Below are 57461 nucleotides of genomic sequence, written 5' to 3' on the forward strand. Positions count from 1 at the left end.
CCGACTCGACCGGTGTTTGAATATCGCGGTGACGGACAGGCGATTTAGCGAGAGTACAGAGCGGTCTCTGGCTGATTTTCTGCGAAAAGTTAAGCAATAAAAAAGCCAGCATTACGCTGGCTTTTTTATTTGCGTCCTCTCCCGGGGGGAGAGGACGGGTGAGGCGTTAAGCCGCGAAACCCAGGTGCAAATTAGAAGTTGTAACCGACAACCAGGTAACCACCCCAGCCGGTAGATTTCACGCTGAAATCGCCGTTGCCGAAGTTCAGGCTTGCATCATCGTTCCACTGGCCACCGTTGTGCCAGTAACGTGCAACGACAGAATAGTGCCAGTGATCGTAGTTCAGTGCCAGAATGTGGCTGGACGCAATTGAGTTATTCGTACGCGCTTTCTTGCCGTTCAGGTCACGGAAGTCTTCGTTACCCAGATCGGAACCCCAGTCAAAGTTGGTGAAACCGATGTAGCTCAGGTTACCGCCCCACAGTTGGGTGATTGGCACGAAGTATTTCACTTTGAAACGGTAGCCATCCCACTCATTTTCGTTCGCTGCGCCGTAGTTCTGCCATTGGTATTTTGCATACACGTTCATGGACAGGCTCATTGGCAGACCGGTGTCGATGTCAGTACCCAGACCCATGTACCAGGTGCTCTGACGACCAGATGCGTTGCGGCCCATGTCGTAGATGTAGTTGTTTGCGATATACCACTCTTTAAACGGACCGAAGCTCAGGTCAGCACCGGTCAGTTTGTCGATAGAGAAGCGCGGTTCGATTTCCATAAACAGCGGAGAACCGTGGTTCCAAATACCTTTTGCATCGGTATTACCACCAAAGAACACTGGGGCATCCATATAGCCGTAGAAATCAAACCAGTCTTTCTTGGCGAAGGCTTCATATTCCAGATAGGTATCGTTGCGCAGCAGTGGTCCAAAACGGGTGTGGTAGCTACCTACCACGTTGACGCTCTGATGCCACCAGTCTGACAGATACTGAGGTTGATCCTTTTCCGCTGCGTTAACAGTGAAAGAGGAGGAAAGTGCGAGTACTGCTCCGGCTGCAAGTAATGTTTTTTTCATAATCATGCCACTGATTGAATTTCCCTTCCGGGAGTGAAAAATGCGCGATTTGCGTTTCAAAATATTTCGTATTTCTGCGGAGCCTATTATAGGAATCCTTGCTCACAAAAATATGTGTTGTTTCACATATCTCTCACACACGTAATCGATTGCGTTCACGTTTGCGTACTTTAAACGGCAGGGATTGTAACGGCAATCATTTATGTTGCCAATCTTTGCGGGATGTAAATGTCAGCGGAGTAACATCGCACTCCGCTTTTTAGGTGGGTTACTGTGTGACGGGCTGAATATCGTGGATGCGGACAAAACCTAACTGTTCGGGTGTAATGCCCGTCAACTGCAACGGAATATCGACATCGCTCGGCGCTAACACGCTTGCTGGTGCATTGATCAACTGGCTTTTAACATTCACTTCCTGGTAGCTGTCCGTCGTGCCCTGAATCTGGCCCCATTCGACCGTACCGCTGAAGGCGGGTAATGGATCGTTGGATTCACCCTGAATGCGCAATGTTACCCGTGTACCATCGGCGTTGGCTGCAACGTTGATGAGCGACATACGCAATGTTCCGATCTGACTGTTCAGACGAGCAGGTGTGTTTGAGCCAGGCAGCAGGTACACACCACTGCTTGATTTTGCATTCAGTGCATTTTGCTGGGTGATCTTGACCGTTTCCTTGTTCAGCTTGTCCATTGCGGCATTGAGCGTATTGACGCTTTGTTTCATCTGACGAACTTCGGTTTGCTGAGCACAGGCACTCAGGGTGAAGAGACTTCCCACCAGGAGAATTCTTAGGTAACGTCTTGTCATTGCGTTTATTTCCTTGAAACTACGGATTGTTGTAATGGTAGACGGCATCTTACCGTCTGGCATAGATCCTTTGTCTCAAAAAACCTCTTCCTTTGTTGTCAGCCCAGTTCAGGGTAAAATAGCGGGAAGTTAACCAGATAGTCAGGACACCGTATGCATTGCCCATTCTGCTCCGCTGTGGATACCAAAGTAATCGACTCTCGTCTTGTGGGTGAGGGGTCATCCGTACGTCGCCGTCGGCAGTGTCTGGTGTGCAACGAACGTTTCACCACCTTTGAGGTGGCAGAACTGGTGATGCCACGTGTCGTCAAAAGTAACGATGTACGTGAGCCCTTCAACGAAGAAAAACTGCGCCGCGGGATGCTAAAAGCACTGGAAAAACGGCCAGTCAGCGCAGATGACGTTGAAATGGCGCTGAATCACATTAAATCGCACCTGCGGGGAACCGGCGAACGCGAAGTGCCCAGTAAAATGATTGGCAATCTGGTGATGGAACAGCTGAAAAAGCTCGATAAAGTTGCCTATATCCGCTTCGCTTCTGTGTACCGCAGTTTCGAAGATATCAAAGAGTTTGGCGAAGAGATCGCCCGCTTACAGGATTAAGCTCATGCAGGATGAGATTTACATGGCGCGAGCGCTCAAACTGGCGCAGCGCGGGCGTTTTACCACACACCCTAATCCGAATGTTGGCTGCGTGATTGTCAAAGACGGTGAAATTGTGGGGGAGGGTTTTCACTACCGCGCAGGTGAACCTCATGCTGAAGTGCATGCCTTGCGCATGGCTGGTGAAAAGGCGCGTGGCGCAACGGCTTACGTTACGCTTGAACCTTGCAGTCACCACGGCCGCACGCCACCCTGTTGCGACGCATTGATTGCAGCGGGCGTTTCACGAGTCGTCGCGGCAATGCAGGATCCTAATCCGCAAGTTGCAGGGCGCGGACTGTATCGTCTTCAACAACAGGGAATTGACGTTAGCCACGGCCTGATGATGAACGATGCGGAAGCCATCAATAAAGGTTTCCTGAAGCGTATGAGAACAGGTTTCCCTTATATCCAGTTGAAATTCGGTGCATCTCTGGATGGGCGCACGGCCATGGCGAGCGGTGAAAGCCAATGGATTACGTCTCCGCAGTCAAGGCGCGATGTGCAACGTCTGCGCGCGCAAAGCCATGCTATTCTCACCAGCAGTGAAACAGTTCTGGCGGATGATCCGGCGATGACCGTGCGTTGGGATGAGCTGAATGCCGATACCCAGGCGCTCTATCCGCAGGAAAACCTGCGTCAGCCACTGCGTATTGTGATTGATAGCCAGAACCGTGTGACACCTGAGCACCGTATTGTGCAACAACCCGGCGAAACCTGGTTTGCCCGTACAACGGAGGACGACCGTTCGTGGCCGGAAGGTGTGCGCAACATCATGGTTCCTGAACACAATGGTCATCTCGATTTGGTCGTGCTGATGATGCTGCTTGGCAAACAACAGGTGAACAGCATCTGGGTGGAAGCCGGTCCTACGCTGGCGGGAGCGCTGCTCCAGGCCGGGCTGGTGGATGAACTGATTGTCTACGTTGCGCCTACACTGTTAGGTAGCGATGCGCGTGGCCTGTTTGTACTGCCAGGGCTTGAAAAACTGGCTGATGCCCCACAACTCAAATTTAGCGAGATACGCCCGGTTGGCCCGGATGTCTGCCTCCATTTAACGACAGCGTAATTGCTCCTGAAATAGGGAAGCAGTGCGCAAAGTATTATGATAAAATCCGCCCCCCTGCGGGGCCAAATGAACCCGTAAAGGAAGAGTATGAACATTATTGAAGCTGCTGTAGCTACCCCGGACGCTCGCGTCGCCATCACCATTGCGCGTTTCAACAACTTCATCAACGACAGCCTGCTGGAAGGTGCGATTGACGCTCTGAAACGTATCGGCCAGGTAAAAGATGACAACATTACCGTTGTATGGGTTCCCGGTGCATACGAACTGCCTCTGGCAGCCGGTGCGCTGGCGAAAACCGGCAAATACGACGCGGTGATTGCACTGGGTACTGTTATTCGTGGCGGCACTGCGCACTTCGAATACGTTGCGGGCGGTGCAAGCAATGGTCTGGCGCATGTTGCACAGGATGCTGAAATTCCTGTCGCGTTTGGCGTGCTGACCACTGAAAGTATTGAACAAGCTATCGAACGTGCTGGCACTAAAGCCGGTAACAAAGGTGCAGAAGCTGCACTGACTGCACTTGAAATGATCAATGTATTGAAAGCCATCAAGGCCTGATTTTTTGTAAGGGGAATTCCGTGAAACCTGCTGCTCGTCGCCGCGCCCGTGAATGTGCCGTCCAGGCACTTTACTCCTGGCAGTTGTCCCAGAACGACATCGCTGATGTTGAATACCAGTTCCTGTCTGAACAAGACGTTAAAGACGTTGATGTTCTGTACTTCCGTGAACTGCTGTCGGGAGTGGCGACTAATAGCGCGTATCTCGATGGTCTGATGAAACCTTATCTGTCTCGCCTGCTCGAAGAGCTGGGTCAGGTAGAAAAAGCAGTGTTGCGCATTGCGCTGTTTGAACTGTCTAAACGTGATGATGTGCCATACAAAGTGGCGATCAACGAAGCTATCGAACTGGCAAAAACCTTCGGTGCTGAAGACAGCCACAAATTTGTTAACGGCGTGCTGGATAAAGCCGCACCTGCGATCCGTCCCCACAAAAAGTGATCCGCAAACCGGAGTGTTGCATTGCATAACGTGCGGTGCAGCTCCGGTTTTTTCTTTATATTTGCTGAGGCATAACGTATGGCATGCGGCGAATTCTCCCTGATTGCCCGTTATTTTGACCGTGTCAGAACCTCTCGTCTGGATGTTGAAACCGGCATTGGCGATGACTGCGCACTTCTCAATATTCCTGAAAAACAGACGCTGGCGATCAGTACCGATACCTTAGTATGCGGGCGTCATTTCCTGCCGGATATTGATCCTGCCGATCTGGCATATAAAGCACTGGCGGTGAATGTGAGCGATCTGGCAGCGATGGGCGCCGATCCTGCGTGGTTAACGCTGGCGTTAACGTTGCCGAGTGTTGACGAAACCTGGCTCGAAACCTTCAGCGATGCGCTGTTCGAGCAGCTAAATTACTACGATATGCAACTGATTGGTGGTGATACGACTGCCGGTCCACTGTCTATGACACTCGCGATCCACGGTTATGTGCCGGTCGGGCGCGCCCTGAAACGCTCAAGCGCGAAACCCGGTGACTGGATTTATGTGACCGGTACGCCCGGTGACAGCGCGGCTGGTCTGGCGATTTTGCAGGATCGTTTAACCGTCAGTGATGCGGATGATGCGGCCTATCTGATTAAGCGTCACTTGCGCCCGATCCCGCGTATTTTGCACGGTCAGGCACTGCGCGAACGTGCGAGTTCAGCTATCGACCTCTCTGATGGTTTGATCTCCGATCTCGGTCATATCCTGAAAGCCAGTGGTGTAGGCGCTCGCGTTGATCTTGATACCTTCCCGCTTTCAGAACAGATGCGTAAGCACGTTGCGCCTGAGCAGGCGCTGCGCTGGGCACTTTCTGGCGGTGAAGATTACGAACTGTGCTTTACCGTTCCGGAATTACACCGCGGTACGCTGGATGTGGCGCTGGGAAATCTCGGTGCACCATTTACCTGTATTGGTCAGATCCTGCCGGAAAGCGAAGGAATGCAGTTTGTACAGGATGGCGCATCGGTGACGCTCGACTGGAAAGGGTACGATCACTTCGCGTGATACATTCAGTTCCCTCTCCCAGGGGCTGAGGGATCCCAAAAAAACCGTGTACGGACAGCCCCCTCTCTTTTTAGGGGAGAGGGCATCAGTCCCATATTTTATTTAAATCCCACAACCGGATGCTGTTCGTACGGCGTTTCAAGTTCGGCAATCTGCTCCGGGGTCAGCGTTAAATCCACCGCATTCAGCAGCTCATCCAGTTGTTCCTCGCGGGATGTACCGATAATTGGGGCTGCGATCCCGCGTTTGCTGAGTAGCCACGCCAGTGCAACCTGCGCACGCGTTGCCCCTGTATCGTCAGCAATATTTGCTAAGCGTTCGGCAATCAGTGCGTCGCTGGTCTCTGTCGCGTTGTACAGTGTCTTGCCAAATTCATCAGATACCGAACGGGCAGTGGTTTCTCCCCAGGGGCGCGTTAATCGGCCCCGTGCCAGTGGGCTCCATGGGATCACCGCCACATTTTTCTCATAGCAGAGCGGCAGCATCTCGCGTTCCTCTTCACGGTAGATAAGGTTGTAGTGATCCTGCATAGTGACAAATTGTGCCCAACCGTTCCGGGCTTGCAGATTTAGTGCGGAAGCAAACTGGGATGCATGCATAGATGACGCACCGATGTAACGCGCTTTACCCGCTTTAACGACATCGTTTAGCGCTTCCAGCGTTTCTTCTATAGGCGTGTTGTAGTCCCAGCGATGGATTTGTAGCAGATCGACATAATCCATGTTCAGACGCCTGAGGCTGTCGTCAATGGAACGCAGGATCTGTGCACGAGAAAGGCCTTCAGGCAAGTCACCCACCTGGTGGTAAACTTTGGTGGCAACGACAACATTTTCACGACGGGCAAAATCGCGCAGAGCGCGGCCCACGATCTCCTCGCTGCTGCCATCGGAGTAACTATTGGCGGTATCAAAGAAGTTAATGCCACCGTCGATGGCATGTTTGATGATGAGGCGGCTGCTCTCTTCCGGCAGTGTCCAGGCGTGGTTGCCCCGGTCAGGCTCGCCAAATGTCATGCAGCCCAGGCAAAGCCGGGAAACCTTAAGGTCTGTTTTTCCTAATGTATTGTATTGCATGGTTCCACTCCTGCTGTTTTAAACATTACGTTTAAGCATAGCAGGAGCGGAAGAGGGGAGGTTTAGGCCAGCCAGGTGCGAATTTTAGCTTCGATACCTGCTGCATCCAGGCCAATGCCTGCGCGGGCTTCATCCTGTGTGCCTTGCGGGATGAAATCTGCGAGTTGTGCTTAACCGTTCCTGAGCCCAATCGTGGAGCTTTGGATGTGGCGTTAGCGCATCCAGGCGCGAAGTTTAGCTGTATTGATCAGATTGTGCCGGTGAGGGAAGGGCTGAAGTTTGTCCGGAAAGGTGCTCCGGTTACACTTGACTGGAAAGGATTTTATCACTTTGCTTAAATCAGAGCTTGTCCTGTTTAAAACATCCCAACGTAACCCTCAAGATGCAGATTTCATCTCAGAATTCTCGCGGATTACTGAAATAACGATTATTCGGGTATGTTTGTTCATTAACTTCCACTTTCGTGTTATCGGATTCAGGTTAGGGTTGTAAGGTAATGAAGTTATATTTTTTTAAAACGGATCGCAAAGTTTAATTAGATTATTGGATTTATTAGAGGGGGTATTCATTGTGTGAATGTCATTGGTATAATTTCTCTGCTTGATTTGTTTACTCTATTTTTATCCTGTCGTCTGGCATATGATGTCCCTGGAGTGAGGGCATAATTTACAGGATTGTTGGTTCGTATACTATGAGGGACGAATATGTATAGTATTGATTTCCCTTGCGAGTTACTATTTCAGACAAAAAATAGAATTAATGATACAAGTACAGATGATATGCGGCATAGTGATTTGTCTGATTTAGAATTACAATCATTAGGGTTAAACGATGTTTCGACTATAGTCGATCCCTATAGCATGACCTTCAAAGATAACACTATTAAATATCTTAACTATCCATTTATTACCGGGTCTTCTTTTAAAGACGATCAAAGCGTTACTCCTGATGAATGTGCAAGTATTCTTTTTGATGAAATGCGGGAGTTGTCAGGGACGTTTGCGTTAGGGAAATATAAAAACTTAATTGGAGAGATGATTAACCATTTTCAGCATGAAGATGGCAGACCTTATGGTTATAGTGCGTTACTCAATAGATCATTTTCTGCTCTTCTCAGAGCAAAGCAATATGGAAATACTACGCTCGCTGCTATCAAAAAGGTAATTAATGAATATGTCAGTGACAGGCGTAAACACGTTGGTAGTCAGGATTTTATTTGGGATGTACGAACAAGAATATTGAAGACGACATTGCCTAAATTTAATGATTTTGAAGACAGATTTAACGGAATGGGGATAACTGTCCATGATATATATTTCCAGAGAATTGTTATGCTTAATTTTAGACGATACCAGATGGGATGGGAGGCGGATATATTAGTTGAGGCTCAGGATCATTTCGGTCTGGGGCGAGAAGATATTACGAAAAAACTATACCAAAGCTTCAGATTTTTTCGGATATGGTTTATTCTTCAGCGATACAACTGCTTTTCATTTAAACCATTTGTGACGAACTTCAATGCTTCTATAAAACTGACGGGGTAATAATGATATGAAAAAATCCTGGTTTCTTTATATGGCGATTGCGTTGATTGTGATTGTTTTCAGTCTTTGGGAGGATATTTATCCTGTAAAAATCATTGATGTCCATCGCAGTACTAATAGTCTTGGCTATGATGATATTATCGTTGACCATTTCCCGTTAACGGATCGGGGGCGAATTAACTGGTGGTTATCTCAGCGGGATATGCTTAAGAAAAAATACAACATCCCCTCCGGGCAGAGATTTGTTTTGATGGTCTGGGATGTGGGAGATGGGTATCTGCGGGACTCGCCGCGAGAGGATTATTTTTGTTTTCCTGATATGACATCAGAGAAGAACTGTATTGAGAAAAATAACCTTCTTGAGGTTACTTTCAGGTTTCCTGAAAGTAATAAGATCAGGTTTTATGTTGGTGATAATATGTATGTTATGAATAAAAAAGATGGCTCGATGACGAAAGAGCGGTACTGAATGCTACTTTGGCGATGTGTTTAACGGCTTGATTAATTCCGCTCAGCTCCCGCTAACAAAATAAGTCTAACAGGAGCTGTGGGGAAGGTGTTATGCCAGCCAGGTGCGAATTTTAGCTTCGATACCTACTGCATCCAGGCCAATGCCTGCGCGGGCTTCATCCTGTGTGCCTTGCGGGATGAAGTGATCCGGCAGGCCAAGGTTTAGCACGGGAACGGCTTTGCGGTGTGCCATCAGTACCTCGTTAACGCCGCTACCAGCACCCCCCATGATGGCGTTTTCTTCAAGCGTTACCAGCACATCATGACCTTCTGCCATGCTCAGAATCAGGGATTCATCGAGGGGCTTCACAAAGCGCATATCCACCAGTGTCGCATTTAGCGCTTCGGCGACTTTAGCGGCTTCCGGCATCAATGTGCCGAAATTGAGGATAGCCACTTTTTCTCCGCGACGTTTGACCAGCCCTTTCCCAATCGCCATTTTTTCCAGAGGCTGAAGTTCAACGCCCACCGCATTGCCGCGCGGATAGCGTACTGCACTTGGGCCATCCTGATAGTGGTAGCCGGTAAACAGCATCTGGCGACACTCGTTTTCGTCGCTCGGCGTCATGATCACCATGTCCGGGATGCAGCGCAGGAAAGAGAGATCAAATGCGCCCTGATGTGTTTGACCGTCGGCTCCTACAATCCCTGCACGGTCGATAGCAAACAGCACCGGCAGTTTCTGGATGGCGACGTCGTGGATCACCTGATCATAGGCGCGTTGCAGGAACGTGGAGTAAATTGCGACGACAGGCTTATAACCGCCGATTGCCAGACCCGCTGCGAATGTCACCGCGTGCTGCTCGGCGATCGCGACGTCAAAATACTGATCGGGATATTTTCTGGAAAACTCCACCATGCCAGAACCTTCACGCATGGCCGGAGTGATCGCCATCAGCTTGTTATCTTTGGCTGCGGTTTCGCACAGCCAGTCACCGAAGATTTTTGAATAGCTCGGCATACCACCGCTACTTTTCGGTAGACAACCGCTGGTCGGGTCAAATTTGGGTACGGCGTGGAAAGTAATGGGGTCTTTTTCTGCTGGCTCGTAGCCACGCCCTTTCTTGGTCATGATATGCAAGAACTGCGGGCCTTTCAGGTCACGCATGTTTTTCAGCGTGGTGATAAGCCCCAGTACGTCATGGCCATCTACCGGGCCAATATAGTTGAAACCCAGTTCCTCAAAGAGTGTGCCTGGTACAACCATACCTTTGATATGTTCTTCGGTACGTTTAAGCAGCTCTTTAATTGGCGGTACGCCGGAGAAGACTTTTTTTCCGCCTTCCCGCAGGCTGGAATAGAGCTTGCCAGAGAGCAGTTGAGCCAGATGGTTATTCAGCGCTCCGACGTTTTCAGAGATCGACATCTCGTTATCGTTAAGGATAACCAGCATATCGGGCTTGATATCCCCCGCATGGTTCATCGCCTCGAAGGCCATTCCAGCAGTGATTGCACCGTCGCCAATGACGCACACGGTGCGACGCTGTTTGTTTTCTTTCTCTGCTGCAACAGCGATACCGATTCCGGCAGAAATAGAGGTTGAAGAGTGACCGACGCTCAGGACATCAAATTCACTCTCTCCGCGCCATGGGAATGGGTGCAAGCCGCCTTTCTGGCGAATCGTTCCGATTTTATCGCGACGTCCAGTCAGAATTTTGTGCGGATATGCCTGGTGGCCCACGTCCCAGATTAGCCTGTCGAACGGCGTGTTATAGACGTAATGCAGCGCCACGGTCAGCTCCACCGTGCCAAGCCCGGAGGCAAAGTGCCCACTGGAGCGGCTTACGCTGTCGAGAAGGTATCGACGCAGTTCATCGCACAGCTTCGGCAGGCTCTCTTTCGGCAACAGGCGTAACTCCTGGGTGGAGTCAACTAACGCCAGTGTCGGGTATTTGGCAATATCAAAACTCATCAAAGGCTCATCGAGATAGTGTGTTTATTTATCACGCTGGATTATATAGTCCGCTAGCGCTTCCAGTGCCGAGGTATCCAGTGATTGTGCGGCCAGTTGGTTCAGAGACTGGCGGGCATCGTCAATCAGGTCCCGGGCTTTACGCTGGGCTTGCTCAAGACCCAGCAGGGCGGGATAGGTGCTTTTGCCAAGTTGCTGATCTGCACCCTGGCGTTTACCCAATGTTGCAGTATCGCCCACCACATCCAGAATGTCATCCTGAACCTGGAATGCCAGACCGATACTTTCTGCGTATCTGTCCAGAATCGGCAGGGTTTTGCGCCCGCGTTCACCTGCGCTCAGTGCGCCCAGACGAACGGCTGCACGGATTAAAGCGCCCGTTTTATGACGGTGGATACGCTCAAGCTGTTCCAGATTAACCTGACGTCCTTCGGCATCCAGATCCAGCGCCTGTCCGCCGCACATGCCAGCAATACCACTGGCCATTGCCAGTTCGGAAACCATCGCCAGGCGATCGTGACAATCGACTTCAGCCATTGGTGCATCGCTTAAAATCGAAAAGGCCAGCGTTTGCAGGGCATCACCCGCCAGAATGGCATTGGCTTCGCCAAACTTAATGTGGCAGGTGGGTTGCCCGCGACGGAGATCGTCGTCATCCATCGCCGGTAAGTCATCATGGATCAGTGAATATGCATGGATACATTCAACGGCCGCCGCTGGGGCATCCAGCGTACTATTGCTGATGCCAAACATGTTGCCAGTCGCATAGACCAGGAATGGGCGCAGGCGTTTACCGCCTAAGAGTGCGCCATACTGCATGGCTTCAACCAGTGGAGTGTTCTGAAAAGGTTGTGGTTCGATAAAACGACGTAACGCGTCGTTAGCACGCTCAACGCACGCCTGAAGCTGTGTGGAAAAATCCATTTACTCGGCGTCCGGTGTGAAAGGTGTGGTCGCGGCAGCTTCACTCTCAGAGAGCAGGATCTGCACGCGCTGTTCCGCTTGTTGGAGTTTGACCTGACCCTGACGCGCAAGCTGCACGCCACGTTCAAATTCATTGAGGGCTTCTTCCAGCGGTAAGTCACCGCTCTCAAGCCGGGTTACGATTTGCTCCAGTTCACTCAGTGCAGTTTCGAAACTGGCCGGTGCGTCATTTTTCTTCGGCATAGTGAATTTTGACTCTCATATTTTCAGCCCTGTCATGGTAACGGACTCGGGCGGATAAGCAAATAACGCGCAATGTGCACAGGATCCGCGCGATGGTGGTATACTTGCGCGCCTGGATGCAGCCACGGGTGTGGGCTGCTGTACACGTCATCTTTCAAGTTGCCTTTGCGTTGGCTACGTCTGCTTATCCCAGTGACTTATTTGAGTAAGCTCCTGGGGAGGCTCAGACCTGCCGCCTTGATGCAACGTGAATGATTGTTGTGTATATATCTTTTTCCATCACAAGCCTTAGCTGGCTTGCTAACGAAACATTGCCGCCATGAAGTTTATCATTAAATTGTTCCCAGAAATCACCATCAAAAGCCAATCTGTGCGTTTGCGCTTTATTAAAATTCTGACCGGGAACATTCGTAACGTTCTTAAGCATTACGACGAAACGCTTGCCGTTGTTCGTCACTGGGATCACGTTGAAGTGCGCGCCAAAGACGAAAATAAACGTCTGGATATCCGCGATGCGCTGACCCGTATTCCAGGTATTCACCATATCCTGGAAGTGGAAGATGTCCCTTTCACTTCGCTGCACAATATCTTCGAGAAAGCGCTGGAGCAGTATCGTGACCAGATCGAAGGGAAAAGTTTCTGCGTGCGTGCTAAACGTCGCGGTAAACATGAGTTCAGCTCGATTGAGGTTGAGCGTTATGTTGGTGGTGGTTTAAACCAGCACGTTGAGTCAGCGCGTGTGAAATTGACCAATCCGGACGTGACCGTCAATCTGGAAATCGAAAACGATCGCCTGCTGCTGGTTAAAGGCCGGTATGAAGGTATTGGCGGCTTCCCAATCGGAACGCAGGAAGACGTGCTGTCGCTGATTTCGGGTGGCTTTGACTCCGGTGTGTCCAGCTATATGCTGATGCGTCGCGGTTGCCGCGTGCATTACTGCTTCTTTAACCTGGGTGGTGCGGCACACGAAATCGGTGTTCGCCAGGTGGCGCATTATCTGTGGAACCGTTTTGGCAGTTCGCATCGCGTGCGCTTTGTTGCTGTTAACTTTGAACCTGTGGTGGGCGAAATCCTCGAAAAAGTGGATGACGGCCAGATGGGGGTGGTGCTGAAACGCATGATGGTGCGTGCAGCATCGAAAGTTGCAGAGCGTTATGGTGTTCAGGCACTGGTGACTGGCGAAGCGCTGGGCCAGGTATCCAGCCAAACACTGACTAACCTGCGTCTTATCGACAATGTTTCTGATACGCTGATCCTGCGTCCACTGATCTCTCACGACAAAGAGCACATCATCGATCTTGCGCGTGAAATCGGGACGGAAGATTTTGCCCGCACCATGCCGGAATATTGCGGTGTGATCTCGAAAAGCCCAACAGTGAAGGCGGTGAAGGCGAAGATCGAAGCAGAAGAAGAACATTTCGATTTTGCGATCCTTGATAAAGTGGTGGCTGAAGCGACCAACGTTGATATCCGCGAAATCGCTCAGCAGACCGATCAGGAAGTGGTTGAAGTCGAAACGGTGAACGGTTTTGGTGCGAACGATGTCATCCTGGATATTCGTTCCATTGACGAGCAGGATGCGAAGCCGCTGAAAGTCGAAGGCGTTGATGTGGTGTCTCTGCCTTTCTACAAACTGAGCACTGCATTTGGCGATCTCGATAAGAGCAAAACCTATTTGCTGTGGTGTGAGCGTGGAGTGATGAGTCGCCTGCAGGCGCTCTATCTGCGTGAGCAGGGCTTTACGAATGTGAAGGTATATCGCCCATAGCAGAGAGCGATAATCGTAAAAACGGCAACCCTGAGTTGCCGTTTTGCTTTTATTCGTAGTAGTTATAAATTCCCGCCGCCATCACTAGCGATGATGCGACTTCATGGGCTTTTTCACGCCCAACCAGCAAATCGATTATCTTCAGCGCAAAATCGATCGAAGTGCCTGGTCCCTGACTGGTGAGCAGGTTCACACGTGGATCCCAGACGATACGCTTATCAACCCACTGATCTTCAGGAATACGATCCTTCAATGTGGGGAAGCCTGTCATATTACCAACAGGGAAGAGATTGTGAGGAACCAGTACGGTTCCTGCCGCTGCACAGATTGCCGCGACGATACGCCCGGAGAGATGAAATTGTCTGACAGTCTCAACCAGAAGCGGGCTATCGCGGAAACATTCCGCCCCTTTCAGGCCTCCAGGGAGCACAATAATGTCATAGTCGCTATCGGCTACCTCTACCAGAGGAGCATCAGCGAGGATCTTAACCCCACGCGAGCAGGTGATTGTCAGATTACCGTCGCTGGCGACGCTGGCGGTTGTCACTTTAATGCCACCACGTACCATTAGATCAATGGTGGTGACAGCTTCCATTTCTTCGCTACCAGGGGCGAGGCATACCAGTGCCGACGCGCTCATACTCACTCTCCTTACGTTTAACCATGTCATACAAACGGGCGTTTTCCGGCACGCTTATACCGTGGGCGCGGGCGCGTTTTAACAGATAGCCGGTGATATAGTCGATCTCGGTATGCCGCAATGCGCGGACGTCCTGTAGCATCGAAGAGATATTTTCTGCCGTACTATCAATAACCTGCTCGACATAATAACGTATATCGTCTGCCGATGTGTGCAAGCCTTCGCGTTCAATGACACTGGCGACTTCAGCACACAGCACAGCCACTTCCTGCGGGTGATTCTTCAGCTCACCGTTCGGGCAGTTCCACAGTGCTGTTAAGGGGTTAATCACGCAGTTGACTGCCAGCTTGCGCCATAGCTGAGGGCGTATATTGTTGTGCCAGGCGACGTCCGGCAGCACGTTTTGCAGAATGTCCGCCAGGTAACTGTAATCACCATCCTGCTCACGGGCAGGGCCTATATGCGTCACACCGCTGGCGACATGGACGATGATATTGCCATCACGTCGTGCGGCGTGGGTTGTGGTCGCCATCAACAGCGGCTGAGGTATGCTCTTTAGCTCATCAATCGTCCCCATACCGTTGTGCAGCAGCAAAATGGGTGCTGTGTGGGGAAGGTGAGCGGCCAGTGCTTTTACCGCATCAGAGACTTGCCACGCTTTCAGCGTGACCAGCAGCAGATCGCTTTGTGCCAGAAAATCGGGATCGTTGGCGGTGAGCGATTCATTGAAGATACTGCCATCTTCATCAATCAGGTTTACACTGCAATACGGCTGTGGAACGCGTAGCCAGCCTTGTACCTCGTGTCCATGTTTGCACAGTGCGGTAAGCCAGAGCTGACCAAGCGCGCCGCATCCGAGCACAGTAATTTTCATTGTTCCTCCTCACCTGCAACTGCGCCAGGTGTTACGGCCTAAGTATAGCGCCGTCCGCTAAGCTTCTGTTGAGTTATGCCTCGTTGCGGGTATTATGCAACGCAATAAAAGTGAAGGGAGAAGAAAAGATGCCATCTTTCGATATTGTTTCTGAAGTTGATATCCAGGAAGTCCGCAACGGCGTTGATAACGCAAGCCGCGAAGTTGAATCACGTTTCGATTTTCGTGGTGTAGAGGCGACTTTTGAGCTGAACGATGCAAATAAAACGATCAAAGTACTGAGCGAGTCTGATTTTCAGGTAAATCAGTTGCTGGATATTCTGCGTGCAAAGCTGTTAAAACGCGGCATTGAAGGGACATCCCTTGATGTACCAGAAGAGTTCGTGCACAGCGGTAAAACCTGGTTTGTTGAAGCTAAGCTGAAGCAAGGCATTGAAAGCGCGATGCAGAAGAAAATCGTGAAGCTTATCAAAGACAGTAAGCTGAAGGTGCAGGCCCAGATTCAGGGTGAAGAGATTCGCGTAACGGGTAAATCCCGCGATGATCTGCAAGGTGTGATGGCGCTGGTGCGTGGCGGCGATCTGGGACAACCGTTCCAGTTTAAAAACTTCCGCGATTAAAATAAAAAAGCCCGGTTAAACCGGGCTTTTTTTACGCTTTTAGCGCCTGTTCTACTTCAAAGCGGTTTGTCACTTTGCTGTCTATTTTGACATAAGCGCTACGTTCATCCTGGACGATAAGTACTTCGTTCACGCCTTCTTTCTCTTCCAGACGTTGCTTCAGTCCGTCGTTAATTTCTACATCATCCGGGATTTCGACACGCAGACTACTGACATAGCGAGGCTCTTTCATGGTGCTGGAAACCAGCAGCCAGACCGTGGCCAGTAGTGCTCCTGCCAGGAATACGGTTTGCGAATCGAATAATCCATCAACCCAGCCGCCCAGTGCGCCACCGATCGCCACACCAATGAACTGGCTGGTGGAATAAATCCCCATTGCTGTGCCTTTGTAACCTGCCGGTGACTCTTTGCTGATCAGCGACGGCAATAGAGCTTCCATCAGGTTAAATGCCAGGAAGAACAACTGTACACCGGCCACCAGTTCCCAAAAGTGTGGACCAGATCCCCACAGAACGATCTCAGCGATGAGCAGTACAGCCACGCATCCGATGAAGACGCGTTTCATTCGGCGTTTCACTTCGGCGTAGATGATGAACGGCACAACAGAGACGAAGGAAATCAGCATCGTCACCAGATAAATTTTCCAGTGTTCGGCGGCAGGAAAGCCAGCAGCAGCCAGTTGGCCTGGCAGGGCGACAAACGTCGACATCAGCAGAATGTGCAGACACATGATGCCAAAGTTCAGCTTCAGCAGGCGGGGCTCCACAAGGACTTTGCTAAAGCAGCCTTTCACCATGCCGGATTCGCGGTTAAGTACGTGGTTTTTACTGTCCGGTACGACCCACAGTGTCAAGGCAATACCGATGGTTGCGAGCACCGCAATCATCCAGAACAGGGCGTGTAGACCAAGCGTATGCGTAATAATCGGGCCGAGAACCATCGCAATGGCAAAGGTCACGCCGAAGCTCACGCCAATGAATGCCATTGCTTTAGTACGATTTTGTTCGCGGGTTAAATCCGATAACAGCGCCATGACCGCAGCGGCAATCGCGCCGGAGCCTTGCAGGGCGCGGCCAAGAATAATACCCCAGATCGAATGGGAGAGGGCGGCTATCACACTGCCCAGCACAAAGACCAGTAGTCCACCGACGATCAGCGGTTTGCGACCGACACGGTCAGAAAGTAGGCCGAATGGGATTTGGAACACCGCCTGCGCCAGACCGTAGATACCGATCGCCAGACCAATCAGTGCTTCGCTGGCTCCCTGCAGCGCCATACCGTACGTGGTCAGAACAGGCAGGACCATAAACATCCCAAGCATCCGTAGCGAGAAGACAGTCCCTAAGCCCCAGGTCGCGCGAAGCTCGCCTGGCGTCATTTTATAATCGTTCATTACCACCTCAGTTCAAAAGCAGGCCATAGTGTAGTGCGGGGAAGGGGCGGGGTAAATAAAGGGTTATTTAACAAATATTACATGCGTTATGAATAAAATCAGTGAATAAAAAAGGGCGCCGAAGCACCCTTTTATTCACCTGGCGTGACTTACCAGACGTATGTCAGCAGGCTGTGTGAATCTGGAACCATAAAGTCTACGGACATCATGACGGACAGAGAGGTGATAGCAACAATCGAGAACACAAACAGTTTGCGCGCCCAGACTTTGTCATCTTCCACTTTGTAACCGCGCAGCGCCATACCGAGCCACCAGACGCTCACTGCAGCCGCGACAACCAGATATTTGTATCCAGCGTAGCCGCCCAGAGAGAGCATCAGTGTCGCCACAGCAAAGGCGATGATGTACAGCGTGATGTGGTTCTTGGCCACAGAGATGCCTTTCACAACCGGCAGAACCGGAATATTCGCTGCCTGATAATCCTTAAAGCGGAAAATCGCGATGGCGTAGGAGTGCGGCATCTGCCACAGGCTAAAGATAGCCAGCAGGATGAGCGCACCACTGTCGAATTCGTTCGTGACAGCACAGTAGCCAATCACTGGCGGCGCAGCGCCAGAGAGAGAACCGATCAACGTACCGTAGACGGAGTGCCGTTTCATATACAGGCTGTAGACACCCACATAGACCACGAACCCCATCACCCCCAGCCAGCAGGCCAGAGGGTTAGCACCAAACCACAACAGCATGAAGCCAGCAATACCCAACAAGGTGGCATACACCAGCGAGACACCTGGAGACATCAGGCCTTTAACCAGCACCCGATTCTTGGTCCTCTCCATCTTGCGATCGATATCCCTGTCGATGTAGTTGTTAAATACACAACCGGACGCCACGACCAGTGAGACCCCAATCAGCGTGAAAACGAAAAGGGTATAGTCGATGCTGCCTTTAGAGGCCAGCAGGAACCCTCCGATCACGGAGATCAGGTTACCAAAGATGATGCCTGGTTTCGTTACTTGCAGGTATTGCTTAAACATACTCGCCGCTCTTAGTGAACCATCATGTTGTAGTTGAGGTTCCACATAATCCAGATGGAACCGACTACAAGGATAGCGATGATAATCACGGTAAAGACAAAGGCCGTCATATTCCAGCCTTCATCGGACTTGGTGTTCATGTGCAGGAAGCAAACCAGATGCACCAGAATCTGTACCACTGCGGTGACCAGGACCGTACCCAGAATTGCCGCGTGAGAAGCAGAACCGCTCATCACCATCCAGAACGGGATTACCGTCAGGATGATCGACAGGATGAAACCTGTCATGTAGGTTTTTACGCTACCGTGGGAAGCGCCATGATCGTTTGAATGACTCATTACATCGCCCCCATCAGATACACTACAGAGAACACACAGATCCACACAACGTCCAGGAAGTGCCAGAACAGGCTCAGGCACATGATACGTGTACGGTTAGTGTTGGTCAGGCCGCGACGGGATACCTGGAACATCAGTACCGCCATCCAGATCAGACCCGAGGTTACGTGCAGACCGTGAGTACCGACCAGCGCGAAGAACGCAGACAGGAAGCCACTACGATCCGGGCCGAAGCCTTCCATAATCAGGTGATGGAATTCATAGATTTCCATCCCGATAAATCCAGCACCGAACAACCAGGTCAACGCCAGCCAGGAAACAACCTGGTTTTTGTTGTTTTTGTACATGGCGATAGCTGCCATGCCGTAGGTGATGGAGCTGAACAACAGCAGAGCGGTTTCAACCAGAACAAACGGCAGTTCAAAGATGTCCTTACCGGCCGGGCCGCCCGCTGTGCCGTTCACCAGAACGGCATAGGTTGCGAACAGACAGCAGAACAAAATGCAGTCGCTCATCAGGTAGATCCAGAAACCGAATACCTTCGTCGGTCCTGTATCGTGGTGCGCATGGTCATGCGCATGGGCAGTTGAGTGCGCCAAAGTATCAGTTGCCATTTTTCAGCCCCGCTTTAGAAATCTCATCGAAATGCTGGTTTTCCAGTTTTTCGACTTCACGGACTGGTACGTAGTAGTCCACGTCCTCGTCAAAGCTCTTCACAATCCAGCTGATGATGACGCCAGCGAAGCTAGCGATCGCAAGCCACCAGATGTGCCAGATCATTGCGAAACCAAATACCGTTGCGAACGCAGCAATAACAATCCCTGCACCGCTGTTTTTCGGCATGTGGATCTCTTCGTAATGCTCAGGTTGCTTGTACGCTTCACCTTTCTCTTTCATTTCCCAGAATGCATCACGCTCGTGAACGTGTGGCACAATGGCAAAGTTATAGAATGGAGGTGGGGAAGAGGTTGCCCACTCCAGCGTACGGCCGCCCCACGGGTCACCGGTCAGGTCGCGGTTCTGTTCGCGGTCGCGAATAGAAACGTAGAACTGAATCAGCTGACACGCGATACCACAGGCGATCAGCACTGCACCACATGCTGCAACAACCAGCATTGGGTGGAACTGCGGATCAATCTGTTGGCTCAGGCGACGAGTCATGCCCATGAAGCCCAGCACGTACAGCGGCATAAATGCGACGAAGAAGCCGATGATCCAGAACCAGAACGCGCGTTTGCCCCATGCTTCGTTCAGCGTGAAGCCGAACGCTTTTGGCCACCAGTAGGTTACGCCTGCGAAGCAACCGAAGACGACACCGCCGATAATGACGTTATGGAAGTGCGCAATCAGGAACAGGCTGTTGTGCAGTACGAAGTCAGCACCTGGTACTGCCAGCAGTACGCCGGTCATCCCACCTACAGAGAAGGTAACGATGAAGCCGATGGTCCACAGCATTGCTGAGTGGAACACGATGCGACCCTGATACATGGTGAACAACCAGTTGAAGATCTTCACCCCTGTCGGGATGGCGATAATCATGGTGGTAATACCGAAGAAGGCGTTTACGTTTGCACCCGCACCCATGGTGAAGAAGTGGTGCAGCCAAACGATAAACGACAGAACGGTAATACACACGGTTGCCCACACCAGCGAGGTGTAACCAAACAGACGCTTACGCGAGAAGGTCGCTGCGATTTCGGAGAACACACCGAAGACCGGCAGAACCAGAATATACACTTCCGGGTGGCCCCAGGCCCAAATCAGGTTGATGTACATCATCATGTTGCCACCCATTTCATTGGTAAAGAAATGAGTGCCCAGGTAGCGGTCCAGGGTCAGCAGCGCGACGGTGACAGTCAGAATTGGGAAGGAGGCAATAATCAGGATGTTGGCGCACAGAGATGCCCAGGTAAATACTGGCATCTTGAACATCGTCATGCCAGGGGCACGCATCTTGATAATGGTCACGAAGAAGTTAATACCGGTCAGGGTTGTACCAATACCGGAGAGCTGAACCGCCCAAATCCAGTAGTCGACACCAACGCCAGGACTGTATTCAATTCCCGAAAGCGGCGGATAGGCCAGCCAACCAGTCTGTGCGAATTCACCTACGCCCAGAGAAAGGTTAACCAGGATGACGCCGACAACCGTAAACCAGAAGCTCAGGTTGTTCAGGAACGGGAACGCAACATCACGCGCACCAATCTGCAGCGGGACAACAACGTTCATCAGACCAATAACCAGCGGCATCGCCACGAAGAAGATCATGATAACGCCGTGAGCGGTAAAGATCTGATCGTAGTGGTGCGGTGGCAGGAAGCCAGCTTCACCTGCCGAGGCAAGAACCTGCTGGCTACGCATCATGATCGCATCCGCAAAGCCACGAATTAACATGACGATACCGACGATGCAGTACATGATGCCGAGTTTTTTGTGGTCGACCGAAGTCAGCCACTCGTTCCACAGGTAGCTCCACTTACCAAAGTAAGTGATTAAGGCCAGTAAGGCCGCACCACCGATGATAATGGCAGCCACCGTAACCACGATAATGGGTTCGTGGTAGGGCACTGCATCCAGTGTCAATTTTCCGAACATTTTCTTCCTCGGCCCCTTAGTGAGCGGTTTCCGCGTGGCTCATGTCCATGCCTTCCATACCTTCGTGCGCGCTGTGCTCGCCTTCAGGTTGGGTCATGTTCATGCTCTTGCCGTGATCCATAAATTTGCCAACAACGTCTTTGAACAAATCAGGTTTCACGTTAGAGAAGTACTCCACCTTGTTGTATTCGCTAGGTGCAGCCACTTTGTCGAACGCCGCCATGTCAGACATGGTGTTCTGTGACTGTTTCGCTGTAGCAACCCATTGGTCGAAAGCGGCACGGTCCGGCGTAGCGATAGCTTTGAACTTCATACCAGAGAAGCCCTTGCCGCTATAGCTGGCGGAGATACCATCGTAGGTGCCTGCTTCATTCGCGATCAGATGCAGGTTCGTTTGCATACCGGCCATCGCGTAAATCTGGCTACCCAGACGCGGGATGAAGAAGGAGTTCATCACGGAGTTGGACGTCACTTTGAACTGAACCGGAGTGTTCGCCGGGAAGGCGATTTCATTCACGGTAGCAATGCCTTGTTCCGGGTAGATGAAGAACCATTTCCAGTCCATGGAGACCACTTCGATGGTAATCGGTTTTTCATCGTGAACCAGCGGTTTGCTTGGCTCAAGCGCGTGAGTGGTTTTCCATGTCAGTACGGCAAGGAACAGGATGATCAGAATTGGCACTGTCCAGACCACAGCTTCCACTTTATTGGAGTGTGACCAGTTAGGGCTATACTTCGCATCTTTATTGCTCGCACGGTACTTCCAGGCGAAACCAACAGCCATCAAAACGGCAGGAATAACCACAATCATCATCAGGCCAAAAGCCGTCAGAATCAGTGAGCGTTGTTCCAGTCCAATCTGTCCTTTGGGGTCAAGTAGTGCAGAATTACAGCCACTGAGTAATACAGTACCTGCTAATAATGACAACCATCCCAAACTTTTATTGTATTTCCTGAGTCTCATTTAACGACCTCAATTCCACGGAGTCTGGTGGCGTTTAAAGTGTGGGGGCATTTTACGGGAAGGTTACATTACTGTAAACATCATTAGGGCTGTGTCAGGAAGGTGTTACTGGGTTCTGCCGCACATGTCACATGTGTTGCAAATTATGTCGTTTTTTAAGGTGAAAGTCCCATGGGACGGGCATTATAACGAAAGGAATCTCAAGCATACCCTAAAAGGGGCAATTGGTATAACCATTGTCAAAAATACACAAATAATTAACAATTAAGCATCAATAAAAAGACAATTAAAAAACGAATATTCAATCTTTCCGGTGCTGAATCGTTTAATGAAAAATAGCTTACTAAAGCAGGCTCCAATAATTTCCAAATATTATTGCGCACGAAACAACAAATATTTTTTTATCGGATGGCGGTTATTTCACCGTTATAATTCCGCATGGTGATTACAACGGGAAATAACCTTTCGCTTTTTACTTCATGCCATCGGCGTTTTACGCAACGCCAGAAAATCGAGAGTGCCACCTGTCAGAATGCCAATGATGGCCAGCAGAGCGCCAATGTCCAGCAGCAGCGAGGAGAAAGGCAGTTCTGCGGAGGTTGTCGCGTTGATCGTCAGCACGACAAGCCACAACGCCAGCGCCACACAACCCATCATCAACAGACGCAGCGCAAAACGATAGGCTCGTTGATATTCTGTCCGCGGTATAAAGTGTTCCGTTTTCTGCGTATATTCCAGCGTATGGCGACAAACCAGCAATAATACTATTCCTGGCACTGCTGCAACGACAGAAAAGAGATAAAACGTAGGCCAGCCATGTGCTTCAACAAACCAGCCTGCAATCGGGCCAACATAAACACGGCCCACCGCTGAAAGTGCAGAGAGCAAAGCAAACTGGGTGGCGGAAAATGATTTATTACAGAGGGTCATCAGCAGCGCGACAAACGCTGCAGTTCCCATGCCGCCACACAGGTTTTCAAAGAAAACGGCGGCGGCCATGCTGATCATATGTTTGTCTGTGACAGACAACAGCCAGTAACCTGCGTTAGAGATCCCCTGCAAAATGCCAAAGATCAGCAGTGCGCGGAATAGCGACAGGCGCTGCATTAGCACGCCGCCGTAAAGTGCTCCCACGATAGTTGCAAAGAGACCCAGCGTTTTATTCACAACCCCCACTTCCCCGGCATCAAATCCGACACCGCGAATAAGAAAAGTGGTCGTCAGGCTCATGGCAAATGCATCACCCAGCTTATACATCACAATAAGCAGTAAAATCAGCCAGGCATTGTTACGGCCAAAAAAGTCCCGCAGTGGTTCAGCAACAGCCTGCTCCAGTGACCGTGGCACGGGAATAACATCGCTGGGTTCGGGAGCGAAAAAGGTGGCGATAATACAAGGAATCAGCAGGATGGCCATCAGCCAGTACATCCCCTGCCAGCCGAGGTATCTGTCGGCCAGCCAGAGAGCCAGGCCACCAGAGACCAACATCCCCAGACGATACCCCAGCACGCTAATTGCCGCTCCCGCACCGCGTTCTTCCGCAGGCAATACGTCCGTTTTCCAGGCATCAAACACGATATCCTGCGATGCTGAACAAAAGGCAATGACTACAGCAAGCGCCGCCATCCAGCGCAATTGCGTCGAAGGTTCAAGGAATCCCATTGCAGCGATGGCCAGCAGTAACAGAATTTGCGTCATCACTAACCAGCCACGACGACGCCCCAAAAACGGTGGCGTGTAGCGGTCCATAACGGGTGACCACAGGAACTTGAAGACGTAAGCCTGGCCGACGAGGGAGAAGAACCCAATGGTTTTAAGATCGATATTCTCGACGGTCATCCAGGCCTGTAATGTGCCGGAGGTGAGCGCGAGAGGTAAGCCGGAGGCAAAACCAAGGATCAGCAGAATGGCTGATTTAGGTTGCTGAAAAATGCGTAAGTAGTGACTGGACATGTTTTCTTAAGGCTGACCCGGCGAAGCACCGGGTCAGAAAGCAGGATTAACGAGCGTTCTGCTTGATAAAGTCGTGGATGCTGGTGTCTTGCGCCATATCAGAGATGGTGTCGGTCAGCACACTGTTAACCGCGTTAGCAATATTCTTGTTGGTTGCCTGGAAAGCACCTTCAACAGAGTAGCTGGCACGATAATTTTTCGTCATTTTGTTGCCGTTCTTCGCGGTGGCGATGATAGCGATCTCGGCTTTGGTCGAGATGTTGTAGCGCACGTTGCCCTGGGAAACGTCTGCATACAGGTTGTTCACGATGATTTGTAGATCAACCGCACCGCTTGGGCCAACCATATAACCGCGAGAGGTCATCTGTTTTTCCAGAACTTCTTGCAGCAGGAAACGCAGGTCGCGGGAGGCGGTCAGTGTCACTTGTTGGTTATCACGCACCACTTTTGCGAGCGCCTGATCCTGACGCTGATCTGCACCGTTAATGCTCACGGTAACGCCCATCAGGCTGGGGTCTTGCTGTGGCAGTGTGATCTTAGGTGACACATCAATCGTCGTTGGCGGGGTTGCGCAACCGGCCAGCATAAAAAGTGCTACCAACGGAAAGAAGATTTTTTTTAACATTTTCGGGTTCTCAACGAATCGTAAGCATTAGAGATAAAAATTGCCGCCATCATAACATCGCTAACGGCGAGGGGAAGTGGTCAACGCATGTAAATTCATCGCCTTGTCCGAAATCCGACCAGTTCATCTATTTTCTCAACGTATCAGAGCTAAAACGTATGAGGCTCATAGTGAACTTCATTCGTTTGGATGAGAAAATCAGACGAACGCTAAATATTTGTTGTCTTGTTGTAATGGAAACGGTAAAAGCGGCTAACATTTAAAGGGATGGGTGACATCTTAGCGTTGTCGGAGGAGTAATTTCATGATGATACGTGAGCAGATAGAAGATAAATTAAGGGCTGCGTTCAATCCCGTGTTCCTCGAAGTCGTCGACGAGAGCTATCGTCATAACGTACCGGCAGGGTCTGAAAGCCATTTTAAAGTTGTTTTGGTCAGCGATCGCTTCGCAGGAGAACGTTTTCTTAACCGACATCGTATGATTTACAGTACGTTGACGGCGGAACTTTCGACGACTGTGCACGCGCTGGCGTTACACACTTATACCATCAAAGAATGGGAAGGATTGCAGGATACGGTTTTCGCCTCCCCGGCATGCCGTGGTGCGGGCAGCATCGCCTGAAAATCGTATTTGCAACCGCTGGAGTTTTTCCAGTATGTTGCATACAGATTACGTCAAAGCGGCCTCCGGGCCGTTTTGTTTTGTCTGAGTTTTGAGCGGATGGTGCGTTTTTAAGGCTAAAAATAGCCTTAAATTGTGAAAAAAGCCGCAGCAACATGCCCCAACCGTTCTCGACTCACCTAAGTGATGCCGCTATAATGCCGCGTCTTAATGAATGTCTTCGGGATGATTCTGGCGACAGGGAATGTGATTCTGCTAAATATAGAGAGCATCCCGGTATTGCAAGGCAAATTCAGAGTTGACCGAGCACTATGATTTTTTTGAGGTAACAAGATGCAAGTTTCAGTTGAAACCACTCAAGGCCTTGGCCGCCGTGTAACGATTACTATCGCTGCTGACAGCATCGAAAACGCTGTGAAAAGCGAGCTGGTCAACGTAGCAAAAAAAGTACGTATCGACGGCTTCCGTAAAGGTAAAGTCCCGATGAATGTTGTTGCTCAGCGTTATGGCGCGTCTGTTCGCCAGGACGTTCTGGGTGAGCTGATGAGCCGCAACTTCATTGACGCGATCATCAAAGAAAAAATCAATCCAGCTGGCGCACCGAACTATGTTCCGGGCGAATACAAACTGGGTGAAGACTTCACCTACTCTGTAGAGTTTGAAGTGTATCCAGAAGTTGAGCTGAAAGGTCTGGAAACTATTGAAGTTGAAAAACCAGTTGTTTCCGTGACTGACGAAGACGTGGACGGAATGCTGGATACTCTGCGCAAGCAGCAGGCGACCTGGAAAGATAAAGAAGGCGCTGTTGATGCAGAAGACCGCGTAACTATCGACTTCACCGGCTCTGTAGATGGTGAAGAGTTCGAAGGTGGCAAAGCGTCTGACTTCGTACTGGCAATGGGCCAGGGTCGTATGATCCCTGGTTTCGAAGACGGTATTAAAGGCCGTAAAGCGGGCGAAGAATTCACCATCGACGTGACCTTCCCTGAAGAATATCACGCTGAAAACCTGAAAGGTAAAGCAGCGAAGTTCGTCATCAACCTGAAGAAAGTTGAAGAGCGCGAACTGCCAGAACTGACTGAAGAATTCATCAAACGTTTCGGCGTGGAAGATGGTTCCGTAGCAGGCCTGCGTGCTGAAGTTCGTAAAAACATGGAGCGCGAGCTGAATGGTGCTGTGCGTAACCGTGTGAAATCTCAGGCGATCGAAGGCCTGGTGAAAGCGAACGAAATCGATGTTCCCGCTGCACTGATCGACAGCGAAATCGACGTACTGCGCCGTCAGGCTGCACAGCGTTTCGGTGGCAACCAGCAGCAAGCGATGGAGCTGCCGCGTGAACTGTTCGAAGAGCAGGCTAAACGCCGCGTTGTTGTGGGTCTGCTGCTGGGCGAAGTGATTCGTACCCACGAACTGCAGGCTGACGAAGAGCGTGTGAAAGGTCTGATCGAAGAAATGGCTTCAGCTTACGAAGATCCGTCTGAAGTTGTTGAGTTCTATGGTAAAAACAAAGAACTGATGGACAACATGCGTAACGTGGCACTGGAAGAACAGGCTGTTGAAGCGGTACTGGCGAAAGCTAAAGTGTCCGAGAAAGCAACTTCCTTCAACGAACTGATGAACCAGCAGGCGTAATTTCGCCCAACGGTTTAAAGTTTGAACAAAAACCCGTTGCCTTTTGGCGGCGGGTTTTTTTTATCGCAGCAATAGCCCTGGAAGAGTGCTAAAAGGCCCTTTCAGTGTTAGCGTAACAACAAAACATTGTTATGCTTGAAATAGGGCGATACGAACCCCATAAGTGTGTAATCACGATGAATGAGACTGGCTGATAATCCGTCCATAAGGTTACAATCAGTACAGCAGGTGTTTTCAATTTTGATCCAGGAGACGGAAATGTCATACAGTGGCGAACGAGATAACTTTGCACCCCATATGGCTCTGGTGCCAATGGTTATTGAACAGACCTCCCGTGGTGAGCGTTCTTTTGATATCTATTCCCGTCTGCTCAAGGAACGCGTTATCTTTCTGACCGGCCAGGTGGAAGACCACATGGCTAACCTGATCGTGGCGCAGATGCTGTTTCTGGAAGCGGAAAACCCAGAGAAAGACATTTACCTGTATATTAACTCGCCGGGTGGCGTAATCACGGCTGGTATGTCTATCTATGACACCATGCAATTCATCAAGCCTGATGTGAGCACCATTTGTATGGGGCAGGCCGCGTCCATGGGGGCCTTCTTGTTAACTGCAGGGGCAAAAGGTAAGCGCTTCTGTTTGCCAAACTCCCGCGTGATGATTCACCAACCGCTGGGCGGATATCAGGGGCAGGCGACAGATATTGAAATCCACGCCCGCGAAATCCTGAAAGTAAAAGCGCGCATGAATGAACTTATGGCGCAGCATACGGGTCAATCTCTTGAGCAGATCGAGCGCGACACCGAGCGCGATCGCTTCCTCTCTGCACCAGAGGCAGTTGAGTACGGTTTAGTCGACTCCGTTTTGACCCATCGTAATTGATGCCCACGGCGCAAGTGTGCCGCTATACTAAGGTAGGGCGGTACGCTGCTTGATAGCAAGCAGCTTGCGTCTGAGAATGGCATTTGCGTCGTCATGTGCGGCACAAAGAACTTAAAAAGAGGTTTTGACTCATGACAGATAAACGCAAAGATGGTTCGGGCAAACTGCTGTACTGCTCTTTTTGCGGCAAAAGCCAGCATGAAGTGCGTAAACTGATTGCCGGGCCGTCCGTGTATATCTGCGACGAATGTGTCGATTTATGTAATGACATCATTCGCGAAGAGATTAAAGAAGTCGCGCCTCACCGTGAGCGTAGCGCGTTACCGACCCCGCATGAGATTCGTCATCATCTTGACGACTATGTTATCGGTCAGGAACAGGCTAAAAAAGTGCTGGCGGTGGCGGTATATAACCACTACAAGCGTCTGCGCAATGGCGATACCAGCAATGGCGTAGAACTGGGTAAAAGTAACATTCTGCTGATTGGCCCGACGGGTTCCGGTAAAACGCTGCTGGCTGAGACCCTGGCACGCCTGCTGGACGTTCCGTTTACCATGGCGGATGCGACAACACTGACCGAAGCCGGTTATGTGGGTGAAGACGTAGAAAACATCATTCAGAAGCTGTTGCAGAAGTGCGATTACGATGTGCAGAAAGCGCAGCGCGGTATCGTGTACATCGATGAGATCGACAAGATTTCCCGCAAATCGGATAACCCATCTATTACCCGTGATGTTTCCGGTGAAGGTGTTCAGCAGGCACTGCTGAAGCTGATTGAAGGTACAGTGGCGGCAGTTCCTCCTCAGGGTGGACGTAAACACCCGCAGCAGGAGTTTTTACAGGTTGATACCTCTAAAATCCTGTTTATTTGTGGTGGCGCATTTGCCGGCCTGGATAAGGTGATCTCACATCGCGTGGAAACCGGCTCCGGCATTGGTTTTGGTGCAACGGTGAAAGCGACGTCTGAGAAACCGAACGAAGGCGAATTGCTGTCACAGGTTGAGCCGGAAGATCTGATCAAATTTGGCCTGATTCCTGAGTTCATCGGCCGTCTGCCTGTTGTGGCAACGCTGAATGAACTGAGTGAAGATGCGCTGATTCAGATCCTGAAAGAGCCGAAAAATGCGCTGACTAAGCAGTATCAGGCACTGTTTAACCTCGAAGGTGTAGATCTGGAATTCCGCGATGAAGCACTGGATGCTATTGCCAAAAAAGCGATGGCGCGTAAAACCGGTGCTCGTGGCTTGCGTTCCATCGTAGAAGCCGCTCTTCTTGACACCATGTACGATTTACCGTCCATGGAAGATGTCGAGAAAGTAGTTATCGACGAGTCTGTGATTGGTGGCCAGTCTAAGCCACTGTTGATTTATGGTAAGCCGGAAGCGCAACAAGCATCTGGTGAATAATTAGCCAAATCATACAAGCAGTTAATCAAAAAGGGGGGATTTTATCCCCCCTTTACTTTTTCCGTATTCATGGCGTTGAATGTGTGGGAAACATCCCCATATACTGGTTACATGTTAATGGTTGCGTGAAGCACAGTCGTGCAACCTGATTACCTGGCGGACACTAAACTAAGAGAGAGCTCTATGAATCCTGAGCGTTCTGAACGCATTGAAATCCCCGTATTGCCGTTGCGCGATGTGGTGGTTTATCCGCACATGGTCATACCCTTATTTGTAGGGCGGGAAAAATCTATCCGTTGCCTTGAAGCCGCCATGGATCATGATAAAAAAATCATGCTGGTTGCGCAGAAAGAAGCATCAACGGATGAGCCGGGTGTAAACGATCTTTTCACCGTCGGGACCGTGGCCTCTATTTTACAAATGCTGAAGCTGCCTGATGGCACTGTCAAAGTGCTGGTAGAAGGCTTGCAGCGTGCGCGTATTACCACTCTGTCTGATAATGGCGAACATTTCTCTGCGAAGGCAGAGTACCTTGATTCTCCGCAGCTTGATGAGCGTGAGCAGGAAGTGCTTGTGCGCACCGCGATTAGCCAGTTTGAAGGCTATATCAAGCTGAACAAGAAAATCCCACCAGAAGTGCTGACGTCGCTTAACAGCATCGACGATCCTGCGCGTCTGGCGGATACCATCGCTGCACACATGCCGCTGAAGTTGGCTGACAAACAGTCTGTGCTGGAAATGTCCGACGTAAATGAACGTCTGGAATATCTGATGGCGATGATGGAATCCGAAATCGATCTGTTGCAGGTTGAGAAGCGTATTCGCAACCGCGTGAAAAAGCAGATGGAGAAATCCCAGCGTGAGTACTATCTGAATGAGCAAATGAAAGCGATTCAGAAAGAACTCGGTGAGATGGATGATGCCCCGGACGAAAACGAAGCGCTGAAGCGTAAGATCGATGCGGCGAAGATGCCGAAAGAGGCCAAAGAGAAAGCTGAAGCAGAATTGCAGAAGCTGAAAATGATGTCTCCGATGTCGGCAGAAGCGACCGTTGTGCGTGGCTATATCGAGTGGATGGTTCAGGTTCCGTGGAATGCTCGTAGCAAGGTCAAGAAAGACCTGCGTCAGGCACAGGAAATCCTCGATACTGACCATTATGGCCTGGAACGTGTCAAAGACCGTATTCTTGAATACCTTGCGGTTCAGAGCCGTGTGAACAAACTGAAAGGTCCAATCCTGTGCCTGGTAGGGCCTCCAGGGGTGGGTAAAACCTCGCTGGGTCAGTCCATTGCCAAAGCGACCGGACGTAAGTACATCCGTATGGCGCTGGGCGGCGTACGCGATGAAGCGGAAATCCGCGGTCACCGCCGTACGTACATTGGTTCTATGCCGGGTAAACTGATCCAGAAAATGGCAAAAGTGGGCGTTAAAAACCCATTATTCCTGCTCGATGAGATCGACAAAATGTCTTCAGACATGCGTGGCGATCCGGCGTCAGCCTTGCTTGAGGTATTGGATCCAGAGCAGAACGTAGCTTTCAGCGATCACTATCTGGAAGTGGACTACGATCTGAGCGACGTCATGTTCGTTGCAACGTCAAATTCCATGAATATTCCGGCGCCACTGCTGGATCGTATGGAAGTGATCCGTTTGTCCGGTTACACGGAAGATGAAAAGCTGAACATCGCTAAACGCCATCTGCTATCGAAACAGATCGAGCGTAATGCACTGAAAGAAAGCGAGATTACAGTAGACGATAGTGCAATCATCAGCATCATTCGCTACTACACGCGTGAAGCGGGCGTTCGTAGCCTGGAACGTGAAATTTCAAAATTGTGCCGTAAAGCGGTTAAACAACTGCTGTTGGATAAAACCCTTAAGCACATTGAGATCAACGGTGACAACCTACACGAATACCTGGGCGTTCAGCGTTTCGACTACGGTCGTGCGGATAACGAAAACCGCGTGGGCCAGGTAACTGGTCTGGCATGGACGGAAGTAGGTGGCGATCTGCTGACCATCGAAACCGCCTGTGTTCCAGGTAAAGGTAAACTGACCTACACCGGTTCTCTGGGTGAAGTGATGCAGGAGTCCATTCAGGCAGCGCTGACAGTGGTGCGCGCGCGCGCGGAAAAACTGGGTATCAACCCGGACTTTTACGAAAAACGCGACATCCACGTTCACGTTCCTGAAGGTGCGACGCCGAAAGACGGTCCAAGTGCCGGTATTGCAATGTGTACTGCGCTGGTGTCTTGTTTGACGGGTAACCCGGTACGTGCTGATGTGGCGATGACCGGTGAAATTACCTTGCGTGGACTGGTATTGCCTATCGGTGGTCTGAAGGAAAAACTGCTCGCGGCACATCGTGGAGGAATCAAAACGGTATTGATTCCTTATGAGAACAAGCGCGATCTGGAAGAGATCCCGGACAATGTTATTGCCGATTTGGAGATCCATCCGGTGAAACGCATTGAGGAAGTTCTTACTCTTGCATTACAGAATGAACCTTCTGGAATGCAGGTTGTAACCGCAAAATAGTGACCTCGCGCAAAGAGCGTCAATAAAAACAAGGCTGGTAAGTCATTTCGGACTTGCCAGCCTTTTTTTGTATAGCTAATTTAGATTGCTGATTGGGTTAGCCATCAACAACGGGTGTTGTAAGGTCATGGCAGGCCTGATATAACTGCTGCGCGGTCGCGTTGTGAAGGATTCAGGCGCGATATAAATTATAAAGAGAGGAAGAGAAGAGTGAATAAATCTCAACTGATTGACAAAATTGCTGCGGGTGCTGATATTTCTAAAGCTGCAGCTGGACGTGCGTTAGATGCTTTAATTGCTTCTGTTACTGAATCTCTGCAAGCTGGGGATGACGTTGCGCTGGTAGGTTTCGGTACTTTTGCTGTTAAAGAGCGTGCTGCCCGTACTGGCCGCAACCCTCAGACCGGTAAAGAGATCACCATTGCTGCCGCTAAAGTACCTGGTTTCCGTGCAGGTAAAGCGCTGAAAGACGCAGTGAACTGATAGCTTTCTCGCTTCAGGGAAGCCGAAAAAGTACAAGGGCGCATCATTTGATGTGCCTTTTTTGTTTGTCCAGGCCTGATTTGTGCGAGTTTATGCGAGTTGTGGGCTGACAATTGCCCCGGTTTCTTGTCACAATACGTCTTTACGCGCGACGGTCAGGATTTTCCGTCAGCGTCAGGTAACCAGTCACCTACAGCGGAGTGTTGTTACACCATGATGGACAGCTTACGCACGGCTGCTAACAGTCTCGTGCTCAAGATTATTTTCGGTATCATTATCGTGTCGTTCATATTGACCGGCGTGAGTAGTTACCTGATCGGCGGTAGCAGCAACTACGCCGCAAAAGTGAATGGCCAGGAAATCAGCCGCGGGCAGTTCGAGAACGCCTTTGCTGGTGAACGTAATCGTATGCAGCAACAGCTGGGCGATCAGTTCTCTGAGCTGGCAGCGAACGAAGGCTACATGAAAACGCTGCGTCAGCAAACGTTGAACCGCCTTATCGATGAAGCGCTCCTGGACCAGTATGCTAAACACCTGGGCTTAGGCATCAGTGATGAGCAGGTCAAAAATGCCATCTTCGCCACTCAGGCATTCCAGTCTAACGGTAAATTCGATAACACCCGTTACAACGCCATCGTGAACCAGATGGGCATGACGGCTGATCAATACGCACAGGCGCTGCGCAATCAACTGACGACCCAACAGCTCATCAATGCTGTTGTGGGGACTGATTTTATGCTCAAAGGCGAAACGGACGAACTGGCTGCGCTGGTGGCTCAGCAGCGTGTTGTTCGTGAAGCAACGCTTGATGTAGATGCTCTGGCTGCTAAGCAACAGGTCAGTGATGCGGAAGTTAACGCTTACTACGAGCAGAACAAGAGTAATTTTGTTGCGCCGGAGCAGTTCCGCGTGAGCTATATCAAACTTGATGCAGCTGCGTTACAGGAAACGGCATCAGACGCAGATATCCAGTCTTACTACGACCAGCATCAGGATCAATTCACGCAACCCCAGCGTAATCGTTACAGCGTCATCCAGACCAAAACGGAAGATGATGCAAAAGCGGTTCTGGATGAGCTTTCAAAAGGGGCTGATTTTGCAACCGTAGCAAAAGCAAAATCCACTGATATTATCTCGGCAAAAAATGGCGGAGATATGGGGTGGCTGGAAGATGGCACGACGCCGGATGAGCTGAAAAATGCGGGCCTGAAAGAGAAAGGCCAACTGTCAGGTGTGATCAAATCCTCCGTCGGTTTCCTGGTTGCGCGCCTGGACGATATTGAAGCCGCAAAAACCAAGCCTCTGGCTGACGTTCGTGATGATATCGCGGCTAAAGTGAAGCAGGAAAAAGCACTGGATGCGTTCTATGCGCTGCAGCAAAAAGTGAGCGATGCCGCCAGCAATGATAATGAATCACTTGCAGGGGCAGAGCAGGTTGCTGGTGTGAAAGCCGTTGAAACGGGCTGGTTCGGTCACGACAACCTGCCGGAAGAGCTGAATTTCAAACCCGTTTCTGACGCCATCTTTAATGGTGGGCTGGTGGGCGAGAATGGCACTCCGGGCAGCAACTCTGACATCATTACCGTAGATGGCGATCGTGCCTTCATACTGCGCGTGAGCGAGCACAAAGCTGAGTCTGTAAAACCGCTGACCGAAGTGAAAGATCAGGTTATTGCACTGGTTAAACATAACAAAGCGGAACAGCAGGCAAAACTGGATGCTGAGAAAGTTCTGGCTGAGTTGAAAGCCGGTAAGGGCGATGATGCGCTGAAAGCAGTAGGCCTGAGTTTCGGGGAAGCGAAAACGCTGAGCCGTACGGGACAAGATCCTGTTAGCCAGGCTGCATTTAGCCTGGGGCTGCCAGCGAAGGGCAAACCGAGCTTTGGTATTGCCAGCGATATGAAAGGCAATGTTGTCCTGTTGGCCCTGGACGAAGTAAAAGCGGGCACAATGCCAGAAGAGCAGAAAAAAGCCATGGTTCAGGGGATTACCCAGAACAATGCCCAAATTGCTTTCGAGGCGATGATGAGCAACCTGCGCAAAGAAGCCAAAATTAAACTGGGTGACATTATTACCCAGCAGTAATCATTACGTGTCTGCTCGCAGATTTTCGTAACGCTCTGCAATATCTAAAGGCCGCTTTCGCGGCCTTTTCCATTTCTTCAATCTGCTGTTTGTCCCCGTTTCGTGGTATGGCTATCGTTGTGTGGCTGTCAACAAACAAGGAGATAACAGCATGAAACATGGAATTAAAGCCCTCATTATTGCTCTGACTATCACCAGCACTGGCTTCGTACAACCAGCATTTGCAGCGGTATCAGTGGCAAAAACACAATCAGTCCAGACAAAAGCCGAGCCTGCCGCAAATGCACAGGCGTCAGTGCAAGCAAAAGCGGTGGAGGGGGGGAATCATAGTGAAGACGAAGGAACCCGGGTCAGCATTAACTCTGCCTCGGCTGAGGATCTCGCTCGAGCTATGAATGGTGTGGGGCTCAAGAAGGCGCAGGCTATTGTCAGTTACCGTGATGAGTACGGCCCCTTTAAAACGATTGACGATCTTAAACACGTGCCAGGAATGGGCAGTTCGCTGGTTGAGCGCAACCTCGCACGCCTGACGTTGTAATCGCGTAATAACTTGCACAGTGGCAAAAATTTGCCAGGATAGAGAGGTCATACCAGTTATGACCTCTAATCCTATAACAACAGTAAAGGCTATTGCGCTATGCAGACAAAAATCAAAGTACGTGGTTATCACCTGGATGTGTACCAACATGTCAATAACGCCCGCTATCTCGAGTTTCTTGAAGAGGCGCGTTGGGATGGACTGGAAAACAGCGAAAGCTTTCAGTGGCTGACCGCACACAACATCGCGTTTGTGGTCGCAAATATCAATATCAACTATCGCCGTCCGGCGGTATTGGGCGATCTGCTTACGGTCACAAGCCAGGTGCAGCAGCTTAACGGAAAAAGTGGTGTGCTCAGTCAGGTGGTTACGCTGGAGCCTGAAGGACAAGTGGTGGCTGATGCATTGATTACCTTTGTCTGTCTTGATCTCAAAACCCAAAAAGCGTTGCCACTGGAAGGGGCGTTACGCGAAAAGCTGGAGCAGATCATCGTCTAACATTTTGTCTTTTATAAAAGATAAATATCATTTTCAGGGATAGAGCGATAAACAGGGATAACGTCGTTGAGCGTTACCGGACCCGGGACGGAAAGATCTCGTTTACGGGCAGGTTGAAAAAGATGAGTCGTAAGGATCCGGATGTGAGTCTCGGATCCTTGTGCGAGTTGACTGTGCAGAAAAGGGGAATCAGCAGCGGCGCAGAATCCTGCCAGATAACGGTAATCCGACGCTGATGGACGTCACCTGTGCTGCCAGCGTAAAACGGTTCGACAGCACGGCTAAATAAGACGGCTACTGCAAGCCCGTCTTTTTCTTCATGACGGTCATCACCGCCGCTTTATCTGCCAGATAGTGATTAAGGCCATTAGCCCGCAGATTACAGGCAGCACATTGACCGCAACCATCACCTTTGATGCCGTTATAGCAGGTCAGGGTTTCAGCGCGGACTACATCCAGTTTGCCCCAGTAGTCTGCCAGTGCCCAGGTCTCTGCTTTATCAAGCCACATTAACGGTGTTTCAAAGCGGATATCTTTCGCCATTCCAAGATTGACGGCGTGATTCAGCGCTTTGACGAACTCATCGCGGCAGTCCGGGTAGCCTGAGAAATCTGTCTCACAGACGCCCGTAATGATGGCTTCGGCTTTTACCTGATAGGCATAGATAGCGGTCAGGGTCAGGAAAAGGATATTGCGCCCCGGTACAAAGGTATTGGGGATCCCGCTGGCATCGGGTTCGTAATCTGGAACCGGAATACTGTCACGTGTGAGGCTGCTCACCGCCAGTTCATTTAACAGCGTAACATCCAGTACCTTGTGCGCACGTGCGCCCAGTTTCAGCGCCAGTTCGCGGGCAACGTCGATTTCAGCACGATGACGCTGACCATAATCAAACGTGACACAGTGCACTTCATCATATTGATGCAATGCCTGAATCAGGCAGGTAGTGGAATCTTGTCCTCCGCTGAACACGACGACGGCACGTTTCATAAATAGTCTCAACAGTAACGGTAAAAACGCCATGTTACCGCCTGACTACGACGGCGACCAGCTTCTTCACGATTTGGGCGCCGGAAGCCAGGCTTCTGTAAAATCAAACCAGCCGCGGGTGTTCAGCCGTATGCCATTGACTCCCGGCGGGGCGCTTATTTGATACTGATAGTTGAAAAGTGGGGTTAACACAGCACTTTCCATGAGTCGGGTAAAAATCGCTTTGAGCCCGGCTTGCCGGGCATGTTCATCGGACTGTGTTTGTACTGCATCCAGTGTGGCTTGTAAGTGAGCAAGCTGAGGGGCACTTAGCAGGTGCGGCCAGAGAGCATCGCAGCGAAGCCACTGCTCAAGGGTATACTCCGGTGCTTCGCCTATAAGCCTGTCTCCCATCATGATATCTGCGTCAGCCAGTTTCTGGCAGCCATCCCACGTCTTGGCATCGTGAAAAACCACCGTAAGCTGACAGCCTTGCTGTGCAAGGTAATGTTGTAGCTGGTTCGCCATGGTATGTAACTCCACGGGCAGGTGATAAACCAGCGTCAATTTCTCAGGAAGAGGAATGTCGGATACTTCCGGCCACTGGGGGATCTGCCAGCCTGGAAGGAGTTCCTGCGTTGGGGTGATAAGCCCTTCTTCCAGGGGAAGGGTGTGCAGAAGTGTGGTCCGATGGATGATGTTAATCAGTCGTCTGGCCTGAATTTCACTGAGAGTCGGGCTTTGCTTCAGGGTGAGATAACAAAAACCCAGGCTGGTGCTATTACTGACCAGGCGTAGGCTGGCAAGCTCATCCGGCTCGCCAATGGCAATCTGAACCGGATGCCGGCAACTGGTTCCCAGACCTTGCTCGAAGAGTTGCGGGGTGATCCAGTATTCAATGGCTTTCAGCAACGGGTGGCTAAGATGGTATTGCTCGTGGCTTTCGAGACGCACCAGATCGGGCTCAAACACAGTGAGTCTGAAGGGGCCGCTTCCAGTAAACGGCTGTTCTGGATGAACAAGACGGCTGCCATAGCTTGCCAGTCGGTGCGCCAGCCAGTAATCCGGTTGATGTAATACAAAGGTCAGACATTGTGGGTGAGTGACCTCGATGTGTTGGACACTGTTAAACAACTGGCGCAGGGCTGGCAGAGTAAAAAGTGCGACCAGGCTGGCGCGCAATTGGTCCGTTTCAACTTTGTCGCCATTGTGCCAGTGCAGGGTTGAACGAATGTAGAAATGCCAGCGTAATCCCTCTGAGGACACCTCCCAGTGATGGGCAAGATCGCCTGTGGGCTCACTGCTGTTACCGTGGAAGCGCGTCAGACCGGAGAACACATGCCCGACCAGATGTTGCTCCGCGCGTCCGGGTAAAAAGCCAGGCTTGAGTGGTTCGAGTGGACGATAGTAGGGAATGCGCAGCGTGGGTGTATCGTTTTGCCAGTGACCGCCAAGAAAGGGATGCAGCAACGCACGCAATGCCTGTGGTGCAAGCTGCGCCAGCTCAAGCGCATTGTGCTGTTGCCCACTTTTGAGCGCCTCTTCCATCATGCCATTACGCAGTGATTCCGGCGTAACATGAAACGTGAGTTCGCCTCTTTTCCCACGCCCGGATTGAGCATGCCAGCTTAACCAGCCAGCCTCCTGCGCCTGACGCAGCAATGTACGTATATGCCGCTCGCTGCAAAAACAACGGCTGGCAAGCTCGCTAACGGTGACCTGTTGTGGCGCACCAGAAGAGGGCTGCCACAGGCGTTGATATTGGTTGAGGCGGTTAAGCTGGCGCATGATAAACCCGGAACAATTATTGTCATCTATTCACTATTACTTCCGTATATCTCAGGCAATACTGTTGCACAAGTTAACCGCATCACACTTTCGGGAGTAATCATGGCTCGGCTGGCTGCATTTGATATGGACGGCACTCTGTTAATGCCGGATCACCGTTTAGGGGATAAGACGCTAAACACCCTGAAGCGCTTGCACGAACGTGATATCACGCTGACGTTTGCCACGGGTCGCCATGTACTGGAGATGCGTCATCTGCTTGGTGCGCTCTCACTGGATGCTTTTCTCATTACCGGCAACGGAACGCGTATTCACTCTGTTGAAGGCGATGTACTACACCGGCAGGATCTTGACCCGGAAGTTGCGGATTTGGTTTTGCATAGCACCTGGGATACCCAGGCCAGCCTCCACGTGTTTAACGATTCGGGTTGGTTCACGGGGCTCGATATTCCTGAATTACTGCACGCGCACGTCTACAGCGGTTTCAAATACCAGTTAACCGATTTGCGTCGCATCCCGGCGCACACTGTCACCAAAATCTGTTTTTGCGGCGCTCACGACGACCTGTGTCGTTTACGTGTTCAGCTTAATGACGTGCTGGGTAGTCGTGCGCATCTGACTTTCTCCGCAGTGGATTGTCTGGAAGTACTGCCCGTAGGGTGCAACAAAGGTTCTGCCCTGACCGTGTTGAGCGGCCATCTGGGCTTTACCATGCAGGATTGTATGGCATTTGGCGATGCCATGAATGACCGCGAAATGCTGGGTAGCGTTGGTCGTGGTTTGATTATGGGGAATGCGATGCCGCAACTGAAAGCGGAGCTGCCTCATCTGCCAGTTATCGGACACTGCCGTAATGAAGCCGTGTCCCATTTTTTGACGCATTGGCTGGACAATAACAACCTCCCATATTCCCCCGAATAGTGAGACCCTTCCAGCAAGCCAGACTTCGGTCTGGCTTTTTTTATTTCACCAGCTGTGCAATCTGTACTTTCCACGGCCCGATATCGCCAATATTCGCCTGTACCCACTCCGTATTGTAATAGGTGTCGAGGTAACGCTCGCCGCTGTCACACAGCAAAGTGACGATAGAGCCAGTGCGGCCTTCTTCCCGCATGCGTGCGGCCAGTTGCAGCGCGCCCCACATATTCGTTCCGGTCGACGCACCGACTTTGCGGCCAAGCTGTGTCTCCAGCCAGTGCGCCGTTGCCACACTTGCAGCATCCGGCACGCGAAGCATCTCATCCACCACATCAGGAATAAATGATGGCTCTACGCGCGGACGGCCAATACCTTCAATTTTACTGCCCACCTGACTGCGAAGGGCCGCATCACGGGTTTGCCAGTAGTCGAGGAAGACGGAATTCTGTGGGTCAACCACCATCAGTTGAGTGTCGTAACCCTGACAACGGATATAGCGGCCGATGGTGGCGGATGTTCCGCCTGTTCCTGCACTCATCACAACATATGATGGGACAGGATGTGGCTCATGGGTCATCTGACGGAAAATACTGTCGGCAATATTGTTGTTGCCACGCCAGTCGGTGGCTCGCTCGGCGAAGGTAAACTGGTCCATATAGTGGCCGTTCAGTTCGCGAGCCAGCATCTCGGAGGCGGCGTAAATTTCGCAGGCGCTTTCTACAAAATGGCAACGTCCGCCGTAAAATTCGATCTGTTCAATTTTACGTTTTGCGGTACAGGCAGGCATCACGGCGATAAATGGCAGGCCAAGCAGGCGTGCGAAGTACGCTTCCGACACGGCGGTAGAACCGGATGAAGACTCGATAATTGTCGTCCCCTCTTTAATCCAGCCGTTACACAAACCGTATAAAAATAGCGAACGCGCCAGGCGATGCTTCAGGCTGCCGGTTGGGTGGGTGCTTTCATCCTTCAGATAGAGCTGAATACCGGCAAAACCCGGCAGGGCAAGGCGAATCAGATGAGTATCAGCCGATCGTTGATAGTCGGCATTGATTTCGCTGATGGCATGTTTGACCCAGGTGCTATTCATCGTGTTTATCCGTTTGTCATTTTGTGCCCAGCATAGCGAAAAGCACAGAAAAAATTGTTGCTATCTGGCCTTTAAAATAGAATGTAAGGAGAAAATTTTTCTCTGTGAGGTGGGTATGTTAGATAAAATTGACCGCAAACTGCTTTCATTGCTGCAAAATGACTGCACCCTCTCTTTGCAGGCTCTCGCGGATGCCGTTAATCTGACCACCACACCTTGCTGGAAGCGCCTCAAGAAGCTGGAGGATGACGGCATTTTACTGGGGCGCGTTGCGTTGCTGGATCCAGAAAAACTGGGGCTTGGACTGACGGCGTTTGTTCTGATAAAAACGCAGCACCACAGCAGCGACTGGTATTGCCGCTTCGTGACGGTGGTGTCAGACATGCCGGAAGTGCTCGGTTTTTGGCGCATGGCCGGGGAATATGATTACCTGATGCGCGTGCAGGTGGCCGATATGAAGCGGTACGATGACTTTTACAAGCGGCTGGTGAACAGTGTTCCGGGTTTGTCAGATGTCACCTCGAGTTTCGCCATGGAACAGATTAAGTACACCACAGCATTACCCATTGAATAAATTGAACAACTTACCGGCGTGGCCGGAGTTATACCTTCAGGAAAATACCGCGTGCGATTATTTGCCCAACTAAGCTGGTACTTTCGTCGGGAATGGCAACGCTATCTCGGCGCAGTGGCCCTGCTTATTATCATTGCCATCCTGCAGTTGATCCCGCCTAAAGTGGTGGGATATGTCGTCGATGGCGTCACGGAACAGCATTACACCACCGCACGGGTGTTGATGTGGGTGGGCACGTTGGTGCTGACCGCCGTTGTTGTTTACCTGTTGCGCTATGTCTGGCGTGTGTTGTTATTTGGTGCGTCCTACCAATTAGCCGTTGAGCTACGCGAAGATTTTTATCGCCAGTTAAGCCGCCAGCATCCGGAGTTTTATCTTCGTCATCGCACGGGCGATCTCATTGCCCGTGCCACCAACGATGTTGACCGTGTAGTGTTTGCCGCCGGGGAAGGAGTATTAACACTGGTCGACTCCCTGGTGATGGGATGCGCGGTATTGATTGTGATGTCCACTCAAATCAGCTGGCAACTGACGTTGCTGGCACTGCTCCCAATGCCCATTATGGCGTTGGCGATCAATCGTTACGGTGAAAAACTGCATGAGCGCTTCAAGCTGGCGCAGGCGGCTTTTTCATCACTGAACGACCGTACTCAGGAAAGTATGACCAGTATTCGCATGATCAAAGCATTCGGTCTTGAGGACCGGCAGTCGGCGCTGTTTGCTGCTGATGCCGCCGATACGGGTGCGAAAAACATGCGGGTAGCGCGCATTGATGCGCGGTTCGATCCGACAATTTATATTGCCATTGGCATGGCTAACCTGCTGGCGATTGGTGGCGGGAGCTGGATGGTGGTGCAGGGCTCAATGACGCTCGGTCAGCTAACCAGTTTCGCGATGTACCTTGGGTTGATGATTTGGCCGATGCTGGCACTCGCATGGATGTTTAACATTGTTGAGCGCGGGAGTGCAGCTTACAGCCGTATCCGCGACATGCTGGCCGAAGCTCCGGTTGTTAACGACGGCAGCGAATCCGTTCCGGAAGGGCGTGGAGTTATAAAAGCGGACATTCGCGCTTTCGCCTATCCGCAAACCGCGCATCCGGTACTGGAGAACGTCAATTTTACGTTGCAACCGGGCCAGATGCTGGGCATTTGTGGTCCGACGGGCGCCGGGAAAAGTACGGTGTTGTCCCTGATTCAGCGTCATTTTGATGTGGGACAAGGGGATATTCGGTTCCACAATATTCCATTGACGAACCTTCTGCTGGATGGCTGGCGTAGCCGTCTGGCCGTGGTCAGCCAGACACCATTTTTATTCTCTGACACTGTCGCTAACAATATTGCCCTCGGTCACCCTGCGGCGACGCAGGAAGAGATTGAACATGTGGCGCGCTTAGCCAGCGTCCATGAGGACATTCTGCGTCTGCCACAGGGTTATGACACTGAAGTCGGCGAGCGTGGCGTAATGTTATCCGGTGGTCAAAAACAACGTATTTCAATTGCCCGCGCACTGTTGCTGAACGCCGAAATCCTGATCCTTGATGATGCACTTTCGGCTGTTGATGGCCGTACGGAGCATCAAATCCTGCATAACCTGCGCCAGTGGGGAGAAGGTCGGACGGTGATCATCAGTGCGCATCGTCTTTCGGCGCTGACGGAAGCTAACGAAATACTGGTGATGCAGCACGGGCATATTGCTCAGCGTGGGCAGCATGATCAGCTTGCGGAACAACCGGGCTGGTATCGCGATATGTACCGCTATCAGCAACTGGAAGCGGCGCTGGATGATGCGCCAGAGCTGAATGAGGAGTCCGCAGATGCGTAACTTTGGACAGCTGTGGCCCACTTTGAAGCGCCTGCTGGCTTATGGCTCACCGTGGCGAAAACCCCTGTCTATTGCGGTGGTGATGCTCTGGATCGCGGCGATTGCTGAAGTGACTGGCCCGCTGCTTATTAGCTATTTCATCGATAATATGGTCGCCAAACGATATCTGCCATTAGGGCTGGTGGCCGGTCTGGGCGTTGCTTACGTTGGATTGCAATTGCTGGCGGCCTCGCTGCATTACGCGCAGTCATTGCTCTTTAACCGGGCTGCTGTCGGCGTAGTGCAACAGCTCCGTACTGATGTGATGGATGCTGCGCTGCGCCAGCCGCTGAGTGAGTTCGATACGCAGCCTGTCGGACAGGTGATCTCGCGGGTGACGAATGATACTGAAGTTATTCGCGATCTCTACGTCACCGTGGTGGCAACGGTACTGCGTAGCGCAGCGTTGATTGGCGCGATGTTGGTAGCGATGTTCAGCCTCGACTGGCGCATGGCGCTGGTGGCGATCACTATCTTCCCGGCCGTCATGATTGTGATGATTATCTATCAGCGTTACAGCACGCCCATTGTTCGCCGCGTGCGGGCCTACCTGGCGGATATTAATGATGGTTTTAACGAAGTCATTAATGGTATGAGCGTTATCCAGCAGTTCCGTCAGCAGGCGCGGTTTGGGGAGCGGATGGGAGAGGCCAGTCGCTCTCACTATATGGCACGTATGCAAACGCTGCGGCTGGATGGCTTCTTGTTGCGTCCACTGTTGAGCCTCTTTTCGGCGCTGGTACTCTGCGGCCTGCTGATGCTGTTCGGCTTCACGTCGGGCGGAACGATTGAAGTGGGGGTGTTGTATGCCTTTATTAGCTACCTGGGGCGCCTTAACGAACCGCTGATTGAACTCACGACGCAGCAATCTATGTTGCAGCAGGCAGTTGTTGCGGGCGAGCGCGTTTTTGAACTGATGGACCGTCCTCGCCAGACCTACGGTAATGATGATCGTAGCCTGCAAAGCGGCGCAATCGCGTTTGATAATGTCTCCTTTGCTTATCGTGAAGATCGGCTGGTTTTGCAGGACATTAGCCTCGATGTCCCGTCACGTGGTTTCGTGGCGCTGGTCGGGCATACCGGTAGCGGGAAAAGTACACTCGCCAGTTTGTTGATGGGGTATTACCCGCTCACAAAAGGTGAAATCCGTCTGGATGGACGACCTCTCTCGACCCTAAGTCACGATGTATTACGTAAAGGCGTTGCGATGGTTCAGCAGGATCCCGTTGTGTTGGCTGACACGTTTTATGCAAACGTAACGCTGGGGCGACCGTTTACCGAAGCGCAAGTCTGGGACGTGCTGGAAAAAGTACAGTTGGCTGATCTGGCGCGAGGGCTGAGCGAGGGGATCAACACCAAACTGGGTGAACAGGGTAATAACCTGTCCGTTGGGCAGAAACAGCTATTGGCCCTGGCGCGAGTCCTGATTGAGACACCGCAGATCCTGATCCTGGATGAAGCGACGGCGAGTATTGATTCCGGCACGGAGCAGGCGATCCAGCAAGCGCTTGCCGCGGTGCGAGACCATACGACATTGGTGGTAATTGCGCACCGGCTTTCGACGATCGTTGATGCGGATACCATTCTGGTGCTACATCGTGGCCAGGCCGTTGAGCGTGGGACACACAGGCAGTTGCTGGAAGCGAAAGGGCGTTACTGGCAGATGTACCAGCTCCAGCTGGCGGGTGAAGAACTGGCTGCCAGCGCGCGCGAAGAAGAGACATTAAGCGCCTGATGCACCAAAATCAGGCAACGCACTAACAGTCACTGCTGTTGGTGCAAAACATAAACGCACCTTGCACTGTCATGGTGCGTTTTTTTTCACCGGTTCTTATTCTGCGGGATTTTGCCCCTTTTTAGTCCTGCTTTTCCCCTTCATACATGGGCCTGGCATCTAAATTTTCATTTTTTCTCATTCTGGCACACCCCTTGCAATATCTCATACGTGTTAGCTGCGGCCATTACCGAATTCTGACTGGAGGGGATATATGAAGCTGGTTACGGTGGTAATCAAACCATTCAAACTTGAAGACGTTCGCGAAGCGCTCTCTTCAATGGGTATTCAGGGGCTGACGGTCACCGAAGTGAAAGGCTTTGGTCGTCAGAAGGGTCATGCTGAGCTGTACCGTGGTGCGGAATACAGCGTCAACTTCCTGCCAAAAGTGAAGATTGATGTGGCTATCGCTGACGATCAGCTTGATGAAGTGATTGATGTAGTCAGCAAAGCGGCCTACACCGGCAAAATTGGCGACGGCAAAATATTCGTTGCCGAGTTGCAGCGCGTCATTCGCATCCGTACGGGTGAAGCTGACGAAGCGGCACTGTAAGTAACTCCTGGCACACAGTGATAGGGATCGAGAAAATGAAGAAAGCAACAATCAAAACGGGTCTGGGTTCGCTGGCACTGCTGCCGGGCCTGGCGATGGCTGCCCCTGCGGTGGTAGACAAAGCCGATAACGCCTTTATGATGATCTGCACCGCACTGGTGCTGTTCATGACTATTCCGGGTATTGCACTGTTTTACGGCGGCCTGATCCGCGGTAAAAACGTCCTCTCCATGCTAACGCAGGTCGCAGTGACATTCGCGCTGGTGTGTGTGTTGTGGGTGGTATACGGCTACTCACTGGCGTTCGGTGAAGGCAATGCCTTCTTCGGCAACTTTAACTGGGTAATGCTTAAGAATATCGAGCTGACCGCCTTGATGGGCAGCTTCTATCAGTACATCCACGTTGCTTTCCAGGGCTCTTTTGCCTGTATTACGGTGGGACTGATTGTTGGTGCGCTGGCCGAGCGTATTCGTTTCTCCGCGGTGCTGATTTTCGTGGTGGTTTGGCTGACGCTTTCTTATGTGCCGATTGCACATATGGTCTGGGGTGGCGGTCTGTTGGCCTCTCACGGCGCGCTGGACTTTGCGGGCGGTACGGTTGTGCACATTAACGCGGCCGTTGCGGGTCTTGTGGGCGCATACCTGATTGGCAAACGTGTGGGCTTTGGTAAAGAAGCCTTCAAACCGCACAACCTGCCAATGGTGTTTACCGGCACAGCTATTCTCTACTTCGGCTGGTTCGGCTTCAACGCCGGTTCAGCAAGCGCAGCGAACGAAATTGCCGCTCTGGCCTTTGTGAACACCGTTATTGCAACGGCGGGCGCTATTCTCTCCTGGGTATTTGGTGAGTGGGTTGTTCGCGGTAAACCTTCACTGCTGGGCGCATGTTCTGGTGCGATTGCGGGCCTGGTCGGTATCACTCCAGCCTGTGGTTATGTCGGTGTCGGCGGCGCGTTGCTGGTCGGTATCGTGTCTGGTCTGGCCGGTCTGTGGGGGGTTACAGCCCTGAAACGTGTTCTGCGCGTTGATGACCCTTGCGATGTGTTTGGTGTTCACGGTGTGTGCGGTATCATCGGCTGTATCATGACAGGTATCTTTGCGGCGAAATCACTGGGTGGTGTGGGCTACGCAGAGGGTGTCACCATGGCTCACCAGGTTCTGGTGCAACTCGAAAGTATCGCCATCACGGTAGTGTGGTCTGGTGTGGTTGCGTTCATTGGTTACAAACTGGCGGACATGACCGTTGGACTGCGTGTCCCGGAAGAGCAGGAACGCGAAGGTCTGGATGTCAACAGCCATGGCGAGAATGCCTATAACGCCTGATTGCAATGAGTTTCTCCTGTAGCAAGTAGCAAGAAAAAGCCTCCCATTGGGAGGCTTTTTTTACCCTCTTGTGTGAGGGAGCATCAGTCTTCGCGAGGGCAGGGTTAACCCCGATTACGCATAACGCCTTCCTGAACCGTCGAGGCCACCAGTACGCCATCTTGCGTATAGAATTCACCGCGGACAAACCCGCGAGCGCTGGATGCAGAGGTGCTCTCAACGCTGTAAAGCAGCCACTCATTCATATCAAACGGACGATGGAACCACATGGAGTGATCGATAGTGGCGACTTGCATACCTTTCTCCAGGAACCCGACACCATGCGGCTGAAGAGCAACCGGGAGGAAGTTAAAGTCAGAGGCATAACCCAGCAGGTACTGGTGAACACGAAAGTCCGCAGGCACAGTACCATTTGCACGCATCCACACCTGGCGTTTTGGTTCAGCCGTGTGGCCTTTCATCGGGTTATGGAACTCGACCGGGCGGATCTCCAGCGGTTTATCGCAAAGGAATTTCTCTTTCATCTGAGGCGGCAGAAGATGCGTCAGTGCGCGCGCAATATCCGTTTCGGATTTCAGGTCATCCGGTGCTGGCGCAGGGGGCATCTCTTTTTGGTGTTCATAACCCGTCTCAGGAGCCTGGAAGGAAGCGGTCATGTAAAAAATCGGCTTACCATGCTGTATTGCTGACACCCGGCGCGCGCTAAAACTGTTGCCATCACGCAGTACCTCAACGTCGTAAACAATCGGTTTAGCGCTGTCTCCTGGACGCAGGAAATAGCTGTGAAACGAGTGCACCAGACGGTCTGCAGGCACGGTCTCTTTAGCTGCGTAGAGTGCTTGCCCCACGACTTGTCCACCGAAAACCTGCCGTAATCCCAGGTCTTCGCTTTGCCCGCGAAAGAGTCCTTCCTCTATTTTTTCCAGATTCAGTAATGTCAGCAGATTGTTCAGTGCCAGACTCATAGTTGTCCTCAATATAAACGCCGTAGCGAAAGATAAGCAGAGTATAACGCAGAAATGAAAGTGGTCCGATGGGTAGAATAATCTGAATATCAAGCCAAAATTAGGCATTAATAGGTGATGTGTGCCACACTTGTTTACGTTATCTAAATGTTAACGACATCGGATGGGATCGATCCCGTCGATGCATTGATGATAAGGAGACTTCAATGAAACTCGTGCACATGTTAAGTGGTTTAGCGGTAGCGGTTGCCCTGTCTGCCTGTGCAGGTAAAAGTGCCGACACCCAGACGCCAGCGCCAAACCCGTATACTGCGGATGCTCTTGGGCAGCAAGCCACTCAGCAGCCAAGTGTTTCTGGTACGGTATGGATCCGTCAGAAAGTAGCCTTACCGCCTGATGCGGTGTTAACCGTTACCCTTTCAGATGCTTCCCTGGCTGACGCGCCATCCAAAGTGCTGTCACAGAAAGCCGTTCGTACTGAAGGAAAGCAAGCCCCGTTCAGCTTTGCGCTTCCGTATAACCCCGCAGAGATTCAGCCTAATGCGCGGATCTTGCTGAGTGCGGCGGTGACCATCAACGGTAAATTGACCTTTATTACCGATACGGTGCAGGAAGTGATTAACCACGGTGGGACGAAGGCAGACCTGAGTCTGGTTCCAGTTCAACAAACTGCAGTACCTGCAGCCACACAGCCTTAAGTGCTCTCTCTCAGTGCCCTCTCCAGCAGGAGAGGGCATCCGTTCTAGTAAACCCAGCGATATTTCTGTAAATCGATCTTCCCTGAGCCTGAAACCTGTACCCCTTCGGTGAGCAACGCCTGACGCTGACGTTGTAAATCCGGCCCTGTGAGGGAGATGGTTCCATGACGATTCACCACCCGATACCAGGGGAGCGTACTGCCTTCTGGTAAACGCTTAAGTACGCCGCCGACCTGTCGGGCCGCGCGTGGTGAGCCCGCCAGGCGTGCAACGTCACCGTAAGTGGTGACAAATCCCTCGGGAATAGAGGCCACAATTTGCCATACGCGTTGCGGGAAAGTGTCGTGTTCGTCCATTTATTGCTCCTGCCGGGACTTTTCAAGCCGGATATCTCCCTCACCGACATCCTGTGCATGTTTCCAGCCCAGGCGACGGTAAAATCCCGCTGCTCGTGTGTTTTTACCGGTTTCAAGCCAGATAAGCGGGTTGTCCCTGAACAGAGCCTGTTCCGCAGCGTGTACCAGTTTTTTCCCCAGGCCTTGCCCTTCATAGTGAGGAAGAACGAATGCCGCAAACAGACAACCATCTTCAGGAAGGATCATTGAAAACCCGACAACATGCTGATTCTCGGTAGCGACCCAGGCGCATTCTGACGCCTCAATCATGCTACAAACGGTTGCTTCCGTTATTCCGAGCGCTTGCATCTCTTCATATGTCATGGCGTTTTCGGTCACCGACGTACGGACAGCGAACAATCCCGGAACATCTTCAGGCATGGCTGGTCTAATTTTGAGTATCATCGTCGTCTCTTCCTTGTGCGATCTGCAATGTGAAACGGAGATAATACCTGATAGATCGCGCACTTTGCGCAATAAACCATCATACGGTCGCGGTTAACTTGCAATTGCGATCCTGTGCAGGGATAATGCGCCAGCGCGTTGGTTAACAACGCTCTCAATGGGGGCTCTGTTGGTTCTCCCGCAACACTACTCTGTTTACCAGGTCAGATCCGGAAGGAAGCAGCCAAGGCAGATGACGTGTGTGCCGGGATGTAGCTGGCAGGGCCCCCACCCATTTCAGGGTTAGTACTTGATAGTTAACACTAAAAGTACTGGCACCTTCCCGCCAAAGCTCCAGTGGTACAAAAATTGTGTATCACCTTAGGGCTGCACAATGTCTCTCATGCTCTCCAGACACGGCATTTGGTACTACCGCAAAGTCAATCTCATGCCATGCGGTAAACGCCGTGAGTATCGTCGTTCGTTAGGCACACGGTCTAAAACTGAAGCTTTGAAACGTGTTGAACGTTTTGTAGATCGTCCGTGGACCGTGCTTGAAACTCCCTTGGTTACTTCAGTACCACCAGAAAATGTACAAATCCTTGCTGGACTTGATGAATTAAAATATCAGTCTGAACAGTACGTTACTTTCAAAAGTAAAGAGGTAGGGGAGCGGGAAACGGCATCTATACGGCGTTGCTTAAATAGTTACTTCAAATTTACTAACCAACCTACCAGTAAAACCCAGGCGGCAGCGTTTATTGCTGGGCTTGATCTATCTATTCCGACAAAGAATAAGTACGTTAAGAAAATTGGTGGCTTTTTCAGGTGGTTAAGTAATCGAGTGGATTTCGAGGTAAAGAACCCATTCGATGGTTTAATGCAGAAGGATAAGGAGTCTGCTGCCAGCAAACGCGAAAGTTACAGTGCTAGCCAGATAAAGCGACTAATTTCTTCCCTGGATTCATTGCCTGAGTGGAAACGATGGATCATTCTGCTAGGTCGTTTTACTGGGATGAGAGCTAATGAAATTTGTCAGCTATATCGTTGTGACATAAAGAAAATCGATGAAATCTGGTGTGCCGTGGTTGATGATAGTCAGGAAGGGCAAACAGTCAAAACAGATAGCAGTAAACGAAGTATTCCATTGCACAAAGAACTGATTTATAACGGTTTCCTTGAGTATGTAGAGAAGGCAAAGGCTCGTCTGTTCCCGCAACTGACATTTTATAAAGGTTCATTCAGCCATTACTTCACTCGCTGGTTTAGCAGTTTCCGTAAGAGGATTTCTGTACCTGAATTTCACTCACTCAGGCATTATGTTGCAACAGCGTTCAAAACGGCTGGCGTTGCAGAACAGTTTGCGGGGGCATTTTTAGGGCATGCAAACAGTTCAATTACGTATAATCGCTATGGTAAATCTGTTGGTTTGTCAGGGCTTTATGCGTTATTGGTGCATCTTTAATTTTCTTCCGTGGTCGGTACTAGGACTCCTAGTTGACAAAGTGAAGCTCAGGTGTCTTAAGGTTCGATGTAAGGTAGTGTTCAGGGGCTGATGGGGAGTCTGATATGGGGCTCGAGATACTCAGGATGCTGGTCTGGAGCCATTACTGCATTGTGTTCTCGGTTAGCATGAGCCTACTACAGCCATGTTTAAAATTCGTTTACGATGTAGTACTTTTTGTTTCGTGTTCACTGAAAAACTGCCCATGACTAGCCCATTGAGAGTAGATGTTGATGCATGATATCCAAGCCAAGTTATCGTCAAATTTAATAGGTAGGCTGTTGGGTAGAGACTGCATTTTTGTCCAGAATGACGTCCTGATCGCATCAAAGAATGATATTTCGATCGCATCAGATTCCTTTCGTGAATGCAAAGGTTTTGCAACTTTGCAAAATGGTATCTTTGGTCAGGTCTTGGTCCTCAATATTGGCAATAAGTCCGTAAAATATCGATTTCTCCAAAAGAGCGGCTCAGCAGAATTTTTGAAAGTCCTCAATGCATCCATTGCCGAATTCATCAACGACTATCTTTCTAAAACCTTCAATGAATTCGAAGCTTATGTGATTCATGAGTACCCAAGAGACACCCGCATGGGTTGCATTTCTCTGCTTTGCAAGAGTTTGAGTGAGTATTACTACGCACAAGCTGATGTATGGGATATGTGTCTAAAATCAGAGTCCATACAAAAAGTTAAGAAAATTGTCGGCTACCACCCAGTACAGGCGGAAGTTCTACGTGAATATCACGAGAATTACCAGCTTGAAAAACGAATGTCATTCTTCGACCGGGTTGAGTCAAACCCGTTGACTCACGAACAACGTTTGGGTGTCTTGCGGTCTAATGATATGAACATGGTTTTGGCAGCAGCAGGTACGGGTAAAACATCTGTTATGGTTGCTAAGGCTCTTGATCTCATTGACCGTGGCCTAGCTAACCCTTCAGAAATACTCGTGCTGGCCTATAACCGTGCGGCAGCTGAAGAACTCAGGGGACGCCTTGTTGACAAAGCAGAGTCAGGTCAGATCAAGTTAGAATCATTCCCACAAATATCGACTTTTCATGCATTAGGCAGGTGGCTTCTACATAACACTGGTGTACCAACCTACTTGAGTGAATTTACTGAAGACGAAATGAAATTCAAGCAGTGGGTTACTTCGTGGTTAGAAAAATACCTCGAATCAAATAGTGCTAACTTACTGAACTTCATAAGCCTTTTTCCTCAACCTGTAAATCCTTTTGGCTTCAATACTCAAGCTGAATATGAAAGATATGTTCGAGATAATGAGTTCAGAACCTTAAACGGAGACAAAGTTAAAGGTTATCAGGAGCTTCTGATAGCTAATTTTTTGTACATGAATGGGGTTGCTTATACCTACGAAGCTCCTTATGTGAGTAAAAGACGTATCGATATTGGTTTCGACTATCGCCCTGATTTTTATATTCAAGACACAAATATTTACATTGAGCACTTCGGTATAGATCGTCAGGGGAACACTCGGGCAGACATTGATGCAGCAAAATACAATGAAGCTATTCGTAACAAGCGTGCACTTCATGCTGAGTGTGGGACATCGTTGATTGAAACGTTCCATTATGAATGGATTGAAGAGAATCTGACTTCCAGTCTGAAAATTAAACTGGAGAAGCAAGGTATCATATGTAAGCCCATAAAATCAGAAGATGTGTTGAAAAAACTTCGTGAAGAAGGGCGTATAGCCGATTGGAGTGACCTATTGAAAAAGGCACTTCAAGCAATTCGAGTTGAGCGGCTGACGGAAGAGTTAATAGCGAACAGGCTTGAGAGGGCTGGTATAAGCCAACCTAAAAATGCCGCAACATTATTGGATGCATTACATCAAGGGTACATTCAAGAGCTCAAAAATCAAAATGCCATTGATTTTGACGACATGATTATTCGAGCCATTCAGGTAATTGAAAATGAAGACTACATCCCTAAGTGGCGGTACATCTTGGTCGATGAGTTCCAAGATATATCAGCGGCACGTATGGAGTTCATTAAAGCCATTATAGCGAAAGGACCTGAACCATCCCTGACTGTAGTAGGGGATGACTGGCAGTCAATTTATCGCTTCTCTGGTGGTAAGTTGGAGTTGACAACTAGATTTGGTGAAATGATCGGTAACTACACCGCTACCAAATTACAAAAAACCTTTCGCTACAACAACAGTATCGCAAACACTGCCGGGCAATTCATAATGGAAAACCCTGAGCAGTATAAGAAGCACATAGAAACGCACGCAAAGGTAAATCTGTCACAGATATATTTGCTGGATAGTAAACCTGAGAAACAGCAAGGAGTATATGAGCGAGTTAAGGAAATCGTTCTGAAGATTAGAGAGAACGACGCCAATGGTAGTATCGCAATCATTGCACGATATAACTACCTGATAAATGAAGCTAAAGAATTGTTGAATCATTCTCGGCTACAAAAAAACACTAGCTTTTGGACCTTTCATAAATCAAAGGGGCTAGAGGCGGATTATTGTATTCTTATTGGATTCTTCCAGGGAAGGAAGGGTTTCCCTAATGAAAATAAGGATGAAGCTATTATTGAAGCCTTGCTACCATCTCTGGATTCGTATCCTCATTCTGAAGAAAGACGTCTATTGTACGTTGGTATTACACGTGCAAAGAAAAAATTGTACATAATTGCTGGTCCCACAGCTCCGTCTAGTTTCATTACCGAGTTGCTTGCTCCTAAGTACGATCTGAATATTGTGTCGGCAACATTTAAAGAGCAGTACAGGAAAATTTTCAAGTGCCCTAACTGTGAGGATGGGTACTTAAGGTTGATTAAAGGTATCTACGGTGAATTCTACACATGTAGTACAGGACTCGGGTGTAGCGTTGGTAAGGCCAGGGTTTGTTCAATGTGCCGGGCACCTTCTGTTGATTCTAGATACACAAGTACCTGTAATAACGTTGCATGTGGTAACTCGATTAAAATATGTGACATATGTGGACGCCCAATGAAACTTCGTCATGGTAAATATGGCGAGTTTTGGGGATGCACAGGTTATGGAATCAAAGACGATCAATGCAAAAATACCAATAAAAAGTAAAAATCATCTAATTCAATGGGTTATGTTGGATTGCCGTGTCTGGAGAGCATGAGAGACATTGTGCAGCCCTAAGGTGATACACAATTTTTGTACCACTGGAGCTTTGGCGGGAAGGTGCCAGTACTTTTAGTGTTAACTATCAAGTACTAACCCTGAAATGGGTGGGGGCCCTGCCATCAGCCAGTAGTACTGAATTGTGTTGGGTTATCATGAGATTACGTTTTGGTGCAACAAACGTAATGTAGCACCCTGAAAAATGTTGTCCAGTATTGGATCAGTACTGACAGCGTGAGAATCATTTTGCGGCTTTATGAGGATGCAGCAGGTTAAAGCAGGGGCAGGACTGAGACAGTGAGAGCACAGGATGAGCTGTTGAGTAGGTCAGCGTACAGGGGTTTTTACAGATTTTGCGACCTAAATAGGGAACACCTTCCATTATGTTTGACATATTCTTACAAACTTTGTAAGTTTGCCACTGTGTTGCAATTGCATGAAAATCAGACACTTTTTTGTTAAAAAATCGCAATCGTATCCTTTGGGGGGAAAATGAATTTGTCAGCCAATTTAAATGAAAAGAACTGTCCGTACTGTGATGAAAAAATTTCATTAAACGCAAAAAAATGTAAACACTGTGGCGAAATTTTGGACCAACAAATGCGAGATATTGAGCACCTGAAACGGGATCGTGCTCAGAACCCAAACATCGTAGTTAGTAACAACAACAACAACAATAATAATAACGGTAATGGTTATAATAACGGCTATATCTTACCAAAAAGTTTCCCTCATCTACTGCATTTTGTTCTTACATTCTTTACTGCTGGCCTTTGGATTATTGTCTGGGTGTTTCACTATATCTTTCGTGACAAAGAAAAATATCGATAGTATTCAATCAATCTACGTGTGAAGGCTTATGATGTTTATGCAATTTGCTAATTTGCATTTACTAATGAAGGTAATAGTTGATCAAATCGGTTTGACTCGCAAAAGTTATCTATGAATCTACTGTAATTATAGCGAGGCAATAAACAAACGTATCGATATCGTGCTATGAAATAAAAATGGTTATCGACAATATATTCAAAAAATATTTTGATGTGGTTTGTTAAATTAAATAATGGCCTGTTTTTGATTTGTCCAACTTACCATTGCATTAACAGGGTACAGATGCTATGACGCTTCTGCGTGCGAGTGACCTTATTTAAAATGGTGCAGTATGTCTATGGGCCCGTAAAGGCCCATAGCATAAAACTTAAAGAGTAAAAGATATTTCTTGATATGATTCTAATTGATAACTCTTCTCTGGTGATAGAGTTCCAACTTTAAATACCTCAACAAGTAATAGCGTATTTCCCTCTCCATTCTTGGTGGAGAAGGAAAAGTGTTCTGGAGTGTATAATATGCTAGTTCCATTATAATCTCTCCATACAGGTGCAAAATGATCAGACAAATCGTATCCTGTCCCCTTGTCATCTTTTAAATGTATCGTATATGGCTTCGCACACTTACTAATGTTTAGAGGTGTTTTCACTGTGTTGTTAGCCACGCAGGTTACCTTTATATAATAACCATTATAATTCGCAACCCTAAATTCAGCAGCTTTCTTCAAAGCTTCATACTCAGCATACCATGGAGTATTGTTCATTAAACGACTAATGTATTGAAGTTGAGATTTAGATGCTGCATTATTACGGAACAAATAATCATTTGATAAGATGTATCTAGCATAGTGATAACCATTGGAAGCAACAAACCCAAGTATCAAACGGGCTTTTTTGTCATCTTTCACCAATGCATCTCTTCCATACAAATAGCTCACACCTAAATTTTGCATGGCCTTAAATTCAGTGCCCTTCCCTGCAAGAATATCCTTTGCAATAAAATATGTTGTCGCTTTAGTATCATTACGTCCACGAGCAATTGACGCGAGGTCATCATTTTTATACTGAAGTGTAGAATAGTATTCAGAAGGAGTGTAGTTGATGAAATTCTTAATATCTTCGTTTATTTCGTGTGCTGCCTGCTTGAGTTCTTCTTGGGATAACCCTGCGGATAGTGTTTCAGCCGTTGATGTCTGAGAAAAATCATCTAATTGCTGATAAAAACCCGCATCAGGAACTACTACGTCTACAGGCTTGGAGATTTTGGACTGTGTAAAGGGGACCGGGTCTAACTGTTTTTGAGCTAAGTGAGGTTGTACAGGTGCTTCAATAGACCCTAAATCCCTTTTTTCAAAAAGTGATTTTAGATCTAGAGTGATATTTTTTTTGTTCAACTCGTTTTCTATGCAAATCCAGCGTGCACGTTCTGCATTTTTAAGTTCTTTAGTTTCTTGAGCGATTTGGGTATCGCTCATTTTACTAAAATTCATCTTGAGGTTAAAATCAAGACTGTCGAATTTTTGATGTTCAGCCATACAAGGGCCAGTGATAGCGGCGTTAAGATACTTTACATGTGTTCCTGGGGCATATTTTATGTATGCTGCATGCGTTGGTAGTGACGCTATCTGTGTTTGTGCAGTCTGCGGTTGATCTTTCTTTCCTGCCTCCTGAATTGCTACCCCCTTGTTTAAATCTATATTAAGACTACTAATACGATTCATATAAGCATCTCTTATCCCTTGCTCTGACGTTGCTTTGTTCCTGATGTTTTTCAGCCAACTTAATTGTTCTTGTTTAAGCGAACTTTTGTTTTCAACGTTATTTTGGATTGTTTTTTTGTACAAGAGGTTCAATTGATCATCCAGAGTAGATAACTCGGGCGTCAAACAGATGGTCTGCTCGATATAAGTTGTTGCCTTGTTACAATCGAACGACGCTGCCGCAACTGTTTTACCGAAGCAAACTAATGATACGATGAGTGCTATGTGAGATATTTTCATTCGTTTTCCAAAGAAGGTATGATCAACCATATAGTTATAAAAATCCTGTCAGAAATCATAATCCTACCTCTCACGTAAATTTGTCAACTGTTACGGGCTTCCTCCCGCGTCCCGTAGTCTTTTTTTCTTTATCCACACACGCCTCAGTAACTCGCTTCAGCTCTTTCTGGAGCCGGCGGATCTCAGCCTGAGCATCTGGCTGTTCTTTATTAGTAGAAGAATCCGGACGTACTTCTTTATCCAGACGTAAAGGCTGTGGGTGGTGATATCAAGACGTATTGCAACGCTGGAAATAGAATAACCACGATCAACAATCTGTTTGACTGCTTCAATTTTAAACTCCTCGGGATAACACTTACCGCTCATGGGCACCTCTCTTTAAGCCATCTTAAATGACTCTGAGGTGTCTGTTAAACCTGTGGCGATTCAGCGGCTATTCAATTACCCACCTTGTGTTGACCTCAGCAGGGCTTCAGTACTGTCATGCTCCCCCAGTGTCGAGATAGTTATGTCAGTAATGGATATAGTCCCGTATTACAATGATTTAGAGTTTTTTGCTCTCCAGCGAAACATAATTGTATCCGTTCATGATACTTCCAGCACTGGCACACACAATCGTTATGGCGTCACTCTCCACGTGAACACCATTCCACTGCACCCTGTATATGGACGTAAACTATCCTTTAGTGCACTCCTGAACACGAACGCGGCTAAGGTTACTCGTTTTTAGTGAGGCAATATAAAAATTACAGTAATTTTGTTTGTGTCAGCAGAATGTTAAGCAATTACCTACCCAGATAAAAAATGCTTCATATTTTTAGCCCGGCGTTTTCATTTCGGACATCAACTCAGTTTTTAACTCCCTTTGGACTAAACCATTACTACTAGCGAAGTGAAACCGACGCATTATCACACCTCTTATGGTATTCCAGATATGTAGTAATTTCAGTCTCAAAAATGTTCGGTTTTGATACCGGTACTGTCAGTATCAGAATCTAGAATCAAAAAATAGTACTGGACAGTTTTGACACCATTGATATTATGAGCACACATTTTTGATACTTACGGGTAATGAACATGAGCCGGATATTTCTGTACTGCCGAGTGAGTACTTCAGAGCAAACTGTAGACAACCAGCTTTTGGCACTCGCTCAACGTGGTTATACCGTACCGCCTGCTCGGGCAATCACCGAAACGATTAGTGGTGGTGTATGTGCGATGGAAAGGCCAGGATTCAAAAACCTCGTACAGAATAAGCTGGAAGCAGGCGATTCGTTGGTAGTACTGAAACTTGATCGGCTCGGTCGCGATATGATCGACGTACTTAGTACTGTCGACATGCTTCGAGCTAAAGATATAG

At 49.7% G+C, this 57461-nt stretch carries 53 protein-coding genes, 1 other RNA gene and 3 pseudogenes (2 of these 57 cut by a window edge); 32 read left to right on the plus strand and 25 right to left on the minus strand.

Going from position 1 to position 57461, the window contains the following annotated elements:
- On the plus strand, positions 1 to 100 hold the final stretch of the coding sequence (locus GF617_RS00280) for a YafY family protein (protein WP_181622440.1). Its footprint begins 581 nt before the window's first position; only the last 100 of its 681 coding nucleotides appear in the window; its start codon lies beyond the left edge, outside the window; its stop codon occupies positions 98 to 100.
- A gap of 91 nt (positions 101 to 191) precedes the next feature.
- Here the strand turns inward: GF617_RS00280 and GF617_RS00285 are convergent, their stop codons facing one another.
- Positions 192 to 1076 carry a nucleoside-specific channel-forming protein Tsx gene (locus GF617_RS00285; RefSeq protein WP_181622441.1) on the minus strand — a complete coding sequence of 295 codons (885 nt, stop codon included), beginning with the start codon at positions 1074 to 1076 and terminating at the stop codon, positions 192 to 194.
- Between the two features lie 268 nt (positions 1077 to 1344).
- Positions 1345 to 1884 (minus strand): DUF3251 domain-containing protein, encoded by a 540-nt coding sequence (locus tag GF617_RS00290; RefSeq protein ID WP_181622442.1) that lies wholly within the window; start codon positions 1882 to 1884, stop codon positions 1345 to 1347.
- A gap of 153 nt (positions 1885 to 2037) precedes the next feature.
- Here GF617_RS00290 and nrdR point away from each other — a divergent pair, with 153 nt between their 5' ends.
- The 5 genes from nrdR to thiL all read left to right on the plus strand — a co-directional run bounded on the left by nrdR (position 2038) and on the right by thiL (position 5643).
- Positions 2038 to 2487: a transcriptional regulator NrdR gene (gene nrdR, locus GF617_RS00295; protein ID WP_064325018.1), complete on the plus strand. Its 450-nt coding sequence runs from the start codon at positions 2038 to 2040 to the stop codon at positions 2485 to 2487.
- 4 nt (positions 2488 to 2491) lie between these two features.
- Positions 2492 to 3595, plus strand: a complete 1104-nt coding sequence (gene ribD / locus GF617_RS00300; RefSeq protein WP_203450823.1) for a bifunctional diaminohydroxyphosphoribosylaminopyrimidine deaminase/5-amino-6-(5-phosphoribosylamino)uracil reductase RibD — start codon at positions 2492 to 2494, stop codon at positions 3593 to 3595.
- An 87-nt stretch (positions 3596 to 3682) separates the two neighbouring features.
- A complete protein-coding gene (gene ribE / locus GF617_RS00305) occupies positions 3683 to 4153 on the plus strand; it encodes a 6,7-dimethyl-8-ribityllumazine synthase (protein WP_006176874.1) in 471 nt (156 codons plus the stop codon).
- Between the two features lie 20 nt (positions 4154 to 4173).
- Positions 4174 to 4593: a transcription antitermination factor NusB gene (nusB, locus tag GF617_RS00310; protein ID WP_006809908.1), complete on the plus strand. Its 420-nt coding sequence runs from the start codon at positions 4174 to 4176 to the stop codon at positions 4591 to 4593.
- A 78-nt stretch (positions 4594 to 4671) separates the two neighbouring features.
- A complete protein-coding gene (thiL, locus tag GF617_RS00315; RefSeq protein WP_203450824.1) occupies positions 4672 to 5643 on the plus strand; it encodes a thiamine-phosphate kinase in 972 nt (323 codons plus the stop codon).
- A gap of 98 nt (positions 5644 to 5741) precedes the next feature.
- Here the strand turns inward: thiL and GF617_RS00320 are convergent, their stop codons facing one another.
- Positions 5742 to 6716: an aldo/keto reductase gene (locus tag GF617_RS00320; RefSeq protein ID WP_203450825.1), complete on the minus strand. Its 975-nt coding sequence runs from the start codon at positions 6714 to 6716 to the stop codon at positions 5742 to 5744.
- Between the two features lie 62 nt (positions 6717 to 6778).
- Positions 6779 to 6871 (minus strand): annotated as a pseudogene (locus tag GF617_RS27480) (hypothetical protein); the annotation flags it as partial.
- A gap of 6 nt (positions 6872 to 6877) precedes the next feature.
- Here GF617_RS27480 and GF617_RS26995 point away from each other — a divergent pair.
- From GF617_RS26995 to GF617_RS00330, 3 genes and pseudogenes are all read left to right on the plus strand, one after another.
- A pseudogene (locus GF617_RS26995) lies at positions 6878 to 7054 on the plus strand (thiamine-phosphate kinase); the annotation flags it as partial.
- 366 nt (positions 7055 to 7420) lie between these two features.
- Complete coding sequence (locus GF617_RS00325; RefSeq protein ID WP_203450826.1) at positions 7421 to 8260, plus strand: DUF3289 family protein; 840 nt, start codon at positions 7421 to 7423, stop codon at positions 8258 to 8260.
- A 7-nt stretch (positions 8261 to 8267) separates the two neighbouring features.
- Entirely contained in the window at positions 8268 to 8729 is a 462-nt protein-coding gene (locus GF617_RS00330) for a DUF943 family protein (protein ID WP_203450827.1), read from the plus strand.
- Positions 8730 to 8819: 90 nt separating this feature from the next.
- Here the strand turns inward: GF617_RS00330 and dxs are convergent, their stop codons facing one another.
- Genes dxs through xseB form a run of 3 tightly spaced genes read right to left on the minus strand, consistent with a single transcriptional unit; the run spans position 8820 to position 11849 of the window.
- On the minus strand, positions 8820 to 10682 hold the full coding sequence (dxs, locus tag GF617_RS00335; RefSeq protein ID WP_203450828.1) for a 1-deoxy-D-xylulose-5-phosphate synthase: 1863 nt from the start codon (positions 10680 to 10682) through the stop codon (positions 8820 to 8822).
- Positions 10683 to 10706: 24 nt separating this feature from the next.
- Complete coding sequence (ispA, locus tag GF617_RS00340) at positions 10707 to 11606, minus strand: (2E,6E)-farnesyl diphosphate synthase (RefSeq protein WP_181622447.1); 900 nt, start codon at positions 11604 to 11606, stop codon at positions 10707 to 10709.
- Positions 11607 to 11849, minus strand: coding sequence for an exodeoxyribonuclease VII small subunit (xseB, locus tag GF617_RS00345; RefSeq protein WP_181622448.1), 243 nt, complete (start codon positions 11847 to 11849; stop codon positions 11607 to 11609).
- A 319-nt stretch (positions 11850 to 12168) separates the two neighbouring features.
- Between xseB and thiI the strand changes: the two genes are divergently transcribed.
- Complete coding sequence (gene thiI / locus GF617_RS00350) at positions 12169 to 13617, plus strand: tRNA uracil 4-sulfurtransferase ThiI (protein WP_181622449.1); 1449 nt, start codon at positions 12169 to 12171, stop codon at positions 13615 to 13617.
- A 49-nt stretch (positions 13618 to 13666) separates the two neighbouring features.
- Here the strand turns inward: thiI and yajL are convergent, their stop codons facing one another.
- Positions 13667 to 14257 carry a protein deglycase YajL gene (yajL, locus tag GF617_RS00355; protein ID WP_203450829.1) on the minus strand — a complete coding sequence of 197 codons (591 nt, stop codon included), beginning with the start codon at positions 14255 to 14257 and terminating at the stop codon, positions 13667 to 13669.
- On the minus strand, positions 14220 to 15131 hold the full coding sequence (panE, locus tag GF617_RS00360) for a 2-dehydropantoate 2-reductase (protein ID WP_181622451.1): 912 nt from the start codon (positions 15129 to 15131) through the stop codon (positions 14220 to 14222). The genes yajL and panE overlap by 38 nt, the downstream gene beginning before the upstream one ends.
- A 128-nt stretch (positions 15132 to 15259) precedes the next feature.
- Between panE and GF617_RS00365 the strand changes: the two genes are divergently transcribed.
- Positions 15260 to 15751: a YajQ family cyclic di-GMP-binding protein gene (locus GF617_RS00365; RefSeq protein WP_181622452.1), complete on the plus strand. Its 492-nt coding sequence runs from the start codon at positions 15260 to 15262 to the stop codon at positions 15749 to 15751.
- A gap of 31 nt (positions 15752 to 15782) precedes the next feature.
- Here GF617_RS00365 and GF617_RS00370 read toward each other — a convergent pair whose 3' ends face one another.
- The 8 genes from GF617_RS00370 to GF617_RS00405 form a co-directional block, all read right to left on the minus strand.
- Positions 15783 to 17144: an MFS transporter gene (locus GF617_RS00370; RefSeq protein WP_181622453.1), complete on the minus strand. Its 1362-nt coding sequence runs from the start codon at positions 17142 to 17144 to the stop codon at positions 15783 to 15785.
- A 149-nt stretch (positions 17145 to 17293) separates the two neighbouring features.
- The gene (cyoE, locus tag GF617_RS00375) at positions 17294 to 18181 is read right to left on the minus strand and encodes a heme o synthase (RefSeq protein ID WP_181622454.1); all 888 of its coding nucleotides are present in this window, start codon (positions 18179 to 18181) and stop codon (positions 17294 to 17296) included.
- An 11-nt stretch (positions 18182 to 18192) separates the two neighbouring features.
- On the minus strand, positions 18193 to 18519 hold the full coding sequence (locus GF617_RS00380) for a cytochrome o ubiquinol oxidase subunit IV (protein ID WP_181622455.1): 327 nt from the start codon (positions 18517 to 18519) through the stop codon (positions 18193 to 18195).
- The gene (locus GF617_RS00385; protein ID WP_181622456.1) at positions 18519 to 19133 is read right to left on the minus strand and encodes a cytochrome o ubiquinol oxidase subunit III; all 615 of its coding nucleotides are present in this window, start codon (positions 19131 to 19133) and stop codon (positions 18519 to 18521) included. The genes GF617_RS00380 and GF617_RS00385 overlap by 1 nt, the downstream gene beginning before the upstream one ends.
- A complete protein-coding gene (cyoB, locus tag GF617_RS00390; RefSeq protein WP_181622457.1) occupies positions 19123 to 21114 on the minus strand; it encodes a cytochrome o ubiquinol oxidase subunit I in 1992 nt (663 codons plus the stop codon). The genes GF617_RS00385 and cyoB overlap by 11 nt, the downstream gene beginning before the upstream one ends.
- Positions 21115 to 21130: 16 nt before the next feature.
- Positions 21131 to 22078 (minus strand): cytochrome o ubiquinol oxidase subunit II, encoded by a 948-nt coding sequence (gene cyoA / locus GF617_RS00395; RefSeq protein ID WP_181622458.1) that lies wholly within the window; start codon positions 22076 to 22078, stop codon positions 21131 to 21133.
- 477 nt (positions 22079 to 22555) lie between these two features.
- A complete protein-coding gene (gene ampG, locus GF617_RS00400; RefSeq protein WP_203450830.1) occupies positions 22556 to 24031 on the minus strand; it encodes a muropeptide MFS transporter AmpG in 1476 nt (491 codons plus the stop codon).
- Between the two features lie 46 nt (positions 24032 to 24077).
- Complete coding sequence (locus GF617_RS00405) at positions 24078 to 24656, minus strand: lipoprotein (protein ID WP_203450831.1); 579 nt, start codon at positions 24654 to 24656, stop codon at positions 24078 to 24080.
- Positions 24657 to 24960: 304 nt separating this feature from the next.
- Here GF617_RS00405 and bolA point away from each other — a divergent pair, with 304 nt between their 5' ends.
- The 9 genes from bolA (at position 24961) to GF617_RS00450 (ending at position 35340) form a co-directional block, all read left to right on the plus strand.
- On the plus strand, positions 24961 to 25278 hold the full coding sequence (bolA, locus tag GF617_RS00410; RefSeq protein ID WP_181622461.1) for a transcriptional regulator BolA: 318 nt from the start codon (positions 24961 to 24963) through the stop codon (positions 25276 to 25278).
- Between the two features lie 333 nt (positions 25279 to 25611).
- Complete coding sequence (tig, locus tag GF617_RS00415; protein ID WP_181622462.1) at positions 25612 to 26910, plus strand: trigger factor; 1299 nt, start codon at positions 25612 to 25614, stop codon at positions 26908 to 26910.
- 258 nt (positions 26911 to 27168) lie between these two features.
- Positions 27169 to 27792: an ATP-dependent Clp endopeptidase proteolytic subunit ClpP gene (gene clpP, locus GF617_RS00420; protein WP_014069126.1), complete on the plus strand. Its 624-nt coding sequence runs from the start codon at positions 27169 to 27171 to the stop codon at positions 27790 to 27792.
- Positions 27793 to 27923: 131 nt separating this feature from the next.
- Positions 27924 to 29198 (plus strand): ATP-dependent protease ATP-binding subunit ClpX, encoded by a 1275-nt coding sequence (gene clpX, locus GF617_RS00425; protein WP_064325057.1) that lies wholly within the window; start codon positions 27924 to 27926, stop codon positions 29196 to 29198.
- A 183-nt stretch (positions 29199 to 29381) separates the two neighbouring features.
- Positions 29382 to 31736 carry an endopeptidase La gene (gene lon, locus GF617_RS00430; RefSeq protein ID WP_203450832.1) on the plus strand — a complete coding sequence of 785 codons (2355 nt, stop codon included), beginning with the start codon at positions 29382 to 29384 and terminating at the stop codon, positions 31734 to 31736.
- 210 nt (positions 31737 to 31946) lie between these two features.
- Complete coding sequence (hupB, locus tag GF617_RS00435) at positions 31947 to 32219, plus strand: nucleoid-associated protein HU-beta (RefSeq protein WP_002444653.1); 273 nt, start codon at positions 31947 to 31949, stop codon at positions 32217 to 32219.
- Between the two features lie 213 nt (positions 32220 to 32432).
- On the plus strand, positions 32433 to 34304 hold the full coding sequence (gene ppiD / locus GF617_RS00440; protein WP_181622464.1) for a peptidylprolyl isomerase: 1872 nt from the start codon (positions 32433 to 32435) through the stop codon (positions 34302 to 34304).
- A gap of 151 nt (positions 34305 to 34455) precedes the next feature.
- Positions 34456 to 34842, plus strand: coding sequence for a helix-hairpin-helix domain-containing protein (locus tag GF617_RS00445; protein WP_181622465.1), 387 nt, complete (start codon positions 34456 to 34458; stop codon positions 34840 to 34842).
- A gap of 99 nt (positions 34843 to 34941) precedes the next feature.
- The gene (locus tag GF617_RS00450) at positions 34942 to 35340 is read left to right on the plus strand and encodes a YbgC/FadM family acyl-CoA thioesterase (RefSeq protein WP_181622466.1); all 399 of its coding nucleotides are present in this window, start codon (positions 34942 to 34944) and stop codon (positions 35338 to 35340) included.
- 294 nt (positions 35341 to 35634) lie between these two features.
- Here the strand turns inward: GF617_RS00450 and queC are convergent, their stop codons facing one another.
- Together queC and GF617_RS00460 are read right to left on the minus strand one after the other, a co-directional pair.
- On the minus strand, positions 35635 to 36330 hold the full coding sequence (queC, locus tag GF617_RS00455; RefSeq protein WP_181623698.1) for a 7-cyano-7-deazaguanine synthase QueC: 696 nt from the start codon (positions 36328 to 36330) through the stop codon (positions 35635 to 35637).
- Positions 36331 to 36396: 66 nt separating this feature from the next.
- Positions 36397 to 38097 (minus strand): SgrR family transcriptional regulator, encoded by a 1701-nt coding sequence (locus tag GF617_RS00460; RefSeq protein WP_203450833.1) that lies wholly within the window; start codon positions 38095 to 38097, stop codon positions 36397 to 36399.
- A gap of 102 nt (positions 38098 to 38199) precedes the next feature.
- On the opposite strand from GF617_RS00460, the gene cof reads away from it, so the two are divergent.
- Positions 38200 to 39018, plus strand: coding sequence for an HMP-PP phosphatase (gene cof / locus GF617_RS00465; RefSeq protein ID WP_181622468.1), 819 nt, complete (start codon positions 38200 to 38202; stop codon positions 39016 to 39018).
- Positions 39019 to 39058: 40 nt separating this feature from the next.
- Here cof and GF617_RS00470 read toward each other — a convergent pair whose 3' ends face one another.
- Positions 39059 to 40105 (minus strand): PLP-dependent cysteine synthase family protein, encoded by a 1047-nt coding sequence (locus tag GF617_RS00470; RefSeq protein ID WP_181622469.1) that lies wholly within the window; start codon positions 40103 to 40105, stop codon positions 39059 to 39061.
- Between the two features lie 115 nt (positions 40106 to 40220).
- On the opposite strand from GF617_RS00470, the gene GF617_RS00475 reads away from it, so the two are divergent.
- From GF617_RS00475 to amtB, 5 genes are all read left to right on the plus strand, one after another.
- Positions 40221 to 40679 carry an Lrp/AsnC family transcriptional regulator gene (locus GF617_RS00475; protein WP_181622470.1) on the plus strand — a complete coding sequence of 153 codons (459 nt, stop codon included), beginning with the start codon at positions 40221 to 40223 and terminating at the stop codon, positions 40677 to 40679.
- Between the two features lie 51 nt (positions 40680 to 40730).
- Positions 40731 to 42503 (plus strand): SmdA family multidrug ABC transporter permease/ATP-binding protein, encoded by a 1773-nt coding sequence (locus GF617_RS00480; RefSeq protein WP_181622471.1) that lies wholly within the window; start codon positions 40731 to 40733, stop codon positions 42501 to 42503.
- On the plus strand, positions 42496 to 44277 hold the full coding sequence (locus GF617_RS00485; protein WP_181622472.1) for a SmdB family multidrug efflux ABC transporter permease/ATP-binding protein: 1782 nt from the start codon (positions 42496 to 42498) through the stop codon (positions 44275 to 44277). The genes GF617_RS00480 and GF617_RS00485 overlap by 8 nt, the downstream gene beginning before the upstream one ends.
- 253 nt (positions 44278 to 44530) lie before the next feature.
- Entirely contained in the window at positions 44531 to 44869 is a 339-nt protein-coding gene (gene glnK / locus GF617_RS00490) for a P-II family nitrogen regulator (protein WP_012016323.1), read from the plus strand.
- A gap of 35 nt (positions 44870 to 44904) precedes the next feature.
- Complete coding sequence (gene amtB, locus GF617_RS00495) at positions 44905 to 46191, plus strand: ammonium transporter AmtB (protein ID WP_181622473.1); 1287 nt, start codon at positions 44905 to 44907, stop codon at positions 46189 to 46191.
- Positions 46192 to 46295: 104 nt separating this feature from the next.
- Here amtB and tesB read toward each other — a convergent pair whose 3' ends face one another.
- A complete protein-coding gene (gene tesB / locus GF617_RS00500) occupies positions 46296 to 47156 on the minus strand; it encodes an acyl-CoA thioesterase II (RefSeq protein ID WP_181622474.1) in 861 nt (286 codons plus the stop codon).
- 206 nt (positions 47157 to 47362) lie between these two features.
- Here tesB and GF617_RS00505 point away from each other — a divergent pair, with 206 nt between their 5' ends.
- A complete protein-coding gene (locus GF617_RS00505; RefSeq protein ID WP_181622475.1) occupies positions 47363 to 47854 on the plus strand; it encodes a YbaY family lipoprotein in 492 nt (163 codons plus the stop codon).
- A gap of 44 nt (positions 47855 to 47898) precedes the next feature.
- Here GF617_RS00505 and GF617_RS00510 read toward each other — a convergent pair whose 3' ends face one another.
- Together GF617_RS00510 and GF617_RS27420 are read right to left on the minus strand one after the other, a co-directional pair.
- The gene (locus GF617_RS00510) at positions 47899 to 48210 is read right to left on the minus strand and encodes an MGMT family protein (protein WP_181622476.1); all 312 of its coding nucleotides are present in this window, start codon (positions 48208 to 48210) and stop codon (positions 47899 to 47901) included.
- The gene (locus tag GF617_RS27420; RefSeq protein WP_181622477.1) at positions 48211 to 48654 is read right to left on the minus strand and encodes a GNAT family N-acetyltransferase; all 444 of its coding nucleotides are present in this window, start codon (positions 48652 to 48654) and stop codon (positions 48211 to 48213) included.
- A gap of 167 nt (positions 48655 to 48821) precedes the next feature.
- On the opposite strand from GF617_RS27420, the gene ffs reads away from it, so the two are divergent.
- From ffs to GF617_RS27485, 4 genes are all read left to right on the plus strand, one after another.
- Positions 48822 to 48918, plus strand: an RNA gene (ffs, locus tag GF617_RS00520) — signal recognition particle sRNA small type.
- A gap of 109 nt (positions 48919 to 49027) precedes the next feature.
- On the plus strand, positions 49028 to 50098 hold the full coding sequence (locus GF617_RS00525) for a site-specific integrase (RefSeq protein WP_064164823.1): 1071 nt from the start codon (positions 49028 to 49030) through the stop codon (positions 50096 to 50098).
- A gap of 272 nt (positions 50099 to 50370) precedes the next feature.
- Positions 50371 to 53220, plus strand: coding sequence for a UvrD-helicase domain-containing protein (locus GF617_RS00530; RefSeq protein WP_203450834.1), 2850 nt, complete (start codon positions 50371 to 50373; stop codon positions 53218 to 53220).
- A 546-nt stretch (positions 53221 to 53766) separates the two neighbouring features.
- Positions 53767 to 54105, plus strand: coding sequence for a zinc ribbon domain-containing protein (locus GF617_RS27485; protein WP_074183015.1), 339 nt, complete (start codon positions 53767 to 53769; stop codon positions 54103 to 54105).
- A gap of 367 nt (positions 54106 to 54472) precedes the next feature.
- Here the strand turns inward: GF617_RS27485 and GF617_RS00540 are convergent, their stop codons facing one another.
- Positions 54473 to 56131, minus strand: a complete 1659-nt coding sequence (locus GF617_RS00540) for a lysozyme inhibitor LprI family protein (protein WP_064164825.1) — start codon at positions 56129 to 56131, stop codon at positions 54473 to 54475.
- Positions 56132 to 56192: 61 nt separating this feature from the next.
- Positions 56193 to 56467: pseudogene (locus tag GF617_RS00545) on the minus strand (transposase); the annotation flags it as partial.
- Between the two features lie 711 nt (positions 56468 to 57178).
- Between GF617_RS00545 and GF617_RS00550 the strand changes: the two are divergent.
- A protein-coding gene (locus GF617_RS00550; RefSeq protein WP_064164826.1) for a recombinase family protein crosses the window boundary here: on the plus strand, positions 57179 to 57461 show its 5' end (the start). The gene runs 290 nt beyond the window's last position; only the first 283 of its 573 coding nucleotides appear in the window; its start codon is at positions 57179 to 57181; its stop codon lies beyond the right edge, outside the window.

This window comes from Lelliottia sp. RWM.1 (genome assembly GCF_016859735.1).
GTDB lineage: Bacteria > Pseudomonadota > Gammaproteobacteria > Enterobacterales > Enterobacteriaceae > Enterobacter.

What these genes read in the sequence shown, in the direction of transcription:
- GF617_RS00320 (WP_203450825.1), bottom strand. Translation starts at nt 6,716, where the DNA reads ATGCAATACAATACATTAGGAAAAACAGACCTTAAGGTTTCCCGGCTT.
- cyoE (WP_181622454.1), bottom strand. Translation starts at nt 18,181, where the DNA reads ATGTTTAAGCAATACCTGCAAGTAACGAAACCAGGCATCATCTTTGGT.
- ribD (WP_203450823.1), top strand. Translation starts at nt 2,492, where the DNA reads ATGCAGGATGAGATTTACATGGCGCGAGCGCTCAAACTGGCGCAGCGC.
- GF617_RS00530 (WP_203450834.1), top strand. Translation starts at nt 50,371, where the DNA reads ATGCATGATATCCAAGCCAAGTTATCGTCAAATTTAATAGGTAGGCTG.
- GF617_RS00510 (WP_181622476.1), bottom strand. Translation starts at nt 48,210, where the DNA reads ATGGACGAACACGACACTTTCCCGCAACGCGTATGGCAAATTGTGGCC.
- glnK (WP_012016323.1), top strand. Translation starts at nt 44,531, where the DNA reads ATGAAGCTGGTTACGGTGGTAATCAAACCATTCAAACTTGAAGACGTT.
- cyoB (WP_181622457.1), bottom strand. Translation starts at nt 21,114, where the DNA reads ATGTTCGGAAAATTGACACTGGATGCAGTGCCCTACCACGAACCCATT.
- xseB (WP_181622448.1), bottom strand. Translation starts at nt 11,849, where the DNA reads ATGCCGAAGAAAAATGACGCACCGGCCAGTTTCGAAACTGCACTGAGT.
- lon (WP_203450832.1), top strand. Translation starts at nt 29,382, where the DNA reads ATGAATCCTGAGCGTTCTGAACGCATTGAAATCCCCGTATTGCCGTTG.
- ppiD (WP_181622464.1), top strand. Translation starts at nt 32,433, where the DNA reads ATGATGGACAGCTTACGCACGGCTGCTAACAGTCTCGTGCTCAAGATT.
- panE (WP_181622451.1), bottom strand. Translation starts at nt 15,131, where the DNA reads ATGAAAATTACTGTGCTCGGATGCGGCGCGCTTGGTCAGCTCTGGCTT.
- ampG (WP_203450830.1), bottom strand. Translation starts at nt 24,031, where the DNA reads ATGTCCAGTCACTACTTACGCATTTTTCAGCAACCTAAATCAGCCATT.
- GF617_RS27420 (WP_181622477.1), bottom strand. Translation starts at nt 48,654, where the DNA reads ATGATACTCAAAATTAGACCAGCCATGCCTGAAGATGTTCCGGGATTG.
- queC (WP_181623698.1), bottom strand. Translation starts at nt 36,330, where the DNA reads ATGAAACGTGCCGTCGTCGTGTTCAGCGGAGGACAAGATTCCACTACC.
- GF617_RS00505 (WP_181622475.1), top strand. Translation starts at nt 47,363, where the DNA reads ATGAAACTCGTGCACATGTTAAGTGGTTTAGCGGTAGCGGTTGCCCTG.
- GF617_RS00450 (WP_181622466.1), top strand. Translation starts at nt 34,942, where the DNA reads ATGCAGACAAAAATCAAAGTACGTGGTTATCACCTGGATGTGTACCAA.
- GF617_RS00370 (WP_181622453.1), bottom strand. Translation starts at nt 17,144, where the DNA reads ATGAACGATTATAAAATGACGCCAGGCGAGCTTCGCGCGACCTGGGGC.
- GF617_RS00525 (WP_064164823.1), top strand. Translation starts at nt 49,028, where the DNA reads ATGTCTCTCATGCTCTCCAGACACGGCATTTGGTACTACCGCAAAGTC.
- tesB (WP_181622474.1), bottom strand. Translation starts at nt 47,156, where the DNA reads ATGAGTCTGGCACTGAACAATCTGCTGACATTACTGAATCTGGAAAAA.
- GF617_RS00380 (WP_181622455.1), bottom strand. Translation starts at nt 18,519, where the DNA reads ATGAGTCATTCAAACGATCATGGCGCTTCCCACGGTAGCGTAAAAACC.
- GF617_RS00365 (WP_181622452.1), top strand. Translation starts at nt 15,260, where the DNA reads ATGCCATCTTTCGATATTGTTTCTGAAGTTGATATCCAGGAAGTCCGC.
- GF617_RS00290 (WP_181622442.1), bottom strand. Translation starts at nt 1,884, where the DNA reads ATGACAAGACGTTACCTAAGAATTCTCCTGGTGGGAAGTCTCTTCACC.
- GF617_RS00475 (WP_181622470.1), top strand. Translation starts at nt 40,221, where the DNA reads ATGTTAGATAAAATTGACCGCAAACTGCTTTCATTGCTGCAAAATGAC.
- nrdR (WP_064325018.1), top strand. Translation starts at nt 2,038, where the DNA reads ATGCATTGCCCATTCTGCTCCGCTGTGGATACCAAAGTAATCGACTCT.
- clpP (WP_014069126.1), top strand. Translation starts at nt 27,169, where the DNA reads ATGTCATACAGTGGCGAACGAGATAACTTTGCACCCCATATGGCTCTG.
- ispA (WP_181622447.1), bottom strand. Translation starts at nt 11,606, where the DNA reads ATGGATTTTTCCACACAGCTTCAGGCGTGCGTTGAGCGTGCTAACGAC.
- GF617_RS00325 (WP_203450826.1), top strand. Translation starts at nt 7,421, where the DNA reads ATGTATAGTATTGATTTCCCTTGCGAGTTACTATTTCAGACAAAAAAT.
- clpX (WP_064325057.1), top strand. Translation starts at nt 27,924, where the DNA reads ATGACAGATAAACGCAAAGATGGTTCGGGCAAACTGCTGTACTGCTCT.
- GF617_RS27485 (WP_074183015.1), top strand. Translation starts at nt 53,767, where the DNA reads ATGAATTTGTCAGCCAATTTAAATGAAAAGAACTGTCCGTACTGTGAT.
- amtB (WP_181622473.1), top strand. Translation starts at nt 44,905, where the DNA reads ATGAAGAAAGCAACAATCAAAACGGGTCTGGGTTCGCTGGCACTGCTG.
- ribE (WP_006176874.1), top strand. Translation starts at nt 3,683, where the DNA reads ATGAACATTATTGAAGCTGCTGTAGCTACCCCGGACGCTCGCGTCGCC.
- GF617_RS00460 (WP_203450833.1), bottom strand. Translation starts at nt 38,097, where the DNA reads ATGCGCCAGCTTAACCGCCTCAACCAATATCAACGCCTGTGGCAGCCC.
- thiI (WP_181622449.1), top strand. Translation starts at nt 12,169, where the DNA reads ATGAAGTTTATCATTAAATTGTTCCCAGAAATCACCATCAAAAGCCAA.
- bolA (WP_181622461.1), top strand. Translation starts at nt 24,961, where the DNA reads ATGATGATACGTGAGCAGATAGAAGATAAATTAAGGGCTGCGTTCAAT.
- GF617_RS00330 (WP_203450827.1), top strand. Translation starts at nt 8,268, where the DNA reads ATGAAAAAATCCTGGTTTCTTTATATGGCGATTGCGTTGATTGTGATT.
- GF617_RS00445 (WP_181622465.1), top strand. Translation starts at nt 34,456, where the DNA reads ATGAAACATGGAATTAAAGCCCTCATTATTGCTCTGACTATCACCAGC.
- thiL (WP_203450824.1), top strand. Translation starts at nt 4,672, where the DNA reads ATGGCATGCGGCGAATTCTCCCTGATTGCCCGTTATTTTGACCGTGTC.
- GF617_RS00540 (WP_064164825.1), bottom strand. Translation starts at nt 56,131, where the DNA reads ATGGTTGATCATACCTTCTTTGGAAAACGAATGAAAATATCTCACATA.
- GF617_RS00385 (WP_181622456.1), bottom strand. Translation starts at nt 19,133, where the DNA reads ATGGCAACTGATACTTTGGCGCACTCAACTGCCCATGCGCATGACCAT.
- GF617_RS00405 (WP_203450831.1), bottom strand. Translation starts at nt 24,656, where the DNA reads ATGTTAAAAAAAATCTTCTTTCCGTTGGTAGCACTTTTTATGCTGGCC.
- cof (WP_181622468.1), top strand. Translation starts at nt 38,200, where the DNA reads ATGGCTCGGCTGGCTGCATTTGATATGGACGGCACTCTGTTAATGCCG.
- tig (WP_181622462.1), top strand. Translation starts at nt 25,612, where the DNA reads ATGCAAGTTTCAGTTGAAACCACTCAAGGCCTTGGCCGCCGTGTAACG.
- yajL (WP_203450829.1), bottom strand. Translation starts at nt 14,257, where the DNA reads ATGAGCGCGTCGGCACTGGTATGCCTCGCCCCTGGTAGCGAAGAAATG.
- GF617_RS00485 (WP_181622472.1), top strand. Translation starts at nt 42,496, where the DNA reads ATGCGTAACTTTGGACAGCTGTGGCCCACTTTGAAGCGCCTGCTGGCT.
- cyoA (WP_181622458.1), bottom strand. Translation starts at nt 22,078, where the DNA reads ATGAGACTCAGGAAATACAATAAAAGTTTGGGATGGTTGTCATTATTA.
- dxs (WP_203450828.1), bottom strand. Translation starts at nt 10,682, where the DNA reads ATGAGTTTTGATATTGCCAAATACCCGACACTGGCGTTAGTTGACTCC.
- GF617_RS00470 (WP_181622469.1), bottom strand. Translation starts at nt 40,105, where the DNA reads ATGAATAGCACCTGGGTCAAACATGCCATCAGCGAAATCAATGCCGAC.
- GF617_RS00285 (WP_181622441.1), bottom strand. Translation starts at nt 1,076, where the DNA reads ATGAAAAAAACATTACTTGCAGCCGGAGCAGTACTCGCACTTTCCTCC.